The sequence below is a fragment of the Sphingopyxis sp. OPL5 genome (assembly GCF_003797775.2).
GTDB lineage: Bacteria > Pseudomonadota > Alphaproteobacteria > Sphingomonadales > Sphingomonadaceae > Sphingopyxis.
The window spans coordinates 1,577,002-1,634,033 of record NZ_CP060725.1 but is presented as its reverse complement, the minus strand read 5'-3'; the positions used below and the strand labels follow the sequence as shown (position 1 = coordinate 1,634,033).

Sequence of the window (57,032 nt, the reverse complement as noted above, 5' to 3'; positions counted from 1 at the left end):
CGCCCGCCAACTGCCCCGCGGCGACGCACTGGTTGACGAGCCCCATCGCCACCGCCTCGTCGGCGCCATAGGGGCGGCAGGTCAGCATCATTTCCAGCGCCTTGGCGTGACCGACGCGCCGCGGCAGCCGCTGAGACATGCCCCAGCCGGGGACGAGCCCCCATTTGCCATGCGTATCGGCGAAGCGCGCGCTGTCGTCGCAGACGATGAAATCGGCCGACAGCGCCATTTCGAGCCCGCCGGTGAAGCAGGTGCCTTGCACCGCGGCGATCACCGGCTGGCGCAGGCTAGTCAGAAGTTCGAGCGTCTGAACCTCGCGCCGCAGCCAGCCGAGCGCGTCGGCGTGGGGCTTTTCCGACAGGTCGTGCCCGGCGCAGAAATCGGCGCCGGCGGCGCGCAGCACGATCAGGCCGATGTCGGCGTCCTGTTGCAGCGCGAGCAGATGCGCGCGCAGTGTCTTGAACAATTCGCGATTGATCGCGTTCTTTTTTTCGGGCCGATTGAGGGTCAGCGTCGCGACGCCGTCGGAGTCATCGCGCAGCACCAGAGTGTCGGCCGCTGTCTCGTTCGTCATGTCAAAGCCTCCGGTTCGGCCAAGGATTGCCCGATCGCGCGGACGAAGCGGGCGGCGTCGGCGCCGTTGATGACGCGGTGGTCGTAACTCAGCGACAGCGGCATCATCAGGCGCGGTTGAAAGGCGGTGCCGTCCCAAACGGGCTGCATCCGCGACGGCGTGACCGCGAGAATCGCGACCTCGGGCTGGTTGATGATCGGGGTGAAGCCCGTGCCGCCGATCCCGCCGAGCGAGGTGATCGTCATGCACCCCCCCGACATGGCGGTCATCGGCAAGCCCTTGTCGCGTGCCTGCGCGCTGAGCGCCGCAAGCTCGGCGGCGAGCGTCGCGACATCCTTGCTGTCGACATCGCGCAGCACCGGCACCAGCAGGCCGAGCGGGCCATCGACCGCGATCCCGATGTGGAAATATCGCTTGAGGACGAGCGTCTTGCCGTCGTCCGAAAGCGACGCGTTGAAATTGGGAAAGGCCGCCAGCGCGCGCGCCAGCGCCTTGGCGAGGAAGATCAGCGGTGAAATCCGGACGTCGGGTCCCAGGGCCTTGCGATGCGCGTCGAGCGCGGTCACGTCGATATCGTCGTGATGCGTGACATGCGGAATCTGGGTCCAGCTCTGGGTCAGGCGGCGCGCCACCACTTTCTGGAAACCGCTCATCGGCACCGTTTCGACGGCGCCGAACGCGGCATGTTGGTCCTCGGGCGAAGTCGGTGTCATTCTTTTCCTCTCGCTGGCATCACGGCGTGACGGGGGCTCCGAATCCATCCGCGACGCGCGGAAGCGGACTCAGGCCTTGCACATATATATCATAATCATATAGACCTTAAAGCAAGAGAGATACGCTGCGATGGCGAGGATTATGACGGAAGAGGAATATGCGGCGCTCGGGCTTCAGGCGCCCCCGGTTCGAATCGATCCCCCCGGCGCGCCGCGTGACGTCGCCGGCCTGATCGAACGCGCGGCGGCGCAATGCCCCGACGACGAGGCACTGGTCGACAGCCAGCGCGCCTATGATTTTCGCACGCTGGGGCAGGCGGTCACGGCTGCCGCGGCGCTGTTCGACGCCGCCGGAATCCGCGCCGGCGACCGTGTCGCGGCGTCGCTCGGCAACGAGAATGCGCTCGTCATCGCCTTCTTCGCCGCGATGCGGCTCGGCGCCGTCTGGGTCGGGATCAACCGCATCCTGCCGGCGGACGACAAGCGCTATATTCTGGCACATAGCGGGACGACGCTGCTGCTCGCCGACAGCAGTATCGCGGCGCAGGTCGACGCGCTGCGCCCAGACCTGCCCGAACTTGCCCACGCCTGGATCCTCGATGCCGAGGACCGCGACGGTGGCTGGCACGCCGCTCTGGCCGACGCCGCCCAGGCGACCGCACCGCGGCCGGAGATCGACCCCTTCGCGCCCGCCGCGATCATGTATACCAGCGGCACGACCGGGGTGCCCAAGGGCGTCGTCCACAGCCAGCACAATATGATCACCGTCCCCGCCGCGGGGTTCGCGCACGGGCTGATGTCACCCGAGGCGCGGCGCGGATCGGCGCTGCCGCTGACGATCACCAACGTCATGATCCTCGGCCCGGTATCGGCTTTCCTCGCCTGCCGGCCGTTTCTCTTTGCGCCGTCGATCAAGATCGAACCCCTGATCGCGTGGATCGGCGAACAGCGGATCGGGCAGATCGCCTTCGTCCCGACGATGATCTATGACCTGCTGCAGACCGATCTCGACCTTCCCGACGGCTTCCGCATGTCATCTGGCGGCGCGCCGCTGCCGCAGGCGATCCGCGAATCCTTCTTTCGCCGCCATGGCTATGATGTCTCGACCTCCTATGGCCTGACCGAAGCGCCGACCGTCGTCGCCCAGTCGTTCGACGCCGTCGCGCCCGAGGGAGCGAGCGGGCGCGCACTGCCGCATTTCGAGATCACGATCCGCGATGCCGAGGGCGAACTGCTGCCGACCGGCACGGTGGGCGAGGTGTGTTTCGGACCGGTCCGCACCGGCCCCTGGGCGAATGTCTATACCCCGCCGCTCGGCTATTGGCGCGAACCCGAAAAGACCGCGGCGCTGCTGCGCGGCGGCGTCGTCCATTCGGGCGATCATGGCAGCCTCGACGCCGACGGCTGGCTGAGCATCGCCGACCGCAGTTCGGAGCTGATCCTGCGCGGCGGATCGAACGTCTATCCCGCCGAGGTCGAACGTATCCTCCACACCCATGATGGCGTTGCCGACTGCGCGGTGGTCGGCAAACCCGACCTCCGGATGGGGATGCTGACCGTCGCCTGCATCGTGGCGGCGCGGCCCGATACCGACATGGCGGCGCTGGAGGCCGAACTGGTCGCGCTCTGCCGCGACAAGCTGACCCGCTACAAAGTGCCCGACCAATGGCGCTTTCTCGACCAGTTCCCGCGCAATGCGATGGGCAAGGTGGTGAAACCCAAATTGCGCGAGATCGTCGTCGCCGATTGAGGCTGCGCTGCGCCCCGGCGGCGCTCGACAGAAAGGAAATCCGATGCCCCGGCCCACCCAATTTCACAACCGGCTGGACGGCTGGCGCGCGATCGTCACCGGCGCCGGGACGCAAGGGGAGGGTGTCGGCACCGGAAAGGCGATCGCGGCGCTGTTCGCGGCCGAGGGTGCACGCGTCGCGCTGCTCGACCTCGAGGCCGAGCGCGCGCAGGCGACGCTCGATCTGGTCCGCGACCTTGGCGGCGACGGCATCGTGGTCGCGGGCAATGTCGCCGATCCGGCCGAGGCGACGCGGATGACCGCCGAAAGCCTCGCCTGGCTCGGCGGTCTCGACATTCTGGTGAACAATATCGGGGTCGGCGCCGGCTCGGGACCGCTTCACGAGGTCGCGGTTGCCGATATCGACCGCGTCATGTCGGTCAATCTCGGCACGATCTTCAACATGTGCCGCCACGCGATTCCCGCGCTTCTGGAAGGGCGGGGCAAGGCGATCGTCAATATCTCTTCGGTCGCCGGCATCCGTGCGCATGGCAATGCCGCCTATGGACCCAGCAAGGCGGCGGTGATCCAGCTGACCGCCGAACTCGCGGTGATGTACGGCCGCGACGGCATCCGCGCCAATTGCGTGGCGCCGGGGCATATCGTCACCCCGATGGTCGAGGCGCATCTTGTGGGCGAGCGCCGCCGGGTGCGCAGCGCGATCGCGCCGCTCGGCGTCGAGGGCGACGCCTGGGACATCGCGCAGGCGGCGCTGTTCCTGGCCGGACCCGAAAGCCGGTTCGTCACCGGCGTCACCCTGCCGGTCGACGGCGGGGTGACGCAGACGGGGCCGCTGGCGGCGTATGAGCGGGTGACCGGGCTATGAGCGCAGCCTTCGCTTCGGCGCTCGTGCCCTATGCGGGGCCGATCGCCGCCGCGGCGCTGCTCACCGAGGCTCAGCAGCGGACCGGGCTGTCCGACTGGGGCGGCAAGCGCTGGGACGAGGCGCGTTTCCGCCACGATCTCGAAATCTTGTGCGACGCGATCGAAGCCGGGGCGACGCTCACCGCGACCGGGCGCGACCGCACCCACAGCCGGCTGATCACCATGCTCGTCTCACGGCTCCGTTATCTCGACGCGCGCAAGGCGGCGACCGCCGCCGATGCCGAGCGGATCGTCGCGCCGCTGATCGGATCGGGAATGCCGCGCGCCGGCACGACCTTCCTGCACGGGCTGATGGCGCAGGACCCCGGCAATCGCGGTGTCGCGGCGTGGGAAGCGGCGATCCCGTCGCCGCTCGCCGACGCGGCGGACCGGGAAGCGCTTTATACGCAAATCCTGGCGTTTCAGGGGATGACGGCGCCCGATGTGACCGCGATCCATCCGTTCGGCGCGGCCTTGCCCGAGGAATGCATCTTCCTGCAGGAAGGCAATCTCGGCAGCCTTTATGGCGTCTACTGGAATGTCCCCGCCTATCAGGCGGCGATCGCCGACAAGCTGCCGGGGGCCTTCGCCTGGCAGACGGCGATGATGCAATATCTGCAGATCGATCGTCCGCGCCGGCGCTGGGCGCTGAAGGGACCGGGCCACCTCTTCAACTGGCGCGAACTGCTGATCGCCTTTCCCGATGCGCGCCTCTATGTAAACCACCGCGATCCGGGCAAGGTCATCCCGTCGATCGCCAGCCTCTTTTGCAAGCTGCGCTCGCTTTTTTCCGACGCGGCGGTCGATCCGCTGGCGATCGGCGCGCAGCAGCTCGCCGCCTGGCAGTTCGCGGTCGACGACTATGCCGCGTGGCGCGGCTGCGAGGGGGCCGAGGCGCGGGTCAGCGACGTGCTGTTCACCGATCTCGTCACCGACCCGCTCGAAACCGTCGCGCGCGTCTATGACGACCTCGACATTCCGCTCACCACCGCGGCGCGCGGCGCGATGGCCCGGCATCTCGAGACCGATCACCATGGTTCGGCGCCCGGTCGCAAATATGGGCTGGCCGATTACGGCCTCGACGAAGCGGCGATCGAAAGCGCCTTCGCGCCCTATATCGAACGCTTCTCCATCCAGCGGGAGAGACGGCAATGACCAATCCCATCGCCAATCCGGGCCAGTTCGCGGCCGAAGCCGATGTGCGGGCGATGCTGGGCGATCCGCGGATCGCCGCGACGCTGGCGCAGATCGAGGCGCTGTTCGGGCGCGGCTATGGCGACCGCATCCCCGCCGAAGCGCGGCCGTTGCTCGGGGATTTCGCCAAGGAATATCTGAACAATTGGCTGTTCAAGGCGGCGGCATCGGACGCCCAGCATCCGCGGTTCGTGCGCGACTTCATGCCGGCCTATTCGTGGCACGGCCATGATGTGCCCGGCGCGCGCACCGGCGGCGACAATCCCGACAATTGTTATCGGCTCGCGGGGATCGAACATGGCACGCGCTACCGGGTGACCGGCCGCATCCTCGACCGCAAGGCGGCCAATATATCGTTCACGCTGACCGCCAATTACGGCACGTCGCAGACGGTGCAGACGGTCGAAGACCATGACATGCACTTCGATGCCGACGGACGTTTCGAATTGCTGATCGACGATGGCGCGGGCGAGGGGAGGGGCAATCACCTGGCCACCCGCCCCGGCGTCAAATTCCTGTTCGTCCGCGATTCGATGATGGACTGGGCGCACGAGACGCCGCTCGACCTCGCGATCGAGCGATTGGGCGACGCGCGGGCCGATCCGATTTCGATCGATGACATGGTCACGCGCGCGACCGCGAACGCGCTGAACGACCTCTATCTCTATTTCTGGTTCCAGAATGTGTGGAGCGGCCTGACGCCCAACAGCATCACCCCGGCGCAGACGTTTCGCGGTGCCGGCGGCGGGCTGGTGACGCAGGGCATTTCGAACGGCAGCTACGCGCTCGGCCCCGACGACGCCGCGATCCTCGAATATGATCCGGCGGGGGCATCCTATGCCGCGGTGCAATTGACCGAATGGCTTTATCGCTCGCGCGACTATCACCGCATCCAGTCGAGCCTGACCGCGGCGCAGTCGGCGGTCGATAGCGACGGGCGGATCCGCCTCGTCATCGCGCGGCGCGATCCGGGGGTCCACAACTGGCTCGATACCGGCGGCCAGTCGCAGGTCTTCTCGATCCTCCGGTGGCAGCATATGCCCGCCGACGGTCCGCCGCTGTTTTCCAGCCTGCACCGGACGACGATCGACCGGTTGAAGGGCGACCTGCCCGCCGACACATGCTGGGTCGATCAGGGCGAGCGCGCCGCCCAGCTTGCGGCGCGGCTTGCCGCCTATGGCCGCCGGATCGGCTGAGGCTATGACCGGCAAGCCCGCGGCCCTGCTCGCGCTCGCCGCGGGTGCGGATGATGACGGCATGTTCCTCGCCCAGGTTCCCGAACCCCTGTGCGTCGGACCGCCCGCGCATCAGTTCCTGTTCGGTGGCATAGCGCTCGCGGCCGCCATCGAGGCGATGGAGCGGCGAACGGGGCGGCCCGCGCTCTTCGCCTCGGCGCAGTTCCTGACTTGGGCGCGGCCGGGCGACACGCTTTCTTTCGATACCGAAATCGTCGCCGACGGGCGGGTGGTGCGCCAGTGCCGGGTGACGGGACGATGCGGTCAGCCCGCCTTTCTTCACGTTCAGGGCGCATGCGGCGGGCACGATACCGCGATCGCGCATCGCGATGTGGCCATGCCCGTCGTACCGCCGCCGGAGGCGTGTCCGGGCCGGTCGATGGCGTGGCGCTTGTCGACGAACCTCAACACCTTGCTCGAATTCCGGCTGGCGAGCGGCGCCATTCCCCATCCCACCGATTGGAGCGGCCCCGGCGGCGTCGACCTCGCCTGCTGGATTCGCGCGCGCTGCGGCGCGCCGCTCGACCGCAGATTGCTGACGGTCGTTGCCGACTGTGCCTTTCTGGCTCTCGATGACGCGGTCGGCCCCGCTACGAGAGGCAGCAGCCTCGACAATGCCATCCGCTTCGTTGCCGCGCCGGTCGGGGAATGGGTGCTTGCGGCAATGCATGTCGATGGTGGCGAAAACGGCATCGCGCATATCGCGACACGACTCTTTTCCGAGGACGGCGTCCTGCTTGCGGTCGCCGGGCAGACGATGCGGCTGCGCGGCTGACCCGCCAAAGCGAGAAGGCTTGCCAAAGCTCAAAACAGTATACTAAATAAGCTATAATGTGATTCGATGGAAGAGGAACGACGCATGACCGACGCCCCGACGAGCCACCTGCCGCTGCGGATCGAGGAGATTACCGCTGAATGGCTCACGACGATCCTGGCCGAGCGCTTCCCGGGCACAGTGGTGACCGAGGCGCATATCGGCACCGTGATCGCGGGCACCGCGACCAAGGTCCGCCTGCTGCTGTCCTACAACGCCGCCGGCCATGCGCACCGCCTGCCGCCGACGATGTGGCTGAAGGGTGGTTTCATCCGCCACGCCTACACCTTCGACGATTCCTTCGTGAACGAGGCGAAGTTCTTCGCGAGCTGGGCGCCCGAGATGAATATCCACATTCCCCGCGCCTATTGGTCGGGCTGGCACGACGATGTGCAGGGGCTGGTGCTGATGGAGGACCTGTCGGCGCGCAACGTCAGTTTCGGCGATGCGCGGCGGCTGATCACGATCGACCAGCAGGCGCAGACGCTCGAACTGCTGGCGCGGATGCACGCGCGCTGGTGGCAGTCGCCCGAGCTCAAGACTTTGCGCAACTTCTCGACCGTCTGGCAGGCGGCCGACCGGGTGGTGATGATGATGCTCGAGCCCGACTATTTCGACGCGTGCATGAACCACCGCCGCTGCGCCGCCTATGTCGGGCCCTATCGCGACCGCGACCGGATCAAGGCGGGGCTGCGGATGCAGTGGAAGCGGTCGGTCGAAATTCCGCAATGCTTCTCGCACGGCGACGCCCATCTCGGGAACATGTTCTTCGAAACCGACGGCCGGCCGGGCTTTCTCGACTGGCAGGCGTGGCAGGAGGGGCCGTATATGCACGACGTTGCCTATTCGATCATCGGCAATCTGACGGTCGAGGATCGCCGGTCGGCGGAAAGGGACTTGCTCGCCGGCTATCTCGAAGCGCTGAAAACGCACGGCGTGGCGACGCCGCCGAGCCGCGAGGATGCGTGGGAGGCCTATCGCCGCCATGCGATGCACGGTTTCATGTGGCCGTTCACGCCGCTGGAAATGCAGCCGATCGAAATCGTCACGGCGGAGGGCGATTGTTTCGGCGCCGCGGTTGCCGATCTCGACACCTTCGGCGCGCTCGGCGTCTGACGCCGATGGACGAGGCGGCGGCGCGGTTGCTCGACATCGCGGGATCGCGCAATCTGCGCGATCTTGGCGGCTATCGCACCGCCGACGGCCGCACCGTGCGCCGCGGCATGCTGCTGCGCGGCGGGCATCCGGCGGGGCTGACCGAAAAGGGGATCGCGCAGGTCGCGGCGCTGGGGCTGGGCGCGATCATCGACCTGCGCACGACCGAAGAACGCGCCGGCCATCCCTGGCCGCCCGAACTGGTCGGCGGCCTGCGGTACTGGACGCGCGATTATGATCTCAGCCGGGGCGATCTGGTCGCGATGCTGCGCGATCCCGCGACCGGACCCGAAGACATGAGGGCCCGGATGCTGCAAAGCTATCGCCTGATCGCCGACGAACAGCGCGGCGGCATCGGGGCGATGTTCGACCTGCTGCGCGACCAGCGGACCCCGCTGCTGATCAATTGCACCGCCGGCAAGGATCGCACGGGCGTGGCTTGCGCCATCCTGCTTATCGCGCTCGGCGTGCCGATCGAGAGCGTGCGTGCCGACTATGCGCTGACCGAGACGTTTCAGGACCCCGGCAGCCCCTTGTTCCATGTCGACCCCGATGGTCCCTTCGCTTATCTGCTCGCGGTCGATCCAGAGGTATGGCGGACGATGATGCGTTCGGCCCCCGACTATATCGACGCGACCTTCGCCGCGCTCGCCGAGAAATACGGGTCGCCCGAGGCCTATCTGCGCGCCGAACATGGTCTGGACGAAGCGGCGTTGGCCGCGCTCAGGGATCGGTTGCTCGAACCCTGAGGCGGGCGCCGTCGATCAGCCGCCGCGCCCGATCGCGCGGCACAGGAGGTCGACCTGCCGCCGCGTCATCGCGCGCAGATCGTCGACATCCGCCGCGACGGCGCCCAGCCCGCGCACCGAAAAGACCAGTCCGCGCGCCAGTTCGGCGCTGTCGGCGGGCGGCATTTCCGCCGCGCTCCCGGCGATCAGGCGCGCGATCAGCGCCTCCAGCTCGGCATAGACGCGGCGCACCACCGGAATCGAAAGATCGTCCATGTCACGGGCGTCGGGCGTTGTGCGCTGCAGGTCGAAGACCTGAACCAGCCACAGGTCGCAGGCGGTGAAGAGGCGATCGCCCAGCGTCGCGGCGTCGCCCAGCCGCTCATGGATCTCGGCCAGTCGCAGCCGGTTGAGGTGGACGACGGCCGCCTCGAAAACCTCTTCCTTGCCCGGAAACAGCAGATAGAGCGCGGGGCGCGACATGTCGGCGGCGCGGGCGATGTCGCCCATCGTCGTCCGCGCGAAACCGTGCCGCATGAACAGTTCGGCGGCCGCGACCACCGTCCGATCGATCTTTGCCTCCGACGCCATCCTGCCCCCTTTTTCCGCCCTATGGGGCCTGGGCTAGAGTCAATGTGACGCTAACGCAATGACGCTTTTCGTCAAAATGTCATCACGGCATGGCGGTTGCTCCGATGGCGAATGCGCCGGCTATTCGCCCGTGAAGACAGGTTTCTCGCCGGAGGCAAAGACCTTGACCGCAGCCAGATTGTCCTTGGTTCTGGCCGTGCGCCCGACCGCCTTCGCCTCGCCTTCGAAGCTGCTGTGGATGTCCTGTCGCAGGCCTTCGCCGATCAGCGTCTTGATTTCACCGAGTGCGATGGTGGCGTCATCGGCGAACCCTCGCGCGATTTCGAGCGCGCGGGCGCGGAGCTGAGCGGTCCCGACGGTTTCCGCGACCAGTCCCCATTCGCGGGCGGTGGCGGCATCGACCCGTTCTGCGTTCATCAGCATGCGCTTCGCGCGCGGCACGCCGATCGCGCGCGGCAGCAGCCAGGTGAGGCCCGAATCGGGCGCCGACGCCAGATTCTTGAACGGCGTCTGGACCCAGGCATCGTCGGCCATCACGACATAATCGGCGGCCATCGCCAACCCCAGACCGATCCCGATCGCCAGTCCGTTGACCCCGGCAATGAGCGGGATCGGCAGCGCGTGCAGCCGGCGCAGCATCGGATGATAGAGCGTTTCGGCGCCGCCGAGCGGCGTGATCATGGCCTTGCCCTCGGCGAGCGCCTTGCGGTTGACCATCAGATTGTAACCGGCGCAAAAGGCGCGGCCTTCGCCCGTCAGCAGGACGGCGCGGCAGCGCCGCCGCGGCTTGGCGATTTCGGCCAGCGCGGCCGCCAGCGATTGCGCCATGTCGTCGCCCATCGCGTTCAGGCGATCGGGATCGTTGAGCGTGACGATCGCGAGAGGTCCTTCGAACGACAGCCGGACAAAGGGGTAGTCGATCGTCTCATTTGCTTGCGCCGCGGTCATTCGACGAGTCCCGCCTGCTGGTTCGCCTTGCGCCAGAATTCGCCGCCGACGATCCCGTCGATCTCGAGCTCCGCGACCTCGGACACGCGGACGAACAGCATATAGATGCCGATCACATGGATCAGTTCGACGATCTGGCGCGGCGAATAAAAGGCCGCGACGGCGTCGAAGACGAAATCGTCGACGCGCACCGTCTTTACCACCTGGCGCGTGAAGGCGAGCAGCGCTTTCTCGCGATCGTCGAATATCGGGTCGCCAAAGCGGTCGTCGGCGATCGCCGCGACCTTGGCGTCGGCGATGCCCATCGCCTTCGATACCTCGAGATGCTGAGCCCATTCATAGGCGCCGCGGTCGAGGTGGAGGACCGCGAGCACACAAATCTGGCGCTCGAGCGGCGGCACCTCGATGCCCGTCATCATCCCCTGGACGGCGAGCCCGATTCCGGGCTGGATCGTCACGGCGTGGGCGAGCACGCGGCTGAGGTTCAACTTGCCGCCGGGTTTGTTGTCATAGGTATCGCGCTGCTGCGGCGTCAGGTCGTCGACCGCGACCGGGGGAATGCGGTTCATCCTCTATCTCCTCTTCCGGGAAAAAGGTTGGCTGGGATCGATGGCGGATGCAAGTATCAAATAACTTAGGTATATGATTATTCGTCGGAGGCGTCGGGGCCGCCGGCGCTGTCGCCGCACCGGATTTGCGCGAAGTGTGTTGACTCGCTAATCAGGTTCATTAATATAATCATATATACAACTAAGACGGCAGAAAGCCGCTTTGCGGAGAGGGAAAGGGTCGGTCGGCGCGATTTCATACCGGATAAAGGGACGGGGTAGCCGGACGGGTGGCCCCATTTGCCGGGCGCACGCGTCATCGGGGCCGCGGCGAGCGGCGCGGTGTCAGAAATATCACAAAAAATCAGGATAGTGGGAGGAAGACGATGAGGAATTTCAAGCAGTCGCTGTTGTCGGGGGTCATGTTGGGCGCCACGGTGCTGGCATCCGCGCCGGCGTTCGCACAGGCCGAAACCGATCGTTCCGCGAACGACAGCGTCGGTATCGAGGATATCGTCGTCACCGCGCGAAAGACCTCGGAAAGCCTGCAATCGACCCCGGTTGCGGTCACCGTTCCGACCGGCGACACGCTCGACAAGGCGCAGGTCAACGGCATCGAATCGCTGCCGAACCTGGTGCCCGGCATCGTCGTGCAGCCGTCGACCGGCCAGCCGGCGTCGGCCTTCATCGGCATCCGCGGCCAGTCGTCCTCCGACGCGCTGCTCGCGCTCGACCAGGCGGTCGGCCAATATTTCGACGGCGTCTATATCGCCCGTTCGTCGGGCGCGCTGTTCAACTTCGTCGATGTCGAGCGGGTCGAAGTGCTGCGCGGCGCGCAGGGGACCTTGTTCGGTCGCAACACCACGGGCGGCGCGGTCAGCATCATTTCGAACAAGCCCACCGGCGATTTCGGCGGCAGCGTGCGCGTGCGCTATGGCAATTACGACACCTGGGAAACCACCGGCGTCCTGAACCTGCCGATCCAGGGCGACGAGATCGCGGTGCGGCTGGTCGGCCAGCATGTCCAGAGCGACGGCTATGGCCGCAACCTCAGCTTCGACACGCCGCTCGGCGGCGACAATGTAGACTTTCTGCGCGGCACCCTGCTGATCGCGCCCGAAGGCACCGGGCTGACGGTGACCGTGGTCGGCGACTATACCAACCGCAACGGCCAGGGCCAGATCACCGGCCTCAAGAGCTACAACCGCAACCCGACGACGGGTGCGAACCAGAACGGCACGGCGCAGGCGGTTCTCGCCGCCTGCTCGGGCGCCACCCCGAACCCGCTTTGCCCGGTCAAAGGACCGGTCGCCGGCGATTCCTATGGAAATTATGCGGTCAGCGTTCAGGGCAAGGAAAATTTCTACGACGTCGCGCTCAGCATGATCCCGTTCAGCAAGGCCACATCCTGGGGCGTCGGGGTGACCACCGAATATGAGATCAGCAGTTCGACCGCGCTGAAATCGATCACCGCGTGGCGCGGGGTCGACACCGAATCGCTCTCCGACAATGACGGGACGCCCTATGTGCTGACCGGCGGGCTGCGCCCCGGCGACGGCAACATCATCGACCAGTCGCAATTCTCGCAGGAACTGCAGCTGTCGACGCAGGCGTTCGACGATCGCCTGCAACTGATCCTCGGTGCCTTCTATTTCACCGAGCGGGGCACCGACCTGTCGAAAAGCTTCTCGGCCTTCCCGCTGGGGACGCGCCGTCTGGGCTATAACGACGGCGACATCGCCAACAAAAGCTACGCCGGTTTCGGCCAGTTCAACTTCAACATCACCCCCGAACTGCGCTTCACCGGCGGGTTGCGCTACACCGAGGACAAGCGGTCGATCCTGAGCCGCAATCGCCAGGAGAATACCGATCCCGTCACCGGTATTCCCAACGGCACCTTCGTGTGCAGCCTTATCGTCGATCCCGGCGCGCCGTGCGAGAAGTTCACCAAGGCGACCTTCGACTATTGGTCCTACACCGCCGGTTTCGACTGGCGTCCGAACGACAATGTGTTCCTCTACCTCAAGACCAGCAAGGCCAGCCGGGCCGGCGGGTTCAACCCGCGCGCGACCGGGACGACGCCGCTCGTGTTCAATCCCGAAACGGTCGTCGACTATGAATTCGGCTTCAAGCTCGATCTGCTCGACCGCCGCTTGCGGTTGAACACCGCGATCTTCCAGACCAATTATGACGACATCCAGCGGACGGTTCCGGCGATCGTCAACGGCGTGCTCTCGAACTCGATCGTCAATGCGGCGACGGCGCGGATTCGCGGGCTGGAGGCGGAATTGACCGTGCAGCCGGTCGACGACCTGCAACTCGGTATATCCGCGACCTTCCTCGATCCGAAGTTCAAGGATTTCACGATCCCGCTGTCGCTGACGGTGTTTCAGGACGTCACCGACACGCCCTATTCCTTCGCGCCGAAGAGCTCCTATTCGGTCTATGCGGACTACACCGTGCCGATGAGCGCGGGCGAGTTGAACCTGCGCGCCGACTACAGCTGGCGCAGCAAGCAATATACGACCGGCCCGCTGATCGGCCCCGGCTATCAGGAGCAGTTCAAGGATACGGCCAAAATCCCGGCCTATGGCCTGCTCAATGGCCAGATCGCGTACCGGTTCGAGAATCCGAAGCTCGAAGTGACGATTTATGGCCAGAACCTCACGCAGAAGAAATATTTCGCGCGCCTGCTCGCGATCGAGAACAGCCTCGGCGTCACCGGCTATTCGCCCGGCATGCCGCGCACCTATGGCGTGCGGCTGACCTACAAGTTCGGCGGAGAATGATCGCGGACGAAGGGTAATGGCGTCGATGGCGCATCCCCTCATAAGCCGGGAGGCAGCGGTTCGTCCGCTGCCTCCCGCGCCGTTGCCGGGATGAGCGGCGAAAGGATCGACCTTGACGGCCGGGTGGCGATCGTCACCGGTGCCGGCGGGGGGCTTGGCCGGGCCTATGCCCGTGCGCTGGCCGAACGCGGCGCGGCGGTCGTCGTCAACGACCTGGGCGGCGACACCCGCGGTGAAAACCCGGCTGCCGAGCTTGGCGAAGATGTCGCGGCCGATATCCGGGCGCGGGGCGGACGCGCCGTCGCCAATGCCGACACCGTCGCGACCCAGGCCGGCGGCGCGGCGATCACCCAGGCGGCGCTCGATCATTTCGGCCGGATCGACATCGTCATCAACAATGCCGGGAATCAGCGCAACGCGCTGTTCGAAGACCTGACCGAAGAGGATATCGAGGCGGTGCTCGCCGTCCATCTGAAAGGCAGTTTCTACGTCACCCAGCCCGCTTATCGGCTGATGAAGCGGCAGGGCTTTGGCCGGATCATCTTCACCTCGTCGCAATCGGGCGTGTTCGGCAATCCCTATCGTGCCAATTATGGCGCCGCAAAGGCTGGCGTGATCGGCCTGATGCGGGTGCTCGTGCAGGAAGCGCCGCCGGCGATCCGCATCAACTGCGTCATGCCCAACGCCAGCGGCAGCCGCATGGGAGCGCCGGGCGAAGAGCGGGTCGACAAGGATTTCATCGCCGCGATCCTCGCGCGCGGCAACGCCTATGCCGATCGAAGCGCGCCAGACCATGTTGCGGCGCTGGTGACATGGCTGGCGAGCGACGCGTGCGACGTGACCGGCCAGACCTATTCGGTGCTGCGCGGCCATTATGCGCGGGTGTTCAGCGGGCGCGGGGAGGGGTGGGCGTCCGCCTGCGGCGATTGCGCCAGCGCCGACGATATCGCCGCCCATGCCGCCGCGATCGCCGACACGGCGACCTGGGACGAGCCGCAAAGCGGCCTCGACGAAGGCGATATCGTCCGCGCCGCCCTCGACCGGCTTTATGGTGAAATGGAGAAGATTTGATGGCATCGCGCGACTCCGGGTCGTTCCGCAGCCTGGGCATATTGTTCGCCGCGACGATGGCGATCGCCATCGTCGGCGTGCATTTTCATGTGGTCGGCGCGATGGTCAAGCCGCTGGGCGACGCCTATGGCTGGAGCCGCGGCGACATCGCCTTTGCGCTGACGATTTCCAGCGTCGTCCACCCTTTCACCAACATCTTTCTAGGCATGCTCGTCGACCGCTACAGCGCGCGCAGCATCGCCTTGCCCGGCATCGCCGGCTGGGCGGTCGGCACGGCGCTGCTCGGGTTCGTGGGCGGGCCGATCTGGACCTGGTACGCGGGCTATGTCCTGTTCAGCCTGCTCGGCTTTGCAGCGAGCTCGATCGTCTTCACCAAGTTGATCGTCGAAAATTTCACCAAAAGGCGCGGGCTGGCGCTGGCAACCTCGCTGGCGGGGGCCGGCATCCTCGTCAGCATCATCCCGACGATCGTTCTTGCGCTCGAACGCCATTTCGGAATTGCCGGCGTCTATCCGGCGATTGCAGCCTGTGCCTTCGTCCTGATGTTCATCCCCTGCTGGCTGTTCCTGCCGCGCAGCGGGTCGGCGGCGACGCCGCCGATGTCCGCCGTGCCGTCCAGGCCAAAGGCCGACTGGCGCGAAGTCGTCGGCTCGACGATCCTCTGGCGCCTGCTCTTCGCCTTCCTCTTCGTCGCCTCCTGTGTCGGCACGTTCATCGTCCATCTTCAGCCGATGCTGGCCGACGCCGGACTCAGCCGCGACGAGGCGGCGACAGTGGCGCTGTTCATCGGTCCGGCGATGATTGCCGGGCGCCTCGGCACCGGCCTGTTGTTCGATATCCTGCCGACGCGGCTGGTCGCCGCCTGCGCGTTCAGCCTGCCGGCCTTTGCCTGCCTGTGGCTTCTCGCCATTCCGCTCGACTATGGCAGCGCGGTCGCGCTCGCGCTGTTGATCGGCGTCGCGATGGGCAGCGAGGTCGATGTCGTTGCCTATATGTCGAGCCGCTATTTCGGCCTGCGCCGCTATGGCCTCGTCTTTGCGATCCTGATCAGCACCTATGGCTTTGCGGTCGGCACATCGTCCTGGGGCGCCGGCAAGGTGTTCGATGCGGCGGGAAGTTATGACGGCGTGCTGATCGCGCTCATCGCGGGCGTGGCGCTTGCCGTGGCGCTGGTGATATCGCTGGGCCGCCCGCCGGAACTCGAACGCGAAACATCGTAGACGCGGCGATCCGGCGGCCGGAGAATCCGAGGGCCGGTGGCGAAGCTGCGATATTTGCGGGGGTTTCGCCCGTCATCGGGGACGATAATCCGCCGTTTCGGTGAAATATTCATATCAATTCACCGAATTATATATACGATATTGACATGGCATCGGCGGGCGCTAGGTTTCCCGGAAGCTCCGAAACAGGAGACTCAATGAGGATGGGCCGCAGAGCCCGCAACGGGAGGGGTCAACCCCATGCAAAACTGGAAATCGATTCTGTTCGCCGGCGCCGCCAGCGTGATGCTTGTCCAGCCGGCCTTCGCCTATCAGGGTGAGGCTCCCGCGGCGGAGGAAGCGACCGACAATATCGGGCTGAACGACATCGTCGTCACCGCACGCCGACAGGAAGAGCGTCTTCAGGATGTCCCGGTCGCCGTGACCGTGCTGACGCCCGAAACGCTGGAGGCCAAGGGGACGTTCAATCCCGTCGATCTTGTCCAGGTTACGCCGGGCCTGAACGTCACCGCATCGGTATCCGACCGCAACAACCTGACCTACACGATCCGCGGCCAGGGCTTCTCGTTCGGCACCGTGTTCCCGGCGGTCATCACCTATTTCAACGAAGTCCCCATCGCCCGCCTGACCCAGGGGCAATTTTTCGATCTCCAGAACGTCCAGGTGCTGCGCGGGCCGCAGGGCGTCAACTTCGGGCGCGTCACCGACGGCGGCAACGTCATGGTCACGCCGCAGACGCCGAAGGAGGATTTTGGCGGATATCTCACCGGAAAGCTCGGCAGCTATGGTCTGCGCACCTTCAACGGCGCGATCAACGTGCCGATCGTCGAGGACAAGGTGCTGGCGCGTGTCGCGTTCGAAACCGCGCGCCGTTCCGGCTTCACGACCAATGTCGCGAACGGCCAGAAGCTCGACGATGTCAAATATGAATCCTTCCGCGGCGGTTTGACCCTGCGTCCGGTCGAGGGATTGGAAAACACCACGATCGTGTCGTACCAGCGCACCCACGACAATGGCACGGCGGTGGTTTTCGCGGGGTTCAATCCGGCGGCGTCGGGTCTCGCCCCCGCGATCGGGCAATTCTCCTTCCTGTTCTCGGGCGCCTATGGGATCGATCCCAACGGCAGCGTCGTGCCGTTCCGCGCCGGCCTCACGCCGCTGAGCGCGCCGGCCTATATCGCCTCGCTGCAATCGCAGCTCGCGGCGCAAAATGCGCGCGGCATCCGGCAGATTTCGCAGGTCGACCCGACCTATAGCGAGCGCAAGAACCTCTACATCGTCAACACCACGACCGCCGATCTGTCCGACAATATCCAGATCAAGAATGTGTTTGGCTATGTCCGCGAACGCGAGGATGAGGCATCGAACTTCGCGGCGAGCAACGGCGCGGCGGTGCTGACCTGTCATTCGGCCTGTCCCGGCGGCTTGCTGTTCACCAACCAGGAACAGTATAGCGAGGAACTGAGGATTTCGGGACAGGCCTTCGACAATCGCCTCAATTTCTCGCTCGGCGCCTATTTCGACGAGCAGCGACCGGCCGGTCCGGCGGAAAATGCGACGATCAACGTCGCGATCCTCAACCGCGTCGGCGTCAACAACATCACGACCAAGTCGCGCGCGGTCTATGGGTCGCTGGAATATGACATCACCGACAATTTCAGCGTCAACGGCGGCCTCCGCTACACGCGCGACACGATCCATTCGGAACAGAACACCTATCTCAGCCCGATGGACGGCGGGCAGGCGGCGCTGTTCAATTTCCTGACCGGCCCCTTTGGCGGCAACCTTCCCCCCGCCATAGCGAACCAGGTGGTCGCCGCGACCTTCGCGCCGATCCCGCACGGCCAGTGCGTCAGCTATGGCGCCGGATCGGTGCTCTATGCCAGCGGCCCCGGCAACTGCATCGTGCGCGACGGCAAGTTCAACGCGACGACCTGGTCGGCGGGCGCGACCTACAAGACCGATGGCGGCCAGATGTTCTATGGCAAGGTCAGCAAGGGCTATCGTCCCGGCGGGGTGAACGGCACCGCGCCTCCGGGGGTCGATCCCGCCTATCAGCCCGAGACGGACATATCGTTCGAAGTCGGCGTGAAGGCGGATTTCCGCTTTGACGATGTGTTCCTGCGGACCAACCTCGCCGCCTATACCGACCGGTACAAGGACATTCAGAAGAATGTCGTTCTTCCGGGTCCGGTACCCGTGTCGTCGGTCCAGAACGTCAATGACGCACGGATCAAGGGCATCGAGGCGGAAATCACCCTGATCCCCGTCCAGGGGCTGACCCTCGGCGGCACCTTTGCCTATACCGATGCGAAATTCGACAAGCTGGCACCGATCGTCGTCGGCAATCCCTGTGATCCGACGCAGACGACCACGGTCGGCTTCTGTTCGGACAACCGCTTCAACTCGGTGCCGAAGACGCAATATTCGCTGACGCTCGACTATACACTGCCGCTCGATGACAAGCTCGGGCAGGTCAGCTTCGGCGGCGTCCTCTATCATCAGTCGAGCGTGTCCTATTCGGACACGAGCGTGTTGAACCCGCAATCGATTGAAAAGCCGTTCACGACGCTCGACCTCAACCTGAGCTGGAAGAATGTTGGTGGCCAGCCGGTCGACCTCGGGCTGTTCGTCACCAATGTGACCAAGGAGGTCTATCGCATCGGCACCAACAATCTGATGCAGAACTCGTCGCTCGGCATCCTCGGCAACATCTATGCCGCGCCGCGGATGTGGGGGGCGTCGCTGAAATATAGGTTCGGGGCCGACGCCGATTGACCGCGCGGCGCCGCAGCCCTGCGGCGCCCGAACCATGGGACAGGATTGCGGCCAGGCGGCTTTTGCCGTCTGGCCGCCGTGGTTTCGACGGCCGATGCGTCCAATCCTTCTGGTCCCGAAAAAAGGCGCTGTGATGATCCGGCCTTCTCCCTCGATGCTTTTCCTGACAGCTTGCGCGCTCCTCTGTGTTCCCGCGATGGCCGGGGCGCAGGCGGCCGCCGACCTGCCGGCGTGGCCGCAATCGCCCGTTGCAGCCAAACAGGCGCCCAATATCCTGGTGATCCTGACCGACGATGTGGGGTTCGCGGCGTCGTCGACCTTTGGCGGGCCGATCCCGACCCCGACCCTCGACCGCCTCACGGCGCGCGGTTTGCGTTTCAATCGCTTTCACACCTCGGCGATCTGTTCGGCGAGCCGCGCCGCCTTGCTGACCGGTCGCAACCCATCGCGGGTCGGCATGAGCGGCGTCACCAACAGCGCCAGTTCGCACCCCGCCTATACCAGCATCCTGCCGCGCAGCGCCGCGACGATCGCCCGCCTGCTCCGCGACAATGGCTATAGCACCGCGATGATCGGCAAGGCGCATATCACGCCGAAATGGGAAACGGGCCCCAACGGGCCGTTCGACCGCTGGCCGACCGGCCTGGGTTTCGAATATTTCTATGGTTTCCTCGATGGCGACACCGACCAGTTCGCGCCGCAACTTTACCGCGGCACCGAAGCGATCGAGCCGCCCGCCGACGATCCCGGCTATATTCTCGACAAGGATCTGGCCGACCAGGGCGTGCACTGGCTGCGCGAACAGAATGCGGTGCAGCCGGGCAAACCCTTCTTCCTTTATTATGCCCCGGGCACCGCCCATTCGCCGCATCAGGCGCCGCGCGACTGGATCGACCGCTTTCGCGGCCAGTTCGACATGGGCTGGGACGCGTTGCGCGCGCAGATTCTGGAGCGGCAAATCGCCATGGGCACCGTCCCGGCGGGGACGCATCTGACCCCGCGCCCCAAGGAGATCGCGGCGTGGGATACGCTGACCCCCGACAAGCAGCGCCTCTATGCCCGGATGATGGAGGCCTATGCCGGGGCGCTTGGCTATGCCGACAACCAGATCGGCCGCGTCCTCGACGAGATCGAACGCAGCGGAGAACTCGACAACACGCTGGTCATCTTTGTCCAGGGTGACAATGGATCGAGCGCCGAGGGCGGCGAGAACGGCCTGTTCAACGAACTGGCCGGGCTGAACGAGCAAGGCGCGGAGGACTTGCCGGTCGCGTTGGCGAATATCGACCGGCTCGGCGGTCCGATGACCTATGGCCATTTCCCGGTCGGTTGGGCGCATGCGATGTCGACGCCCTTTCCCTATTTCAAACGCGTCGCCTCGCATCTCGGATCGACGCGCAACGCGATGGTTCTGTCCTGGCCGCGCGGCGCACCCGACGCGCATGGCGAGGTGCGGACGCAATTCCACCATCTCGTCGATATCGTCCCGACGATTCTCGAGGCCGCCCTAATCAAGGCGCCGGCAAGGGTCGACGGCGTGACCCAGATGGCGTTCGATGGCGTCAGCATGCTTTACGCCGCGCGCGATGCAGGGGCGCCGTCGGCGCGCAAGATTCAGTTTTTCGAACTGTCCAGCGACGCCGCCATTTATGCCGACGGCTGGCTTGCCAACACCAAGCCGGTCGCGATGCCGTGGCAGTTCACGGGCATCAAGACGGTGCCCTTTGACCAGCGGACCTGGGAATTATACGATCTCTCCTCCGATTTCAGCCAGTCGGCGGACCTCGCCGCGCAAAACCCCGCAAAGCTGGCGGCGATGCAAAAGCTGTTTTACCGCGAAGCGAAGCGAAACAATGCGTTGCCCATTGCGCGGTCGCCGCGCGGTCTTCCCGCACCCGACATCAATCAAGGCCGGACAAGCTTTTCCTACCCGGCCGGCGTGAAACGTATTCCGAACGCGATCGCGCCGGACATTCGCAACCGGTCCTTTTCGTTGGTCGCGACGGTCGATGTCGCGACGGGTGGGGGCGATGGCATGCTGGTGACGCAGGGCGGGCGGTTCGGCGGCTATGCCTTGTATATGCGCGATGGCGTGCCGCACTTTGTCTATAACAAGCTGGGGATCGAGCGAACGGTGCTGGACTGGGACCGCCCGCTTGCCGCCGGTCGGCACCAGATTCGGCTCGATTTCGACTATGATGGCGGCGGCATCGGCAAGGGCGGCGTCGCGCGCCTGTCGGTCGATGGTGCCCCGTCGCGGTCGGTCCGCATCGCGTCGACGATGCGCCTCCTGCTGCCCTTGTCGGAAACCTTCGATGTCGGGGTCGATACCGGCACGCCGGTTACCGAGGATTACCGCGTCCCGTTCCGTTTCGACGCGGGGCTTCGGGATGTGACCGTCCTGCTCCGCTGACGGCGGAACGGTTCAGCTTTTGGCGGCGTCCGCGTCGCGCGCTTTCTTGATGGCGCGCAGCATCTCGATGAAGGCGTCGGTCTCGCGCCGGAGATAGGCGTTGGTGTCGGGTTCGAGGGCGTTCTTCTGGAACAATTCGCGTGTCAGCCGCATCTGAAGGCGTGGTGCGGCGGCGAGCGTTTCGCCGACCTTGATGGCTTCGTCCAGAAGCTGTTCGTCGGGAACGACGCGCGTGAGCAGGCCGATCTCCTTCGCCTCCTGCGCGGTCAGTTTTTGCGACGTCAGGCAGATGTCGAGCGCGCGGCCATAACCGACCAGCCGCGGCAACAGCGCCGTACAGCCGAGTTCGGGCATGTAGCCGAGCGAGAGGAAAGGAAAGCTCCAGGTCGAACTTGCGCCGCCGATCCGGATGTCCATCGGCAGCAACTGGGTGACGCCCAGCCCGATCGCCGCACCATGCACCGCGCCGATCATCGGCTTCGAGCGCGCGAGCAGATGGATCCAGCCGCTATCCTGCATCATGCAGATCTGCGCGATGTTGAGCTTCTTGCCGGTGTCGGGATCGACCTCCGGCCCCGCCTTGAAATCGGTCCCGGCGCAGAAGATCGGCCCTTCGTGGGTGAGCACGATCGCACCGATCGCATCGTCGGCGTTGGCGGTCTCTATCGCGCGCTCGGTTTCGCGATAGAGCGGCGGGCTCCACGCGTTGCGCCGCTCCTGCTTGTCATAGGTGATGACCGCGACGGCCCCACGCTTTTCGTACCGGATATGGTCGTATGTCATCCTGCGGTCCATGTCTGGACCGCGGCGCACGCCGGCGCCGCGGTCAAAGCCGAGATTATTGCTTCAGCCGCTCGACTTCATAAGCGTACATCTCGTCGATATTCTCCTTCGCCGGTTTCGGCAGCTCGACCGGCGCATCGCGGGTCGGCAGGAGGACGACGGCATTGCCCGGCGACACGACGGTGCCGTGCTGATTCTCGACCCAGATGTCGAGGTGCACCTCGTTGCGGCCTTCTTCCTGCACCTTCTTGCGGACCTTGCCTTTGATCCAATAGGTGTCGCCGGTGTAGACGAACTTGCGGTGCTGGCACGACAGCTTCCACAGCCAGCCGTCGTCGCCCATCCAGTTGGTGACGGTGTTGGTCAGGAAGGTCTCGCGCAGCCCGCCATAATCATAGGGAATGGGAATGCCGAGTTCATTGGCCCATGCCTTTTCCCAGTGCAGGCGCTGGACCGTGTCGGGGACATTGAGTTCGTTCGGGGTGTAAAGCCCCGGCACCTTGGCGCGGATTTTCCAGCTCTGGCGAAAAGCGCCCGGCGGGGTCAACTGCATGCCCCAGCCGACGTGCCAGACGACGAGGTCGCTGGTGCGCAGCGGGCCGCGCACGATCGTCTGCATGTCCTCGCCCTCGATCACATCTTCCCAGTAGCGCGTCTCGGCGCCGCGCAGTTTTTCGGCGGCGTAGCAGGCGTCGATCTCGGCGAGCTGCGCGTCGGTGTAGGGGGTCGGAAGGTCATATTCCTTCTTCTTCTCCTTCGACGCGTGGCGTTCGGCGCGGATCCAGGTGCCGCGCTGGATCGCGTGCAATTCATCGTCCTGGTTGCGATAGATATAGCCGTTCACTTCGGACACGGTGCGGCCCGCAAAGCCGCTCTTGTCGTTCACCTGGACGCCGATCAGCGCGAAGCGCTGTTTGAGCTGGTCGCCCAGCCGCAGCGGACGCCACCATTCGAATTCCATCTGCGCCTGATACGAGCCGAGGCCGGCGAGCGGATCGCCCTTCATCATCGCCTTCACTTCGGGGGTGATCGGCGGCGCGTCCGAGACGCCCATCGTGTAGAGGAAGTTCGGCGGCGCGATCAGGCCGCCCCAGCGGGTCTTGTCGCCATAATGCTTGTCGCACCACAGCGGATTGTCGTCGCCATACCCCACCGCGAAGTGGCGGGTGCCGTCCCATGTCACTTCATAATTGTGCGGCGGGGTCGGCTTGTTGACCTGAATACCGATCCGCTCGCGCAGCTTGTCGATGCCTTCGTCGGTCAGAATGCCGTAATTGTCCGGCACGTTCTTTTTTTGGGTTTCCGCCATTTGCCTCTCGCTCCGCCACCATTGTTTGTTCCCGAATCCATGCAGATGTCGGCGGGTCGAATCAAGTAAATTCGTTATATGATTAGAATGATCGCTCATCGAGCATTTTGGTCATCAGCGCGGCGAGTTCGGCTTTCTTGATCTTGCCCGATCCGGTCGCCGGCAGCGTCGCTTCGTCGAGCGCGATGATATGCTTCGGGACCTTGAACGAGGAGAGCTTGCCCCTGAGGTCGGCGATGACCGCGGCTTCGTCGAGGACGCGGTCCGGCGCCATCAGCACCGCCGCGACGAGCAAGGTGTCACCGGCGCCGGGGACGCCGACGACGCCCGCCTTTTCGATTCCCATCAGGCCGGCGAGCGCGAGTTCGACCTCCATCGGTGCGACATTGGCGCCATGGACCTTGATCATCTCGCCCAGTCGCGCCTCGAATTTCAGATAGCCATCGGCGTCGAGCAGGCAGAGATCGCCGGTCGCATAATAGCCCTCGGGATCGAAGGTCTCGTGCCGTTCGCGTCCGTTCAATCCGAGCATCAGGCAATAGCCGCGCACCAGCAGTTCGCCGACCTCGCCCGGCGGCAACGGGATACGCGTTTCGGGATCGACGATCTTCAATTCGACCCCGGGAACGGCGCGGCCCTGCCAGAACGGCCGGTCTTCGGGCAGCAGTTCGTCGTAGCGCGCCGACGTATGCCCGCCCAGCGCCTCGGTCATGCCAAAGGTGCGGGCGAAGCGACCGTTGGGATGGGAAACCGGCGCGCCGAACCGTTCGGACAGATGATCGCTGACAAAGCGTCCGCCGTGCGCCAGCCCGGCGCTGTCCATATTGAGCCGCACCACGTCATAACCCGCAGCCTTTAATTCGGCGGAGTCGCGCAGCACGTCGAACCAGCCCGAATCGCCGGCGAGCGCGTTGGCGCGTTCGGTTTCGATCAGCGTCACTATATTCGCCGGCGACCCGTCGCTGGTGGTGATCAGGCAGGCACCATTGTTGAGGCTGTAGAACAGGGTCGCGACAAAGCCGGCGACCCAGAACATCGCGCGCGTCGTGACCACCCGGTCGCCATGGCCGAACGGGGTGAAGTCCATGCCCATCTGCCAGCTGTGGCGGATGAGCGGACCGTGACCGTGGACGACACCCTTGGGGGTCGCGGTGCTGCCCGAGGTGTGGATGATGCACGCCGGGTCGGCGGGGGTCACTAGCGCTTCGACCTGTTCGAGCATCGCGTCGCCGATCGCATCGCTGCCGTCGAGCAGGGCATCGAACGGGCGCGACCAGGGCCGCGATCCGCCGCCGATGACATGGATATGCCGCAGCCGCGGCGCCGCCTCGAGCTGGAGCGCCCCGGCGGCCTGACCGGCGAGGCCGGGCAGCGCCTCTTCGAGCCGGGCGAGATAGTCGTGCCGCAGGAATGCATCGGCAATGATCAGATGGTCGAATTCGGCATGGGCGAGCACCCAGCGCAATTCGGGCGCCTGATACAGCGTGCTCAGCGGGCCGACGATCGCGCCGATCCGTCCGGCGGCGAGGACCGCGACGACGAATTCGGGGCAGGGCGGGGCCATGATGCCGATCCGGGCGCCCTTGCCGACCCCCAGCGCCAGCAGCGATTTCGCGACCGCGGCCGATTGCCGGTCGAGGTCGTGGAAGGTCACCCGGCGGCCATCGCGGACCAGCGCATCGGCCTCGCCATAGCGCGCCGCAAAATTTCGGATCAGGCCGGGGATCGTGGATCGGAAATCGGGTTCGGGGATCATCGCGCTCATGGCAGGCGGAATTCCCGCTGACCGAAATCATCGCTGATGATCTGACCGATCCAGACCTTTGGTTCCACGCCGCTCTCCCCGGCAAGCCTCTTTTCCCATGTCGCGCATCCGCGCGCCATCGCTTGCATCATCGGTATAAACAGATAGATGATATATACAACAAAAGCCTATCAGGAGCAGGATATGAACAACCCCGTCCCTCTTACCCCGAAGCCGGACCATGTCCCGGCCGAGCTGGTGGTGGATTATGATTATATCCGTCCCGACGGCCTGGAAGAGGTGGGGGTGTATAAGGCGGTGAAGCGCCTGCACGATGGCCCCGACATCATCTGGTCGCCGCGCCATGGTGGTCATTGGATGGTGACGCGCGCCGAGGACGTCAAATTCGTCCAGCTGAATTACGAGATTTTCAGCCATGAGGAATTCATGATCCCGCGCACGCTGATGCCGCTCAAACCGCTGCCGCTCGCGGTCGATCCCCCCAATCACGCGCGCTATCGCGCGGTTATCAACCCCGGCTTCATGCCCGGCAAGGTCGCCAAAATGCGCGACGATGCCCGCGAGTTGACGATCGAACTTGTCGAAAAGCTGCTGCCGCAAGGGCACTGCGAACTGCTCGGCGATTTTGCGCGGGTAATGCCGGTGACGATGTTCCTGCGTATCGTCGACCTGCCGCTCGACCGGCGCGAGGAATTTGTCGAATGGGGCATCGCGCTGATGTCCTCCTATGACCCCGCCGAAAGGCTCGCCGCGCAGATCCGCGTCCGCGACTATCTGAAGACCGTGCTCGACGAGCGCGACAATGGCGACGGCGACGATCTGTTGACCCGCGTCGCGGCGTGGCGCCGCAACCCGCGTTTCCAGTCGGAAGAGGAGGTGCTGTCGATGGCGAGCCTGCTCTTCTTCGGCGGACTCGACACGGTGGCGTCGGAAATAGCCTATATCGCCCATTATCTTGCCCAGCATCCCGAGCAGCAGCGGCGCCTGCGCGAAGAGCCCGAGATCATTCCCGCCGCCTGCGAGGAATTCCTGCGCCGTTTCGGCCTGTCGAACACCGGCCGCATCCTGACCCGCGATTTCGAATATAAGGGTGTGTTGTTCAAGAAGGACGAGATGATCATGGTCCCGAACAATTTGTCGGGGATCGACGATCGCGAATATGCTTGTCCGATGGACGTCGATTTCGATCGCAACGCGCCCGCGCACAACACCTTCGGCAATGGCCCGCACAAATGCGTCGGTCAGGGGCTGGCGCGCGCCGAGATCGAGATATTCCTCGAGGAGTTCGTCGGCCGCCTGCCCGAATTCCGGCTCGATCCGGACCGCAAGAATGTCGAACATTGCGGATCGGTGCCCGGCTTCGACGAGCTTTATCTTCGCTGGGACTGAGAGCCGCGCGTCAGCCGGCGGCGATCGCCTCGCCGCGATAGAGCGCCTCGACATCGGCGACGCGCTGGCGCTGCACTTCGCGCTGGTTGACATAGCCCTTGTCGGCGATCTCGTCGCCGGCGGGCGGCGCGATGAGCAGGCGCAGCGCGGCAACGCGGCGCGACTGGCCGCCCGCCGCGGCATTGTGGCGCGCGAGCCGCGCCGCGACATGCGCCGTGATCGCCGGATGACCGGCCAGCGCCGCGGCGTCGAGATCGTCCCCGGCCAGTTTGCGCGCATCGGCGATCCGCATCCAGCCGAGCGCGCGCACCTCGCTGCGTCCTTCGCCCGCGATCACGACATCCTGCAACAGCGGATCGAGCGCATCGAGCAGCGCCATGCGGAGCGCCCCGACATGGACCCAGGTGCCCGACGACAGCTTGAAATTCTCGGTGACCCGGCCGTCGAAGACGAGGCCGAGTTCGGGGCGTTCGGGATCGACGAAGCGGGCGGCGTCGCCGGTGCGATAAAAGCCCTCGTCATCGAAGGCGGCGGCGGTGGCCTCGGGATCGCTCAGATAGCCGGGGGTGACGGTCAGTCCCTTGACGCGGATCTCGAGCCGCCCGCCGGCGGGCGCCAGCTTCACCACATTGCCGGCAAAGGGCAGCCCGATCGGGCCGGTGGTTTCGAGCGGCCAGCCGACGATCGTCGTCCCCTGCGTCTCGGTCGTCCCATATTTGGTGATGATCGGAATCCGGCGCCCGGTGGCCGCGACCGCCAGCGCCTGCAGGCGGCGGAACACATCCTCCGACAATCCCGCCGAGCCATAGCTGAGGAAGCGCAGGTCGCGGAAAAAATGGTCGCGTAGCTCGTCGTCGGCCTCCATCGCGGTGACCAGTTCCGAAAAGAAGATCGGGGTCGAATTATATTCGGTCAGGCATATCTCGCGCAGGTTGCGGATCGATTCGGCGAACTGGCCGGGCAGGGGGCGTCCGTCGTCGATGTAAAAGCAGGCGGCCTCGTTGAAGATGTCGGCGGGCAGGGTGTTGTTGCCGCCGACATGGCTCCACGGCACCCACGACAGAAAGGCCTTGGCCGGGCTTTCTTCCTCTTCATGCGCATACATCGCCTGATGCTGCGCGACGATGCCGGTCAGGATACGCTGGGTCTGGATCACGCCTTTGGGCTTGCCGGTCGAACCCGAGGTGAAGATCGTCTTGGCGTGGGTGTCGGGGGTGATCGCGGCGAGCGACGCATCGACCGCATCGGCCGGCACGGCCGATATCAGATCGCCCAGCGCCAGCGTTTCGCCATCGGGAGCGGCCTCGTCGGTGACGAGGATCAGGTCGCCCCGTTCGTTGAGCGCGCACATTGCGGGCAGGAAGATGCGCCAGTCGTCGGCGTAGACCAGCCGCGGCCGGCATATCGCGAAGCAGTGCCGCAGCCGCGCGAAATCGCCGCCGGCCAGCGAGTAATTGACCGACACCGGCGCATAAGGCGCGCGCGCCATCTGCGCGGCGAGGTTGACGACCAGATGCTCGGGACTGCCCCCCGACAGGACCATGACCGACGCGTCGGGACCTATCCCCCGATCGATCAGCGCCTGCGCCAGCCCGCGCACCTGCCGCAAAGCGTCGCCGAACGACAGCCGCCGCCATTCGCCGCGGCCGCCGTCGGGCAGCAATTCGCGGCGCGCGACCAGCGGGCGATCCGGAAAACGCTCGGCGCGGTCTATGAACAGGTGCGGGATCGACGGCCACAGATCGGGCAGGCGGTAGCCCGGCGTGATCAGCGTCGAGCCGTCGTCACGATCCTCAAAGCGGCAGCGATGCGGTTCGAAAGGCAAAGGCGCATAATCCACCGTCAGGCCATGCTTCAGCCGACAGGCCCGATCAAGCCGCTTCGAGCAGCTTCCTGAGTTCGGGCTGGCTGGGTTTCATCGATGGCGTCCGCGGGAAATCCTGCACTTCGAGCAGCTTCGTCGGCAGCTGATAGGCGGTCAGCCGTTCGCGCAGATACGCTCGCAGTTCGTCGGCGGCGACCGACTGTCCCGCCTTCACGCGATATCCCGCCGCGGGGACCTGTCCCAGCCGCGGATCGGACAGCGCGACGACACAGGCTTCGAGGACGGCGGGATGGGTCTCCATCGCCTTGACGACGTCGTCGGGGATGATCTTGAACCCGCCGCGGATGATCGCATTGTCGGCGCGGCCGAGAATCCAAAGAAATTGTTCCTCGTCCATGCGCGCGAGGTCGGTCGTCCGGACCCAGTTCCGGCCATCGCCAAGATGTTTGGCGCGCAGTTCGAGCAGTCCCTTTTCGCCATAGGCCAGCGGCTCGCCGCTTTCGGGATCGACGATGCGGCCGTCGACGCCGGGGTTCATCTTGCCGACGCTGCCGCGCCGCTGGGCGCCCGATTTCAGGAAATCGGGGAGCGTCCACCCCGCGACCCCGCCCGCAAATTCGGTCGCGCCATAATTTTGCAGGACCGGGATGCCGAAATGCTCGTAGAACTGGTCCGCCAGCGCCGGATCGAGCGGCGCCGTCGAGGTGCGAAAGGCGACGAGGCTCGACAGCGCCTCCTTGGGCACCCCGGCGTCGAGGATCATCCGCAGCGCGGACGGCGGCGCGCCCGCGACCTTGGGCCGGTGCCGCTGCACCGCGTCGACAAATTCATCGACCCGGAAGCGGTCGAGCATGCACGACTTGCGACCCGCGGACAGCGTAACGAACAGGCTGAATATGCCGCCGATGTGCGAGAAGGGGGTGTTGGAAATGCTCACCGCCCGCGACAAGGTCGGCGGCGCATCGATATCGCGCTTTTCGAACACCGCCGCGTCGAGCACCATCTTCGAGAAATTGGCGGCTTTCAGCGGCACCCGCTTCGGCGCGCCGGTCGTGCCGCTGGTCAGCATCTCGATGCCGATCCCCGCGGCATCGCTGTGGAAATCGGTCCCGGTGCTTGCCATGATCAGACGCGCGGGCTGATCCTTGTCGCCGGTAATCTCGATCCCCAATGCGCCGCTTTGCGCGACCGCGTCGCGCACCGGCGCGCGCTGCCAGTCCTCGGTCTGGGCGATGATGACGGGAGTCTTCAGCGCGATGATATCGCTCGCCAGCTTTTCGTCGGGCAGCGCGGGGTTGAGGGTGACGACGCAGCGGTCGGAGGTGATCGTGCCGATGATCACCGCCGCCATGGGCGGGGTGTTGCGCAATATACCGCCGATGCGGGTGCCCGAACCGATTCGATGCTGCTGCAACAGCGCCTCGACCGCATCGATAACTCCGCTGAGGTCCCCCCAGCTGTGCCACTGCCCCTGATATTCGAGCGCCGGGGCGGCAGGGTCGATCGCCATGACGTTGCGAACGATCGAATTGAGCGTGGGCATGCTGCCGTAATCCTTGCGAGCGGTGGAAATTAATGTCTATCTGATTTATATGTATATGCCCTCGCTTTGCAAGCCATTCCTCATGAAATCAGGAAGCCGCCGTCGAGTGCCAGCATCTGTCCGGTGACGAAGCGCGCCGCCGGGGAGGCGAGATAGACGATGGCGCTGGCGACATCCTCGGCACGCCCCATTCCCAGCATCAACCGGCCGGGCTGGGTGGCCGGTCCGCCCAGCCGCTCCATATCGGCGGGCGGGTCGCCGACGGGCACGGCGCCGGGCAACACCGCGTTGACGCGAATGCCGTCATCGGCATGGTCGAGCGCCGCCGCGCGCACGAGGCCGTTGAGCCCCGCCTTCGACGCGCCATAGGCGCCATTGCCCTTCAGCACCGGATGGACCGATCCCATAGTCGACACCGCGACGATCGCGCCGCCGCCCTGTTGCTGCATGGCGGGAATCACCGCGCGCATGGCCAGAAAGGCACCGCGCAGATTGGCATCATGCACCTGATCCCATTGGTCGAGCGACATCGTCGGCAGCGCATAGGTGCCGATGCGCGTGACCGCATAGACCATCACGTCGATCCGGCCATGACGCGCGGCAAAATCCGCAACCGCGTCGGCGATCACCTGCTCGCCCGGCACGATATCGGCGATTTCGGCAGTGGCCCCCAGTTCGTTGAACAGCGCGGCGGTGGCCTCGCCGATCGGGGTGGCGCCGATGACCAGTATCTTGCGGTCGGTCACTCCAAAAATGCGTTCGAGCGTCATATCCCTCTCCCGATCCATTCGGCGGCGCGTTCGGCGATCATGATCGTCGGCGCATTGGTGTTCGCCGACACCGGTTCGGGCATCACCGACGCATCGACCACCCGCAGTCCCGCGATGCCCCGGACCCGCAAATGCGGATCGAGCACCGCCATAGGGTCGCCATCAGCGCCCATGCGGCAGGTGCCGACCGCATGATATCCGATGCCGCCCCATTGGCGCACATAGGCTTCCCACTGGTCGTCATCGGACGGCATGGGATCGGGTCGCAGCGTTCCGGTGATGATCGCGGCCAAGGCCGGCGTGCGGCAAAGGCTTTCGACGATCTTCAGCCCCGCGACCAGCTTGTCGACGTCGCTCTGCGCGCTTTGCAGCCGATGGTCGATCACCGGCTTGGTATCGGGATCGGCACTGCGCAGCCGGATTTCGCCGCGACTCTGCGGGCGCGCGACATGGAATCCGAACGAGAAGGACGGACGCTTCTCCACCACCGCATCGCCCTTGTCGTTGAACGAGACCGCGACGGGCAGCATCGACAGGATGATGTCGGGGTCGGCGAGGTCGGGATCGGTGCGGAATGCCGCCATGACCTGCACCGCCGGGGTCGTCAGCAGCCCGCGATGGAACAGCATGTAATTCAGCATGTGGCGTGCGAGCTTGAACGGGCCGAGCTCGGCGCTCATCGTCGGGATGTTGACGAGCTTCGCCAGGCTGACGCTGTTGTGCTCGCGCAAATTCCGCCCGACGCCGGGCAGGTCGCGCTGCACCGCAATACCGTGCGCGGCCAGCCCCGCCGCCGGACCGAGACCCGACCGCATCAATAGGGTGGGCGACAACAAGGTGCCGGCGCACAGCAGCACTTCGCCGCGCGCCCGGATGACGCGGCGCTCGCCGGCCACGCGCACCTCCACCCCGGTCGCCCGGCCGCCCTCGATGACGATCCGGTCGACATGCGCCTGGGTGACGACGGTCAGGTTCGCGCGGCCGCGCACCGGATCGAGATAGGCGCGCGCCGCCGAACAGCGCTGGCCGTCCTTTTGGGTCGCGAAGATCCGGTAGACGCCGCTCTGGCTGCCGTTGCAATAATCCTCGTTCAGCGGAATCCCGGCCTGGGTGAAGGCGTCGATGACATATTGGCCGACCGGTTGCGGATCCTGGATCGGCGAGACGCTGAGCGGGCCGTGCCGGCCATGCGATTGCATCGGCGGCCCGTGGAATTCCTCGGCCTTCAGGAAATAGGGGAAGACATCGTCATAGCCCCAGCCGGTGCATCCGGCGGCGGCCCAATGGTCATAGTCCGACCGTTCGCCGCGCATATAGACCTGGCCGTTGATCGCCGAACTGCCGCCGAGCGCCTTGCCCGCCGCCCATTGCATCGTGCGGTCGTTGATCGATGGGTCGGGTTCGGTCGGCAGGCACCAGTCGAACTGTTTGTGCCCCATCAGTTTCGCGGTGCCGGCGGGCATCCGGACGAGGAAATCGCGGCCTTCGCCCCCGGCCTCGAGCAGGATCACCCGATGCCCGGGATTTTCGCTCAGCCGCGCGGCCAGGACGCAGCCCGCGCTGCCCCCGCCCACAATGACAAAGTCCGCCTCGTCGTCCACGCCTCATCCCCTCAGCGCAGGTGCATCAGCACCTGCTTGATCTGCATGAATTCCTCGAGCCCCGCACGGCCGCCCTCGCGTCCGAAGCCGCTTTGCTTGACGCCGCCGAAGGGCTGGTTGGGGGCCATCGGCAACATGCCGTTGACCGCGACGCATCCGGCCTCGAGCGCGGCGGCGACCTTGTGCGCGCGCGACAGGTCGCGGGTGTGGAGATAGGCGCCGAGGCCGAAGCGCGAATCATTGGCCATCGCCACCGCGTCGGCGTCATCGTCGAACCGTACGATCGACAGCACCGGGCCGAAGACTTCCTCGCGGGCGAGGTGGCTGTCGTGCGCGACGCCGGCGAACACCGTCGGCTCGACGAAGCTGCCGGCGGCTAGGTCGCCCTGTCCGCGTCGACCGCCGGTGACCAGCCGGCCACCGCTTTCGGCCTTGGCGCGGTCGATCACCCCGATGATCCGCTGCGCGGCGGCCTCGTTGATGACGGGTCCGATGATGGTGGCAGGGTCGAGCGGATCGCCAAGCGCGTAGCTTTCGGCATGCGCGCGCACCCGGTCGACGAACTCGTCGAAGATCGCGCCATGCGCATAGACGCGCGTCGGCAGGACGCAGCCTTGCCCCGCCAGCGGGACCAGGCTGCAACCGGCGGCCATCGCCGCCGCGACATCGAGATCGGCATCGGCGAAGATCAGGTTCGCCGACTTGCCGCCGAGTTCCAGCGCGACGGGTTTCAGATGTTCGGCGGCGGTCCGCATCACCGCCTTGGCGACGATGTCGCCGCCGGTGAAGCTGATCTTGCCTACCGCCGGATGCGCGATCAGTGCCTCGCCCGCTTCGGCATCGCCAGGAACGATGTTCAGCACCCCTGCCGGAATCCCCGCCTCAAGCGCCAGTTCGCCAAAACGCAGCGCGACGAACGGGGTCTGCGTCGGCGGCTTGAGGACGACGGCATTGCCCGCCGCCATCGCCAGGATCGCGGTCATCGCGATCGCCACCAGCGGCGAATTCCACGGGATGATGACGCCGATCACCCCGATCGGCTCGTGCCGCGAATAAGCTAGTCCGGCGATGCCGAAGGGTTCGCTGTAGCTGCCCTCGATCTTGTCGGCCCAGCCGGCATAATAGCGGATCCACGACAGCGCGAGGCCGCTCGAATTGCTCGACAGCGGCGTGCCGCATTCGAGCGCCGCCATCCGCAGGAGCTTGGCCGCGTCGGCTTCGATCAGGTCGGCGAGGCGCAGCAGGCTATCGCGCCGCTTTTCGGGGCCGAGCGCCTGCCACGCCCGTTGGCCGAGAACCGCGGCGCGCGCCGCGGCATCGATCTCGCTGGCGCCGCCGATCAACACGCGTGCCTGAACCTGTCCGGTGGCGGGATTGACATGATCGCGGGCGCCGAGACCGGTCGTCGCCGGGCGCGTATCGCCGATCAGGGGACGGCTGTCGGAGAGCAGGTCGGTCATGCCATCAACCCTTGGTGAAGCCGGCGTCGACGAGCAGTTCGGCGCCGGTGATATAGCTCGCCGCGTCGCTGGCGAGGAACAGGATCGCGCGCGCCATTTCGATGGGATCGGCGATGCGCCCCATCGGGTTGCGCCCCGGGATCGTCGCCGGCCCCGCGATGACCGCGCCGCCCGCCGCCTGCGCCGCGCGCATCTTGTCGGGTCCGGGGGTCGCCATGCCGCCGGGCAGCACCGAATTAACGCGTATCCCGTCCTTGCCGAACTCGACCGCCGCCAGCCGGGTGATCGCGTCGACCCCGGCCTTCGCCGAGTCATAATGCATGTTGGGAAAGATCGTCGGATGCTGCGCGCTCATCGACGAGACATTGACCACCGATCCACCGCCGCGCCGTCGCATCTGCTTGACCGCCTCGCGCAGGCACAGGAAACTGCCGCGCGTACACACGGCGTGCATGATGTCCCATTCGGCGACCGACATGTCCATCGTGTTCGCCTTGCCGCGATAGGCGGCGTTGTTGACCAGCACATCGACGCCGCCGAACCGCTCGGCCGCGGTGGCAAAACCCGCCTGCACCGCGGCCTCGTCGGACACGTCCATGCCGATGCCGAGCGTCGGCCCCTTGGCCGCGAGTTCGGCGGCAACCGCGGCGGCGCCCTCGGCATTCAGGTCGGCGATCACGACGCTGGCGCCGACGTCGAGGAAAAGCCCGGCGGTCGCCTTGCCGAGCCCCGACGCGGCGCCGGTTATCAGCGCGACCTTTCCGGTCAGGGTGAAGGGCGCGAGGGCGGCGGACTCAAGGATAGTGTCGGTCATAGGGGGCTCCTCAAAACATCGGTCCGTCGAGCGCGGGAACGCAATAGGCGGCTTCGCGGCCGATCTGCGCCGCCAGTTGCGCGCGCAGGCTGGTGCGGACGGCGGGGGCGAGCGGCTCGGCGAGCGCCCGTTCGAACAGGCGTTTCCACGCGTCGTTGCGCGCGGTGAGATCGGCCATCGCGATATGACCGGGTTCGGCGTCGGCGGCGAGGGTGCGAACCTCGGCGGCGAGCGCCGGCGGAAATTCTCCCGCTTCGGCCAGCGTGGCCAGCAGGCGGCGCTTCTCGCGGCAATCCTCGACCAGCGCGGCGCCCTCCTGATCGAGGCGCAGGATGACATGGTTGATCAGCATGCGCGCGCACATCATCGCGCTTTTCGCATGCGGACTGCTGATTTCGGGTGCGACCAGCTCTTCGAGATTCTCGACGCAACCGCGAAGAATGTCCTGTGCTGAAGGATTCATCGCCTCAACCCTTCCCGAACTGTGCGGCGGCGGACAGGTTGGCCTGGATCATCACCGGATAGAGGCAACCGAGCGTAAGAAGTTGGACGCGGCGGTCGCGGCCGTCATTGTAGTTGCGCAAGGCCGAGTGCAACGCGCACGCGCCCTTGTAGCCCCAGAAGCGCCGGTACCAGCCGACCGCCTCCTGCGTCACCGGGTGCGGCGCGACGCTGTTGTAATAGGCGAGCGCGGCATCCTCGTCCCAAAATTTGGCGGTCGTCCCCATCGCGACGGCCAGGTCGAGCGCCGGATCGCCCAGGCTCGCGCCCTCCCAGTCGCACATGCCGACGATCCTGCCGTCCTGCCAAATCTCTTCGCCGATGCCGTTGTTCTCCTTGCGCAGGACGATACGCGCCGGGGCGGGGGGCGGGTTGTCGAGCAGCCAGCGACCGATTTCGCGCAGGCCCGGAAGCGGCTCCTGCGCGTGGCGGTCGAGCATCTCGAGATGCCGGACGACATCGTCCTTACCGCAATTCTCGGGGTCGGACGGAATGGGCAGCAGCTGGCCGAAGCCCATCGCGTCCCAGTCGAGTGCGTGGAGCGCGGCCAATTTGTCCATCTGTTCCTTGACGATGCCGATCTTCGCCGCTTCGGCTTCGTCGCCGGTCTCGCGAAGACAGGCTGGCTCGATCTCGCCATCGATCCATTCGCGGATCGTGAATTCGCGTCCCTCAAGCAGCCATTGGGGACGGTCCTCGTGCACCACCAGGCGCGGCACGGGCACCGCGGTGCCATGGAGCAGGCGATACACTTCGCTTTCGTCGCGGAGCGGACTGTCGGACATGCAGCCGCCGGGCGGATCGAGGCGGACGACGAATTTCTCGCGGCCCTTTTCGCCGTCGGCGTCCCAGGCGAGCGTGACCCACCAGGTTTCGCGCGACATGCCGGGATAGGAGCGCTTGACCGTTTCGAGGCGCGCCTTGGACCGATCCGGGAAAAGCTGTTGGAAATAGGCCGTCATCTGCGGCTCGTTGAGGGGTTGATAGAGGGGCATCGATTATCCCTGCGGCCGGTAGCGCGGGTGGGGGCCGGTAAAGCCGACCATCGAATCGGCCATGCCGGCGGCGCCGTTGAGGGTGATCGCCAGCGGATATTCGTGCGGCAGGACGGCCGGAAAGGTCACACGACCGCTGATGTCGCGCACGCTCGACGGATCGCTGACATCATAGGTCTCGCCTTCGACGATGCCGTCGCCGCGCCACGCGCCGAGCCCGCGCTGGTCCCAATAGCCGTTGTAATAGCCATAGCCCTGATAGACGAAACCGTCCGAGAGCGGCGTGCCGCGCAGTTCATACCGGTCGCCGCCGGCGGTGAAATCGAAATTCAGCGCCGTCGGTTTCAGCGTGCCGGGGACGAGGCCGATATCGACCGTCGCGCCGTCGATGGTCATCTCGCGCCATCCGTCGCCGTCGCGCCGCACCAACTTGCCGCCCGAATAGACGGTGCGGCCGCTATCGTCCTCCTGGATCTGGACGCTGCCATGGGTTCCGTCGTCGCAGGCGAAAGCCATGCCCGAAATCACCGACGTCACGCGGCCGCCCGCGACCGGCGCGGGCGGAGTCGGCGGCGGCGGACCGCCGACCGAGGGGCGGACGCCGAAGGATCGGTCGCGAAAGCCGAACCAGTCGACGATCTCGATCCGCGTCCCCTGCGCCTCCGCCCAGCCGTTGACCCTCCCGAACTGATAATAGCGCCGATAGTCCTCGTGCAGCACCCCGTTGATATGGCGGCGGTGATGCGGCTCGTCGAACGCCGGCAGCGTCGCTTCCCAATGCATGTCGAAAGACACGCCGAAATCATTCGGCTCGAGCAGCAGACGAAAGCTCTTGAGCCCCTCCTTGACGATATAGTCGAGCGGCCCCGCGCCGATCCGGCCGACATTCGGGCGCCAGGCGCGCGACGTCCGCAGATTATGCTGCTGCCCGTCGAGCAGGATCGTCCCGAAGCCGTCGAGCACATTCATATTCTTGTAGACGCCGAGGCCCGAGTTCACCTGCGCGCGATTCTCGGGATCATAGGCGACCCACCAATAGCGGTCGAAAAAGCGATGGTCGCTGCTGCCGGCACAGTCGAAATGGTCGGCGATCTGGTGATAGGGGTAATCGTCGAACGCGCTCAGCATGCATCTCTCCCATCGGCAGCCCCTGTCATATGAGGCCGTCCGGCGATCGTGAGTCCGGTTGAATCATGCTCACAATCGTATAAAACCTATATACCTTTAATCGGGAATCGATACAGAACACAAGTAGGGAGCAGGATATGGGACAATATGACGGCCGGGTGGCCGTGATCACCGGCGCCGGGCGCGGAATCGGGCGCGAAACCGCGCTGCTGATGGCGCGCGAGGGGGCAAAGATCGTCGTCAACGATCTGGGCGGCGGGCCGCAGGGCGGCGGCGGCGATGCCAGTTTCGCGCAGCAGGTCGTCGACGAGATCAAGGCCGCAGGTGGAGAGGCGGTCGCCGACACCTCGAGCGTCGCGTCGATGGCGGGCGGCCAGGCGGTCGTCGATTGCGCGATCGACCATTTCGGGCGGCTCGATTATCTGATCAACAACGCCGGCATCATCCGTCCGCGCCGGATCACCGAGATGAGCGAGGAGGATTTCGACATCGTCATCGCGGTCAACCTCAAGGGCTATTTCGCGACGATCCGCGCCGGGGCCGAGCATCTGAAGAAACAGGGCGGCGCGATCGTCAACTTCGCCTCCCCCTCGGGCTTTGGCCATTATGGCATGGCCAATTACAGCGCCGCGAAAGAGGGTGTCGTCGGCATGTCGCGCACCGTCGCGCGCGAATTGGCCGAATATGGGGTGCGCACCAACGTCATCCGCCCGATTTCGGGGCCGAGCAACATGAATATCCCCGAGGTGTACGAGACGCTCGGCTATGCGATGAACACGCTCAAGATTCCGCCGCTGTCGAACCACTGGATCGGCAACAGCGGCCCCGACGGCCGCCCGTGGAATGTCGCCGCGGTCGCGGCCTGGCTCTGTTCCGACCTGTCGGAAAACCTCAACGGACGCGAACTCTTCATCAACGGTGGCCATGTCGCGCTGGTGCAGGAACCCGAATATGTCCGCAGCCAGTTCGCGGTCGACGGCTGGACCTTCGAGGGCCTGTGCAGCGAAGGCACGACGCGCGCGCTGACGTGGGACATCCGCAACCGATTTACCGGGAAATAGGGAGGAAAAGGTGGTCCGCGTCGCTCAGACCCGGATCACCACTTTTCCGAAATGGGTTCGCGATGCGAGATGAGCCAGCGCCGCGCGAGCCTGATCGAAATCGAAGACGCGGTCGATCACCGGCGCGAAATTTTGCGCCGCGCAATCGACGAGGCGGACGAGATCGGCGCGCGATCCGACCGAAATGCCGCGGATGGTGCCCATCGTCCGCATCAGCGGCAGCGGGCTGATCGCGCTCATCGGATTGTCGAGCAGGCCGACCAGTGCAATCTCGCCCTCGGGCGCCAGCGCCGCCATCGAGCGGGGCAGGGTGCCCGCGCCGCCGACCTCGACCACACGATCGACCCCGCGCCCGTCGGTGAGTTCCAGAACCCGCCGGTCCCAGTCGGGGCATTCGCGATAATTGATGACGTCGCTCGCGCCCATGCCGAGCAGGCGCGCGGCTTTGGCCTCGCTCGATGTCGTGGCGATCACCCGGCATCCCCTGGCGCGCGCGATCTGCAGCGCGAACAGCGAAACCCCGCCGCTGCCCATGACGAGGACGCTGTGACCGGGGCCGACCGGCGCGCCGCGATCGAGCGCGGCCCAGGCGGTGACGCCGGCGCACGGTAGCGTCGCGGCCTGTTCGAACGACATCGAAGCGGGGATCGGAACCACGGTGCGCGCCGCCACCGCGACCTGCTCGGCAAGGACGCCGTCGACCGCGCCGCCGAGGTCGGTCGCGATCGCCGCAGGATTGAAGGGACCGCCGATCCAGCCCGGCCGGAACGGGATGACGACCCGCGTTCCGATCGCGACGTCGGTGACCGCCGATCCGCAGGCGGTGACCTCGCCCGCGGCGTCGGACCCGGGGATGATTCCCGGCTTGGGGCCGTAGGGCGAGGGGCCGAACACCATCATCAGGTCGCGCGCGTTGAGCGCGACGGCGCGGATGCGGACAAGCACATCGTGGGACCCGATCTCGGGAACCGGCGCGTCCTCGATCGCCAGATTGTCGAGCGACCCGTGATCGCGGAGGCGATAGACTTTCATCGCTGGGACCCGGCCGCTGCGTCAGGTGCCGGCGAGAATATCGACGTTGATGCCGATCCGCTCCTCGGGGATCGTCAGCGGCCGCTCGTACGAGCAGTCGCTGGCATCGCGCGCGGTCGTGCCGCTCTCGGCCAGCATCGCGCGCGCCGCCGGGCTGATCTGCGTCGCCACCGGCTGGCCGCCCCAGTCGGGGACGCATTTGCGCGCCGCGATGCGCCATTCGCCGCCGCGCTTTTCCATGCGGTCGACATAACGCCCGCCGCCGATCGTCAGATTCTGCCCGTTCGGATCGAGCGCGGCGAACATCCAATAGGTTTCGCAATGCGCCGTGTCGCCGTCGAGCTCGCAGCTGTGGTTGGTGATGATGTGCTGGTGGGTCGCCTGGGCGGTGGTGTGATAATGGTTCACCCACGCCCAGAATTCCTCCGGCCCGGCGACGACGAAGCCATGGTCGTCGACCGCGTCGGGGTGATAGGCCGACAGGAACAGGTCGCGGTCCATGCGGTCGACCCCGCGGCAATAGCGCGTCACGACCTCGCGGATCTTCTGCTTGTCGTAGAGTTCGCGCACCATCGCTTCGACGGAGGGTTCCATATCCGGCTCCTCAGTTCGGCAGGCGGTTCAGCGCATGCTGCGCCGCCACCCAGCCAAAGATGAACGACGGCGAGATGCTCGCGCCCGCGCCGGGATAGGTCTTGCCCATCACCGAGGCGGTCGAGTTTCCGGTCGCATAGAGGCCGGGGATCACGCTGCCGTCGTCGCGCAGCGCGCGCGCATATTCGTCGGTCAATATGCCGCCGAAGGTGCCGACATCGCCGGGAAACACCTCGATCGAATAAAAGGGCGCCCGTTCGATGACGCCCAGCGTCGGGCTCGGCTTGTGGGTGCGGTCGGCATAGACGAGGTCATAGGCCTTGTCGCCGCGGCCGAAATCGGGGTCCTTGCCGACACGGGCGAACCCGTTGAAGCGCTCGACCGTCGCTTCGAGGCCGTCGGGATCGATCCCGCGCAGCGCCGCGAGCTCGCGCAGGCTCGCCGCCTGTTTGAGGAAGCCGCTGTCGTACCAGACCTGCGGAATCGCGCCCATGCGAAAGCCCCAGCTGTATTTCTTGAAATAGGACGCATCCATGATCGCATAAGCGGGCACCGCGCCATGCGCGTAAAAGTCCTGCCCGTTCGCCATATAGGATTGCGCTTCGTCGAGGAAGCGCTTGCCCAGCTTGTCGACCAGGATGCAATGCGGCTTGGGCAGGTCGGGGACATTCATCAACGGCGCGCCGTCGGGCGGGACCGAGGTCGGAATCCACACCGCCTGATCGGTCAGGTCGAGCGCCGCGCCATGCGCGCGGGCGATCTCGATCATTTCGCCGGTGTCGCCGGGATTGGCGTTGGTCCAGGCGGTCGACGAGGGCTGCGGGCCATATTTCTTGCGGAGCTCGGCGTTGTGGGCAAAGCCGCCCGCGTTGATCAGCACGCCGTCACGCGCCTCGATCCGCCAGGGCTTGCCATCCTTTTCGGTCACCACGCCGACGATGCGGCCGTCCTGTTCGACCAGATCGCTGACCCCCGAATCGGTGCGGATATCGACTTTGTGGTCGAGCGCCATTTTCAGCATCCGCCCCTGGATCGCGGCGCCCGAGCCGACCTGGTGGATGCCGAGGATCTTGTTGCGTATCAGGCGCAGGCCGATCTTCACCATCGCGAGCTTGCCGGCCCAGGTCACCTTCATCAGCGTCAGATGCTTGGTTTCGGTGCGCTTGGCGGGAATGCCGAATTCGCCGCGGCGAAGCTTCGGATACCATTCCTTGCCGAGCGTCTTGATGTTGAAGATTTCGACGCCGAGCGAGCGGCCCTCGGCCAGCCCGCCAGGCAGATCGTCATGATAGTCCGACCAGCCGCCGTAGCGGACGAAGGGCATGCCCTTTGCTTCGAGATAGTCGACCATTCGCGGACCCATTTTCAGGAACATGTCCTTGCGCTCGCGCGACGTCGACGGGCCGACGTCGCCGACCGCCGAATCGAGGTAGGTGCGCGCCTTGTCCGCATTGTCGTCGATGCCTTCGCGCGCCTGTAAGGGGTGGTTCGGAATCCAGAAAACCCCGCCCGACAGCGCGGTCGAGCCGCCGACCCGGTCGGTCTTTTCGAGGATCAGCGGTTTCTTTCCGGCATCGACCGCGGCGATCGCGGCGAGCATCGAGCCGCCGCCGCTGCCGACGACGATGAAATCGGCACTCTCGTCCCACCCGCTCACTGGGCGTATCCATTCTCGACGAAGTCGTCGAGGCTGCGGTGGAAGTTGATGACCGCAATTTCCTGGCGCGGATTGGGCTTGGCACCCTTGAAGCCCTTCGACTTCATGCCCTTCTGGACCTGGCCCATATTCTGATAGTCCTGGGTCAGGATCAGGCCCCAGAAATCGACGTCGCTATGATCCTGGCTCCATTCATGCTCGACCTTCGGCACCTGCCCTTCGGGGTAGCGCTGAAGCGAATAGACATCCCAGACGCATTTGTCGGGGTCGTTCCCGAACGGACGCGCGCGATAGCCGAGCAGGCCGGTGGGACCCATCAGCATGATCTGGTTCGGGAACAGATGCCAGTCGACGCCTGCGGCATACATTTGCTCGGGCGTGATGCTCGGCCATTGCAGGCCCTGCGAGGCGGCATTTTCGTATATATACTGGCCGAATTTGGCGAGCACCTCCATCGGCGGGGTGCCCGGCGGCACTTCCTGTTCGACACGCCGCGCGGCAAAAACGGTCTGCACCGACGAACCGGCATTCAGCGTCGCCGCCATATCTTCCATATAGTCGCGGATGCCGGGGCGGATATCCTCGGTCGGCTTGCCATCGGTCAGTCGGGCCGAACGCGAACCCATCGGCATCGATTCCCAATAGCCAAAGTGCGAATGGCGCCCGCGCGCATAGCTTTGCGTCCAGTCGTCCATGTAGCGCAGCATCTGGTTGTGCGTCGTCTGGACATGATAGCCTTCGTTGAAGGCTTCGAGCGCGACCTTCCAGTTGCAGTCGAAAATCGTCGATTTGCGCCAGTGATAATTCATCCCGCCGATATCATAGGGGTCGAGATAGGCTTTCGCGGGCGCCAGATGCTCCTCCAGGCTGATGCTGTCGGGGTCCATGTTGATATAGACCCAGCCGCTCCAGCGTCCGACCTTGACCGGGACCAGGTTGAGGTCGTCGTCGGTCAGCGATTCTTCGGGCCATTCATGGCGATCGACGACCTTGGCGATCGTCCCGTCGAGCTTCCACGACCAGCCATGGAATTTGCAGAACAGGCGCGCGGCGTGGCCGCATCCCTCGGTAATCGTGCGGCCGCGATGCGGGCAGACATTGTAATAGGCTTTGATCTCGTCGGCGGCGACGCGGATCACGATGATCGACTGGTCGACGATGTCATAAGTATAATAATCGCCGACGTTGGGAATTTCCTCCTCGCGGCAGGCCATCTGCCAGACGCGATACCACAGCTTTTCCGCCTCGATTTTCGCGAATTCGGGGGAAATATAGTGATCGGCGGCAACGACATAGCCCGCGCCATCCTGCTGCAGTCCGTCCTTGGTCTGAACGTTCATCGAAATTCCTCTCCTCATGCCCATTCAGTGTACTGAATGGGCTCGCGTTCCGCAATGCCGATCGCGCGCCGACGTGCACCTTATCATCTAACTAGGTAATATGACTGTTTGCAAGAGGCGAGTCGATCCGGCTAAGCTTGCGCGGCGCGCGGTTTCGGGGCAAAAGGCGCCCAACCCCATAAAGGAATTAAACTTGTCTAACGCTTTTGTCGCAATACCCGTCGGCAATCGAAGCAATGCGGCGGCCGTTCGCGTTCCCAAGACCGCCGAACTGGTCGCGAAACAAATCCGCAACGCCATCATTCGCGGCGAACTCGTCGATGGCGATACGCTTCCCGCCGAATCGCATCTGATTGCCGAATTCGAAGTGTCGCGCCCGACGATCCGCGAGGCGGTGCGTATTCTCGAATCGGAGGGGCTGGTGACCGTCGCGCGCGGCGCGCGGGGCGGCGCGCGCGTCAGTTCGCCCAATTATGTGATGATCGAACGCGCCGCCGGGATCACCTTGCAGGCGACGGGCGTCACCATCGGCGACCTTTACGAGATGCGCACCCTGATCGAACCGCCCGCGGCGCGGCTGGTGGCCGAGCGCAACAGCGAAAAAGCGGTGCCGATCCTGCGCGCGATGATCGAAGGCGAAATGAGCCATATCAAGGACCGGTTCGCGATCACGTCGATGATCGCCGAATTTCACCGGGCGATGATCGACCTCGCCGGCAACAAGACGCTGATCATGTTCTCGCACGCGCTCAGCGGTCTGGTGAATGAACATCTGAACCTGGCGCAGCGGCGCAATTCGGTCGACCCGGAAATTTCGCTGAAACAGCTCCGGTTCGGCCTGAAATCGCATACCAAGCTTGTCGATCTGATCGAAGCCAGGGATGGCGCCGGCGCCGAAGAACATTGGAAGGCGCATATGGTCGCGGCGGGCAAAGTGTGGCTGGCGCAGGTCGGCCCCAATTCGGTGGTCGATCTGATCGACTGAAATTCCTCGCATATCACTCTCGACAGAAGCAGTGTAATTATATAACTGATTGCACTGATAAACGACTGTCTCAGGGAGTGTGATCGATGGCCAGCAAGCAGTTTGTGGCGAATCCAGCGGTATTGCTGGAGATTTATCAACGCGCCGCGTTGCTGAAAGCGAACGACGAGCGTGCACGGAAGGTGATTCTCTCGGGTCAGATCGCGATGGTCTATTATTCCTATCGCGGGCAGGAGATCATTCCCTCGGTGATGGGGCAGGTGCTGCGCGACGACGACAAGCTGTGTACCATCTATCGCGGCATCCACGACATGCTCGGCAAGGGCTTTCCCTTACGCGAACTCTGGGCCGAACTGGCTGGGCGAACCACCGGTTCGTGCAAGGGCAAGGGCGGGCCGATGCACCTGACCTATCCGCCGAAGGGGATCATGGTCACCACCGGCATCGTCGGATCGTCGGCGCCGATCGCCAACGGTCTCGCCTGGGCGGCGCAACTCGACAAGAGCGACCGGGTTTCGGTCTGCACCTTCGGCGATGGCGCGTCGAATATCGGCGCCGTCCATGAGGCGCTCAATCTGGCGGCGGTCTGGAAACTGCCGACGATCTTCGTCTGCCAGAACAATCTGTTCGCCGAGCATACCACCTTCGAAAAGATGACCGCCGGCGGCAATATCGCCGGCCGCGCCGAAGGCTATGGCATCCCGGGCGTCCGCGTCGACGGCAACGATCCCGAGGCGATGTATTCGGCCTTTGCCGAAGCCGTTGCGCGCGCCCGCGCCGGCGAAGGTCCGACATTGCTCGAATGCATGACCTTCCGCTTCCATGGCCACACCTTCGGCGACGACGACAGCTATATGCCCAAGGGGCAGAAAGCCGAGGCGATCGAGGCCGATCCCGTTCCCCGCCTCCGTGCGCGCCTGCTCGCCGACGGAATCGCGAGCGAGGATCAACTGGCGGCGATCGAGGCGGATATCGAGAAACAGATCGACGATGCGATCGAATATGCGCTTGCCTCGCCCTGGCCCGAACGGGACTCCTTGCGCTTCGACGTATTCGCGCAGGAGATCGCAGCATGAGCGCGGCGGAAAAGGCGGCGAAGCCGAAAGTCACCATCATCGAGGCGATTTCGAAAGCCTATCAGGACGCCTTTGCCGACGATCCGACGGTGATCACGCTGGGCGAAGACCTCGCCGATCCCGAGGGCGGCGGCATCGCCAAGATCACCAAGGGGCTTTCCACGACCTTCGGCGACGACCGTGTCCGTTCGACGCCGATTTCGGAACAGGCGATCATGGGCGCCGCGATCGGCGCGAGCCTTGGCGGCTACAAGCCGATCGCCGAGATCATGCTGATGAACTTCACGACCGTCGCGATGGACATGATCGTCAACCATGCCGCGAAGCTGCGCTTCATGTCGGGCGGGCAGACGAGCGTGCCGATCGTCATCCGGACGATGACCGGGCTGGGCTTCGGTTCGGGCGGCCAGCATTGCGATTATCTGGAGGCCTGGTTCGCGCACACGCCGGGAATCAAGGTCTGCGCGCCGTCGACGCCGGCGGACGCCTATGGCCTGCTCCGCGCGGCGATCGACGATCCCGATCCGGTGATCTTCATCGAGAACCTGCCGACATACCGGACCCCGATGGCGTTCGAACTGCCCGACAGCAGCCACCGCGTCCCGCTGGGCAAGGCCGCGGTGCAGCGCGAGGGCAGCGACGTGACGATCGTCACCTATGCGCGCATGGCGGTGCTGGCTCGCGCCGCCGCCGATCAGGCGGCCGAACAGGGGATTTCGGTCGAGGTGGTCGATCTGCGCACCATCGCGCCGTGGGATCGTGAGACGGTGCTGGCATCGGCGCGCAAGACCGGTCGGGTGATCGTCGTCCATGAAGCGGTCAAGCAGCATGGCGCCGGCGCCGAAATCGCCTCGGTGATCAACGAGGAACTGTTCGGCGCGCTCAAGAAACCCGTCAAAAGGCTCGGCGGCGCGTTCAGCGCGGTGCCCTATTCGCGGCCGCTCGAAACCGCCTATGCGCCGGATACCGACACGATCCTCGCCGCCATCAAAGACATCGTCAGCTAAGGAGGCCCCCAAGTGGCTGTGCAAGTGACCATACCGAAAATCGGCTTTTCAATGAACGAAGGCATTCTCGCCGAATGGATGGTGGAGGACGGTGCCGACGTGACCGAAGGCCAGCCGCTTTATGCGCTGGAGGCCGACAAATCGACGAACGAGGTCGAGAGTCCCGCGAGCGGCAAGATCCGGATCATCGGCGAAGTCGGCGAAACCTATGAGGTCGGCGATCTGATCGCGGAGATCGGCTAGCGGGGCGCGGCGCTCAGTCGTCGAACCCGACGAAGGTCGCCGCGTCCTCGACGGCTTTGCGCGTCGAGACCACGGCATTGGCGGGGAAGCTCTCGTCGGGCCAGCCGATCGCGATACAGATCATGATCGTCTGGTCGTCGGCGATCCCGGCCTCGGCGCGCACCACCGCCGAATGCATGATGCCCTGGCTGTTGATCACGCAGCCGAGCCCGCGCGACCAGGCGGCATTGACGATCGCCGTCGCGACCGCGCCGCAATCGAAGGGTGCGATGTCGCTCCCCACCAGCACCCGGTCATAGGTGACGACGATACAGGCCGGTGCATCGAATTGCCGGAAGCCGCGCAGCACCCAATCCTTGCGCTTCGGCTTGTCGTCGCGTTCGATCCCCATCGCGCCGAACAATTGCTTGGCCACCCCGACCTGGCGTTCGCGGTGGACGCCGTCGTAATTCTCCATGCTGCGGAATTCGCGGGTGTGCGGAATGCGATCGAGATTGCGCTGGGTGTTCCCGGCGCGAATCCGCGCCAGCGGCTCGCCCGTCACGACATAGAAATTCCACGGCTGGGTGTTGAGCGACGAAGGCGAGCGCATCGCCAGCTCCAATATCTCGACGATGAGCGACCTGGGTACCGGATCGGGCTTGTAGCCGCGAATGCTCCGCCGCCCGTTGACCACCTCGCTATACGCCTGCGCCAGCGCTGCTCTGTCTTCCATTGCTTAATCCACCGTTGCGCCGGCGCCGACCGGCGCCGCGTCGATATTGACGAAAATCATCTTTGCGATCTCTGGCCCGCGATTGCGCCACGCGTGCAGGACGCCGCGGTCGACGATCAGGTCGCCGGGCACCAGATCGACTTCGCCGGTCTGGGTGACCAGGGTGATCCGGCCCGCCAGCATGACGCCATAGTCGAGCGTGTCGGTCGCGTGCATGCCGGGTCCGAGCAGTCCGTCGCCCGGATCGAATTCGACGATCAGGAACTTGGTGCCGCCCCGAGCAAAGGCGAAAGAATAGGCGGCGTCGGCTGCGTCGGTGTCGCTGCTGTTGTCCGCCGGCGACCGGTCGCTCTGCCACAGCGATGTGACGCGGACACCTGCCGCTGCGGTGACGAAGCCCCCGGGGCCATCGAACAGGATGCACGACCGCCCCGTCGGATCGAGCCCGGTCACGATGCGGCGATGACCCGTGCGCTGCGCCTCGCCGGTCACGGCAATCGGTCGCCGCGCCGGATGGCGTCCTTGCCGCCGTCGGCGAAGATCGTTTGCCCGACGATATAGCGATTGTCGGGACCGGAAAGGAAGCTGAGCAGCGGCGCGATGTCTTCGGCTTCGGCATAGCGATCGACCGCGATCGGCGTCGCTTCGGCCAGCATTGCGCGCCCCTCTTCGGTGGCGAGGATCGGCCGGGTGATCCGGGTCAGCACCGTGCCGGGCGCCACCGCGTTGAGCAGGATGCCCGCGCCTGCCCATTCGGGACGGATCGCGTGACGTCGGACCCAGCGGCTCAACGCGACCTTCGTCGAGGCATAGACCAGCCGCGGTTCTTTCGCCGCCAGATGCAGGGCGTGCGTCTCGTCGCCCGCAAGGCAGGCTTCCACCAAGTCTTCATCATGGCCGAGGATGATCGAGGACGAGGAGACGGCAACCGCGCGCGGGGCTTCGGCCGCTGCGAGCAGTTCGCGCACGCCTTCGAGCAAGGCGATCGTGCCGAAATAATTGACCCCGACCATCGCCGCGGTGTCGGCACCGGCCAGTCCCGCGCAGGCGATGACGCCGTGCAATTTCCCCTCGCTCCGCTCGCCCACCGCCTTCAGCGCCGCCGCCCGGCCGCCGGGTGTCGCGAGATCGGCGATGATGTCGGCATCGTCGAGATCGAGCCCAATCGGGTGGTGCCCTTCCTCGCGCAGCCATTGGACGGTGGCCGCGCCGATGCCGCGCGCCGAACCGGTCACCAGAATATTGCGCTGTGCCCTAAACACCGAGCGCGCCGAAGCTGTCGAGATCGACCATCGCCATCGCGAAGCGCGTCGCGGCGGCGGTATTGTTCGCCTCGGTCTGGAAATGCGATCCGTTGAGCATCCAGATCAGCAAGCCCCACACGACGTCGCGGCGATAGGCGGCCCACGCGTCGTCGAACGACGGCGGAGCCACGCCATGATCCTTCAGGCAATTGAGATAATGGTCGAGCAACGCGGCTTCCCAGCGTCGCCGGTCGACGAGGTCGAGCCCGGCGATCAGGAAATAGCTGACGTCGATCGACCAGGCGCCGAGACGCGGCTGTGAATCGAGGAAACCAGCAGTGCCGTCGGCATCGACGTAGAGATTGCCGAGGTGCATATCGCCATGATTGATGACCCGCGCCTGCGTTTCGTGCGCCGCGCGCATCGCCCGGTGCGCGGCGCGGATGCGCGGCGGATCGAGTAGCATGCGCGGCATCGCCGCCCCGCGCGGTGCGGTGGCATAGGATTGAAACTGGTCGGGCGTCAGCAACAGGCCGAAATAATGCGCCATCGATTCTTCGCTGGTGCCCGGCACCCACGAAAAGCGCGTCGCGAGCTCGGGCGCATTCCACCATCGGGCGTGGAGCTTGGCGAGGCCCGACAGAAACGCCTTCGCCAGGTCGAAGCCGACCGGCTCTTGCAACGACAGGAAACGCACGTCGCGCCGGCACAGATCCTCGAGGATGACGAGCGCCTTGCCTTCGTCGTCGATGACCGCGGCCAGGCAATCGGGGACGTTGAGCCCGGTCGTCGGCATCAGGTCGTGATAGGCGTGATATTCGTTGACGTGCATCTTGCGCATGGCGGGGCTGTGCGGCTCGAACCCCGCCTTCATCAGCATCGTCGGGGGCAGGTGGGGGCGGTCGCCATGGACCGCCAGTCGTATCTTGGTGCAGGCGCCGTGGATCAGATCGACAGTATCGACCCGGTCGATCCGTACTCCGGGAAAGCGCGGCGCGAGCGCCTCGCTCAGCCAGGCGGGCGTCACCTCCGCAAGATTGTCAGGAACCCGCATCGCAATACTAGCCGGCATCGGCGAGGATAAGCTCACCGGCGCGCGACGCCATCGCCATCGCGGGCGCATTGGTGTTGCCCGACACCAGCGACGGCATCACCGAGATATCGACGACGCGCAGCCCCGACACACCGCGAACGCGCAGGCTGGTGTCGACAACCGACGCGTCGTCGGTGCCCATCCGGCAGGTGCCCGCCGCGTGATAGCCGCTGCCGCCGATCCGGTGATAGGCGTCGATGATCTCGTCGTCGGTCTCGATGCCGGCGCTCGGGTCGACCTCGGCGACGACGAACGGCGCGAGCGCCGGCTGGGCGAAGAGGTTGCGGATCGCGCGGAACAGCGCGACCGACACGCGCCGGTCGTAATCGGTCGCCAGATAATTGGGATCGATGATCGCCGGCGTCGCGATATCCGGCCCCGCGATCAAAATGCTGCCCTGGCTTTCGGGGCGCATCACATAACCGCCGCACATCGCGCCGTGGAAATCGTGGAGCGACAGGCCCGGGGTGCGGCTGTCGATCGACATCGGCCCCATGCCGAGCTGGGCGTCGGGTCGCCCGCTGCCGGGCTCGGTGCGAATGAAGCCGCCGACCTCGAACGCCGCCGACGTCAACGGTCCCGATTTGAACAGGAAATAGCGCAGCGCGCTGAGATAGAGGCCGAGGCCTTGAAAGGAGGAATTCTCGCTGCCGCCGCGCAGCCGGTATTGCGCGCGGAGCAGGCGGTGCTCGCGCATATTGTGGCCGACCCCCGGCGCGTTGTGGAGCACCTCCATGCCGACGCTTTTCAGATGGGCGGCGGGGCCGATGCCTGACCGCTGGAGCAGTGTCGGCGAGTTGAGCGCGCCGGCGCTCAATATCACTTCGCGCGCGGCGATATCCCGTTCGCCCGAAGCGTCGCGGATGCGCACGCCGGTGATCCGGCTGCCCTCATGCGTCAGCCGCAGCACATCGGTGTCGGTCACGACCGTGACATTGGGCCGCTGCATCGCGGGGCGCAGAAAGACTTTCGCCGCGCTCTGGCGCTTGCCCTTCCAGATGTTGCGCGGCTGATAGCCGAAGCCTGCGCTGTCGAGCGAATTGAGGTCGTCGACGGTCGGCACCCCCATTTCGGCGGCGGCCGCGATCATCGCCTCGAGCACCGGCAATTTTGTCGGGTGGACGGTGATGTTCAGCGGACCGCCGGTCCCGCGCATATCGGATGCGCCCAGTTCATGATTTTCGAGCGCCTTGAAATGCGGCTTGAGGTCTGCCCAGCGCCAGCCTTCGCAATCCCACTCGTCATAGTCGCTCGGCTGGCCGCGGACATAGACCATGCCGTTCAGCGAACTCGATCCGCCGAGCGCCTTGCCGCGCACCCAATATTCGGGCTCGTTATGGCCGCCGGTCTTCTTCGCGACATAGGCATGGGTGAGCTTCGGATCCATCAGCGTCCTGCCGAAACCGCGCGGCATGTCGATCAGCGGGCTGGAATCGACCGGGCCGCTCTCGATCACCAAAATCTTGTGGCGGCCGCTGCGGCTGAGGCGTTCGGCGAGCACGCAGCCCGACGATCCGGCGCCGACGATGATATAGTCGAACGGTCCCATCGCTCAGATCTCGACCATGTCGAATTCGGCCTTCACCGCGCCGCAGTCGGGGCATTTCCAGTCGTCGGGAATATCCTCCCACGCCGTGCCGGGTTCGATGTCGCCCGCCGGGTCGCCGTGTTCCTGCTCGTAAATCCAGCCGCAGTTCATGCACATCCACTTCTTCATGGGCCGTCTCCGTTAGCTGTCGAACCTGACCCACAGATGCTCGGGTACGCGCAGCAAATGTCCCCGGATATCGGGGCCGGGCTTGTCGGGATCGAGCCGGAGGCCCGGCAGCCTGTCGAAGATCGCATTGAGCGCGCGCGTCATTTCGACCCGCGCCAGATGCTGCCCGATGCACAGATGCGGGCCGCTCGCAAAGGCGATGTGGCGCGTGCTGCGGTTGCGGAAGATGTCGAAGCTGTCGGGATTTTCGAACTTGCGCGGATCGCGGTTGGCCGAGGCAAGCACCAGGTTGATGAAGGTCCCCGCCTTGATCGTTATGCCGTCGATCTCGCTATCCTGCGCCGCATAGCGGAAGGTCGAGGTCACGGGCCCTTCCCAGCGCAGCGCCTCGTCGATCGCCTGCGGGATCAGGCTGCGGTCGGCGGCGACCGCGGCCAGTTGCTCGGGATGCGTTAGCAGGCCGGTCAACAACACGCTCGTGCCGCGATAGGTGGTGTCGCCGCCGGCGTTCATCAGCTGGCGAAGGAAGGAGATCAGCACATCGTCGGGCAGCCGCTCGCCGCCGACCTCGACCGTGGCGAGGTGGCTGATCAGGTCGGTGCCGGGATTCTCGCGCTTGCGCGCCAGCAGCGCGCCAAAGAAGGTGCCGAGTTTCGTGCTCGCCTCGGGACCTTGCGGCAGGCCGATCGACGACAGGATCTGCGCGATCGCCAGCTTGTGGAACACCGGCGCCTGATCGGGTTCCAGCTCGACCTGCGCATAGATGACCTGGAACGGATAATGGTGGGTGAATTCCTCGATCAAATCGGCTTCGCCGCGCCCGACGAACTCGCCCATCAGCCGGTTGACCACCGGATCGACCACCGTCTCGCCCCATTGGGTGACGATCTGCGGCAGGAACGCCTTCTGGAATATCTTGCGGTAATGGGTGTGTTCGGGCGCATCCATCACCGTCACCGTGTTGCCGAACGAGCGGCCGAGGTTGCGCCGGAACGCTTCCTTGTTGGTGAAGATTTCGGGCTGGGTCAGCACCTTCATCACCGCGTCGTACCCCAGCACCATCACCTGCGGCAGATGCCCCATCTGCGCGTCGGGAACGTCGGTGAACTGCATGCGATAGCTGCCCTCGACGACCGCGCCCTGCGCCATCAGCTCGTGGATGCGCGGGTAGGGATCGGGGCAGTTGCCCGTCGACAATTTCTCGACCAGGAACGGGTCGAAACTCTTGTCCTCGAGATCTTCGAGACGGGGCATCGCGGTCATGATTTCCACTCCAGGCCGAGCGCCGCGACCACGGCCTTGGAAATCGGCAGGATCGGGTCGTCCTGCGGGTCGCGCGCGTTGAACATGCGGTTGTGGCAGATCGCCACGGCGAGGTGCTGGTCGGGGTCGGCCCAGCCGATCGAGCCGCCGGCGCCGGGATGCCAGATCGCGCGCGGGCCGCTGACGCGGTGGCCGCCCAGCCAGTATCCGCCGGTGCTGATCGGGATCGGAATGCCGAACATCACCGGGTCGGGTTCGTCGCCATTGTCACGGATCGTGGAGAAGCCCGCGACGCGGTCGGCGGACAGCAGGCGCACCCCGTCCAGTGCGCCGCCGCCCGCCAGCATCGCCCAGAAGCGCGCTTCGTCGCGGGCGTTGAAGATGCCGCCGACCCCGGCGATGCACGCCCGCTGCACCTCGGGCCGCGCGAACACCGGCGGCACCAGGTCGACCGAGGCGGGCATCGAGCGGGCATAAAGCGTCGCGGCGGGGGGCGGGGGATCATTCTCGTTGCGGTTCGACATGACGGCTACGCGATCGGCGACCGTGTCGGGGATGCCGATCCACAGGTCCTTCAGGCCGAGCGGCGCGTTGATCTCGTCAAGCACGAACTGGCGGAAGTCGCGGCCTTGGGGGTCGCTGCGTCGGACGATCTCGCCGATGATCCAGCCGAAGGTCATCGATTGATAGAGTGTCTTCTCGCCCGGCGGCGCGAGCGGCTCCATCGCGGCGATCGCGCCAGTCATATACTCCCAGTCGCACATCGCCTCGGGGGTCACGCCTTCGGGCATCAGCGGGACGCCGGCGCGGTGGGTGAGAGCGTGGCGCACCGTCGCTGCGGACTTGCCGTTCTGCGCGAATTCAGGCCAGTAATCGGCGATCGGCGCGTCATAATCGATATGGCCGTGCTCGGCCTGGATATGCAGCGCGGTCGCGGCGACCGCCTTCGTTACCGAATAGACATTGTACAAGGTGTCGGCGTCGGCCTTGCGCCCCGACGCGGGGTCGGCGAGGCCATCCCACAGGTCCAGCACCTTGGCGCCCTTGTGATAGGCGACGACATGCACCGCCTCTTCATGCCCCGCATCGATCGCAGCGCGGATCGCGGCGCGGACGCCGCTGTCGTCGATGGCCATCACACCGCCCATTTCAGATAGAGTTTGTCGACGCCGTTGACGCTGCCGGCGGCAAAGACCGGCGGACGGTCGGGGTCGATCTCGAAATCGGGGATCGCGGGCAGCCATTCCTCGAGGAAGATGATCAGTTCGCGCCGTGCCAGCACATTGCCGGGGCAGACGTGCGGCCCCGCGCCGAATGCGGCGTGCTTGATCTCCGACGGCTTGCGGTGGAAATCGACGACCTCGGGGTTGGCATTGATCCGGTCGTCCAGGCCATAGAGGCATTTGGGCATCTGGATCATATCGCCCTTTTTGAATTTCAGGCCCTTATAGTCATAGTCTTCGGTTAGCTGCCGCGCGGTGTTCGGCAGGCCGTAGCGGCGCAGGAATTCCTCGCAGGCGACCTGCGCCAGCTTCGGATTTTCGACCAGTTCGCGCCGATGGCCGGGGTTCTTCGCCAGGAAATGCGCGACGAAACCGATCTGCGACGCGACCGTATCGAGCCCGCCGACGAGCACCAGCAGCGACATCGCCATGATCTCGTGCGGGGTCAGCGCCCGTTCGCTGACCTCGCCGTTTACGATCATCCCGAGCAGGTCTTCGCGCGGGTTCGCCTTGCGGTCCTCGATATGCCCCATCAGATAGCCGGCGAGTTCGCCCTGGGTCCGGGCCTTGAGCTCGATGTCGTTGCTGCGGACCGCGATTTCGGCGCGCGGCAACAGGAAGTCGCGATCGCTCAGCGGCAGGCCCATCATCGTCAGGAAGACGTTGATCGGCAGCACCTTGGCAAAATCGTCGATGAATTCGCATTCGCCGCGCGGCTTGAGTGTCGCCACCAGTTCCTGCGCGGTCTCGCGCGCGACTTCGGAATATTGGCGGACCTTCTGCGGGGTGAAGCCGGTCATCAACAGCTTGCGATAGGGGGTGTGGTCGGGCGGATCGAGCGACAGCGGGATCGATTTCATCCGGCCTGGGTTGAGCGGGATGTCGAACTCATTGTGGCTGAAATGTTCGTGATCGACCTGCATCACCTGGATGTCGGCGGCGCGCGTCGCGATCCAATAACCGCCATAATGCGGGGTCCAGACGATGTCGGGACCCTTGTGGAGTTCGGCCCAGGCGAGCTGGATATCCTCGGCCTTGCCGGCGAGCGTGTAGAAGTCGAAATCGACCACCAGTTCGGGCGGCACATTGTCGGGGACCGCGACTGTCTGCGGCATCGCTCGCTCTCCTCATCCCATTGATACGGTCCTGGAGACCGTCGTTTGTTCTAAGTCTTATGGCGCCCAAAGAGGCGGGTCATCCACAGTTCTGACGTTTGGACATAATTTGTCAATTCGTTTTTGGCCGCTCCCGGGGTGGCCATCGGTTGCCGAAGGGGCAAGGGCGGCCTGTCTGGCTTTCCCCGAATCCGGCGCCGACAAACCTGCGCCTAGGCTGCTGCATAATCAAGTGACTTAGTTATCTGATTATCACGTTTTCGATTGACTCTTGGCGGCCGCAGCATTTGAAGGAGGGTAAGCGCTAATCATATAGAGGATTGAGGATGGAACTGGGCTTCGGGGCGGAGTATGACGCCTTTCGTCAGGAGGTGCGGGACTTCATCGGCCAGCATTGGCCGCCCGCCGACGGCAATCTGAAATCGCGCGAGAACGAGCGGGCGTTCGTGATCGCGGCGACCGAGCGTGGATATCTGCACCGTGCGATCCCCAAGCGTTTCGGCGGCAGCGAACAGGCAGCCGACATCGGCAAGGCCGAGATCATTCGCGAGGAACTGACCAAGGCGCGCGCGCCGGCGGGCCGCATTCCGGGCAATGGGCTGGTCGTCCCGACGCTGCTCGAATGGGGCACCGAGGACCAGAAGGACCGCTTCATCGCGCCGACGCTGCGCGGCGACATCGTCTGGGCGCAGGGCTTTTCCGAACCCAATGCCGGGTCGGACCTCGCATCGCTGCGCACCAAGGCCGAACTCGTTGGCGACAAATGGATCATCAATGGTCAGAAAATCTGGACCACCCACGCGCACAAGGCGACGCACATGTTCTGCCTCGTGCGCACCGAACCCGATGCGCCGAAACATGCCGGTATTTCCTATCTGCTCATCGATATTCGGCAGCCCGGCGTGACCGTGCGGCCGCTGGTCCAGATGACACGCCAGAAGGAATTCAACGAAGTGTTCTTCGACAATGCCGAGACCCCCGCCGACATGTTGGTCGGCGAGCGCGGTCGCGGCTGGAACGTGACCCGCTCGACGCTGAAACACGAACGGTCGGGCATTTCGTCGATGACGTGGAGCCTGTCGATGTTCCGCGACCTGGTGAAGATGGCGAAGGAGGTTGAGCGCGACGGGGCGCCCGCGATCAAGGATCCCCGCATTCGCGAGGAACTCGCCGCGATCGAGGGCCAGTTGATGTCGCTCACTTATTCGACCTATCGCGCGACATCGCACGACATGCACGACCGCGACATCGGACCGTTTCAGACGATGCCGAAGCTCTATATGACCGAGCTCGCCGGGCGGATTTCCAGGCTCGCGCGCGATATCATCGAGGATGATTTCACCGACATGGGCGGCGCGCGGCTGAAATGGATCGAGCGTTTCATGATCTCATTGTCGATGTCGATCGCCGGCGGCACCTCGAACATCCAGCGCAACATCATCGCCGAACGGGGGCTCGGCCTGCCGCGCGACCGGTCGCAGGGGGCGGGCGCATGAACTTCCTGCTCTCCGACGACCAGCTCGCGCTGCTCACCTCGATCGAGGATCTGCTGCGCGACCGCTGCGATTCGCTTCGCGTCCACAAGATTTTCGACGTCGAGGGCGAGGCGCAATATGATTCCGAGCTATGGGCCGCGCTCGCCGATATGGGCCTGCCCGCGATCTTCGTACCCGAGGAGCAGGGCGGCCTCGGGCTGGGCATGGTCGACCTCGCGATCGTCGCCGAACTGCTCGGCGCCTATGCCGCGCCGGTGCCCTGGCTCGGCCATGCGCTGGCGATTGTCGCGATCGCATTGGGCGGCAGCGATGCGCAAAAGGCCAAGTGGCTGCCGCGGCTCGCGGCAGGCGAGATTTTGGCCACCGTCGCTTTCGGCGAAGGCAAGGGCGCCTGGCTCCCGGGGGAATGGCAATTGTCGGCGGCTGGCGGACTGATCGGCACCAAATTGCTGGTGCCCAATGCCGCGGAAGCCGATCTCATCGTCGTCGGCGTGGCCGAAGGGCTGGCGCTGGTCGAGAAGGGCGCGGCCTATAGCACGCAGCGGATCGACAGCGGCGATCGCACGCGTCCGGTCGATACAGTGGTTTTCGACGGCGCCGAGATCGAGCTGCTCACGGACGGGCTGGCGGTGCGGGACCGTCTGATCGACGCCGCCGCGGTCCTGATCGCCGCCGATGCCTTTGGCGGCGCCGAGCGGTGCGTGACGATGTCGGTCGACTATGCCCGGGTGCGCGAACAATATGGCCAGCCGGTCGCGGGCTTTCAGGGGCTGCGCTACCAACTCGTCGAAATGGCGCTGGCGACCGAACCGGCGCGTGGGTTGTACTGGTATGCGGCGCATGCGTGGGATGCGCTGCCCGAGA

At 65.3% G+C, this 57,032-nt stretch carries 51 protein-coding genes (2 of these 51 only partly in view); 20 read left to right on the top strand and 31 right to left on the bottom strand.

From position 1 onward, the window contains the following. A protein-coding gene (locus tag EEB18_RS07865; protein WP_187139100.1) for an enoyl-CoA hydratase/isomerase family protein crosses the window boundary here: on the bottom strand, window positions 1-574 show its 5' portion. The gene continues 197 nt to the left of window position 1, outside the view; 574 of the gene's 771 nt are visible here — the first part of the coding sequence; it begins with the start codon at window positions 572-574; its stop codon lies beyond the left edge, outside the window. Next, window positions 571-1,287, bottom strand: coding sequence for a 2-oxo acid dehydrogenase subunit E2 (locus EEB18_RS07860; protein ID WP_222943153.1), 717 nt, complete (start codon window positions 1,285-1,287; stop codon window positions 571-573). Before EEB18_RS07860 ends, EEB18_RS07865 begins: the two co-directional genes overlap by 4 nt. A gap of 142 nt (window positions 1,288-1,429) precedes the next feature. Here EEB18_RS07860 and EEB18_RS07855 point away from each other — a divergent pair, with 142 nt between their 5' ends. From EEB18_RS07855 to EEB18_RS07825, 7 genes are all read left to right on the top strand, one after another. Then, a complete protein-coding gene (locus EEB18_RS07855) occupies window positions 1,430-3,037 on the top strand; it encodes a class I adenylate-forming enzyme family protein (RefSeq protein WP_187139098.1) in 1,608 nt (535 codons plus the stop codon). A 43-nt stretch (window positions 3,038-3,080) separates the two neighbouring features. Beyond that, window positions 3,081-3,902: an SDR family NAD(P)-dependent oxidoreductase gene (locus EEB18_RS07850; protein ID WP_187139097.1), complete on the top strand. Its 822-nt coding sequence runs from the start codon at window positions 3,081-3,083 to the stop codon at window positions 3,900-3,902. Then, window positions 3,899-5,095: a sulfotransferase family protein gene (locus tag EEB18_RS07845; RefSeq protein WP_187139096.1), complete on the top strand. Its 1,197-nt coding sequence runs from the start codon at window positions 3,899-3,901 to the stop codon at window positions 5,093-5,095. Before EEB18_RS07850 ends, EEB18_RS07845 begins: the two co-directional genes overlap by 4 nt. Beyond that, window positions 5,092-6,330 (top strand): hypothetical protein, encoded by a 1,239-nt coding sequence (locus EEB18_RS07840; protein WP_187139095.1) that lies wholly within the window; start codon window positions 5,092-5,094, stop codon window positions 6,328-6,330. The genes EEB18_RS07845 and EEB18_RS07840 overlap by 4 nt, the downstream gene beginning before the upstream one ends. Window positions 6,331-6,334: 4 nt before the next feature. Continuing rightward, a complete protein-coding gene (locus tag EEB18_RS07835) occupies window positions 6,335-7,144 on the top strand; it encodes an acyl-CoA thioesterase (RefSeq protein WP_187139094.1) in 810 nt (269 codons plus the stop codon). Window positions 7,145-7,228: 84 nt separating this feature from the next. Further along, window positions 7,229-8,299: a phosphotransferase gene (locus EEB18_RS07830; protein ID WP_187139093.1), complete on the top strand. Its 1,071-nt coding sequence runs from the start codon at window positions 7,229-7,231 to the stop codon at window positions 8,297-8,299. Between the two features lie 5 nt (window positions 8,300-8,304). Further along, on the top strand, window positions 8,305-9,087 hold the full coding sequence (locus EEB18_RS07825) for a tyrosine-protein phosphatase (RefSeq protein WP_187139092.1): 783 nt from the start codon (window positions 8,305-8,307) through the stop codon (window positions 9,085-9,087). 15 nt (window positions 9,088-9,102) lie between these two features. On the opposite strand, the gene EEB18_RS07820 is transcribed toward EEB18_RS07825, so the two are convergent. From EEB18_RS07820 to EEB18_RS07810, 3 genes are all read right to left on the bottom strand, one after another. Next, window positions 9,103-9,657, bottom strand: a complete 555-nt coding sequence (locus EEB18_RS07820; protein ID WP_187139091.1) for a TetR/AcrR family transcriptional regulator — start codon at window positions 9,655-9,657, stop codon at window positions 9,103-9,105. 120 nt (window positions 9,658-9,777) lie between these two features. After that, the gene (locus EEB18_RS07815; RefSeq protein ID WP_187139090.1) at window positions 9,778-10,605 is read right to left on the bottom strand and encodes an enoyl-CoA hydratase/isomerase family protein; all 828 of its coding nucleotides are present in this window, start codon (window positions 10,603-10,605) and stop codon (window positions 9,778-9,780) included. Then, the gene (locus EEB18_RS07810; protein ID WP_187139089.1) at window positions 10,602-11,174 is read right to left on the bottom strand and encodes a carboxymuconolactone decarboxylase family protein; all 573 of its coding nucleotides are present in this window, start codon (window positions 11,172-11,174) and stop codon (window positions 10,602-10,604) included. Before EEB18_RS07810 ends, EEB18_RS07815 begins: the two co-directional genes overlap by 4 nt. Before the next feature lie 365 nt (window positions 11,175-11,539). Between EEB18_RS07810 and EEB18_RS07805 the strand changes: the two genes are divergently transcribed. From EEB18_RS07805 to EEB18_RS07785, 5 genes are all read left to right on the top strand, one after another. Continuing rightward, the gene (locus EEB18_RS07805) at window positions 11,540-13,942 is read left to right on the top strand and encodes a TonB-dependent receptor (protein ID WP_187139088.1); all 2,403 of its coding nucleotides are present in this window, start codon (window positions 11,540-11,542) and stop codon (window positions 13,940-13,942) included. Window positions 13,943-14,032: 90 nt separating this feature from the next. Continuing rightward, window positions 14,033-15,013, top strand: a complete 981-nt coding sequence (locus EEB18_RS07800; RefSeq protein ID WP_187139087.1) for an SDR family NAD(P)-dependent oxidoreductase — start codon at window positions 14,033-14,035, stop codon at window positions 15,011-15,013. Beyond that, window positions 15,013-16,233, top strand: coding sequence for an MFS transporter (locus EEB18_RS07795; RefSeq protein WP_187139086.1), 1,221 nt, complete (start codon window positions 15,013-15,015; stop codon window positions 16,231-16,233). The genes EEB18_RS07800 and EEB18_RS07795 overlap by 1 nt, the downstream gene beginning before the upstream one ends. A gap of 240 nt (window positions 16,234-16,473) precedes the next feature. After that, window positions 16,474-19,011: a TonB-dependent receptor gene (locus EEB18_RS07790; RefSeq protein WP_187139085.1), complete on the top strand. Its 2,538-nt coding sequence runs from the start codon at window positions 16,474-16,476 to the stop codon at window positions 19,009-19,011. A 133-nt stretch (window positions 19,012-19,144) separates the two neighbouring features. Further along, window positions 19,145-21,424 (top strand): arylsulfatase, encoded by a 2,280-nt coding sequence (locus tag EEB18_RS07785; protein ID WP_187139084.1) that lies wholly within the window; start codon window positions 19,145-19,147, stop codon window positions 21,422-21,424. A 12-nt stretch (window positions 21,425-21,436) separates the two neighbouring features. Here the strand turns inward: EEB18_RS07785 and EEB18_RS07780 are convergent, their stop codons facing one another. The 4 genes from EEB18_RS07780 to EEB18_RS22670 all read right to left on the bottom strand — a co-directional run bounded on the left by EEB18_RS07780 (window position 21,437) and on the right by EEB18_RS22670 (window position 25,412). Beyond that, entirely contained in the window at window positions 21,437-22,207 is a 771-nt protein-coding gene (locus tag EEB18_RS07780) for an enoyl-CoA hydratase/isomerase family protein (protein ID WP_187139083.1), read from the bottom strand. Window positions 22,208-22,262: 55 nt separating this feature from the next. Next, window positions 22,263-23,516, bottom strand: a complete 1,254-nt coding sequence (locus tag EEB18_RS07775) for a MaoC family dehydratase N-terminal domain-containing protein (protein WP_187139082.1) — start codon at window positions 23,514-23,516, stop codon at window positions 22,263-22,265. A gap of 82 nt (window positions 23,517-23,598) precedes the next feature. Next, window positions 23,599-25,281 carry a class I adenylate-forming enzyme family protein gene (locus EEB18_RS07770; protein WP_187139081.1) on the bottom strand — a complete coding sequence of 561 codons (1,683 nt, stop codon included), beginning with the start codon at window positions 25,279-25,281 and terminating at the stop codon, window positions 23,599-23,601. Further along, the gene (locus tag EEB18_RS22670; RefSeq protein ID WP_262408161.1) at window positions 25,278-25,412 is read right to left on the bottom strand and encodes a hypothetical protein; all 135 of its coding nucleotides are present in this window, start codon (window positions 25,410-25,412) and stop codon (window positions 25,278-25,280) included. The genes EEB18_RS07770 and EEB18_RS22670 overlap by 4 nt, the downstream gene beginning before the upstream one ends. 16 nt (window positions 25,413-25,428) lie before the next feature. Between EEB18_RS22670 and EEB18_RS07765 the strand changes: the two genes are divergently transcribed. After that, a complete protein-coding gene (locus EEB18_RS07765; protein ID WP_262408160.1) occupies window positions 25,429-26,670 on the top strand; it encodes a cytochrome P450 in 1,242 nt (413 codons plus the stop codon). A 10-nt stretch (window positions 26,671-26,680) separates the two neighbouring features. Here the strand turns inward: EEB18_RS07765 and EEB18_RS07760 are convergent, their stop codons facing one another. The 9 genes from EEB18_RS07760 to EEB18_RS07720 form a co-directional block, all read right to left on the bottom strand. Then, entirely contained in the window at window positions 26,681-28,510 is a 1,830-nt protein-coding gene (locus EEB18_RS07760; protein WP_222943152.1) for an AMP-binding protein, read from the bottom strand. 31 nt (window positions 28,511-28,541) lie between these two features. Beyond that, entirely contained in the window at window positions 28,542-30,038 is a 1,497-nt protein-coding gene (locus tag EEB18_RS07755) for a class I adenylate-forming enzyme family protein (RefSeq protein WP_187139079.1), read from the bottom strand. 80 nt (window positions 30,039-30,118) lie between these two features. Then, on the bottom strand, window positions 30,119-30,808 hold the full coding sequence (locus EEB18_RS07750; protein WP_222943151.1) for an SDR family NAD(P)-dependent oxidoreductase: 690 nt from the start codon (window positions 30,806-30,808) through the stop codon (window positions 30,119-30,121). Next, on the bottom strand, window positions 30,805-32,409 hold the full coding sequence (locus tag EEB18_RS07745) for a GMC family oxidoreductase (RefSeq protein ID WP_187139077.1): 1,605 nt from the start codon (window positions 32,407-32,409) through the stop codon (window positions 30,805-30,807). Before EEB18_RS07745 ends, EEB18_RS07750 begins: the two co-directional genes overlap by 4 nt. A gap of 11 nt (window positions 32,410-32,420) precedes the next feature. Continuing rightward, window positions 32,421-33,869, bottom strand: a complete 1,449-nt coding sequence (locus EEB18_RS07740; protein ID WP_187139076.1) for an aldehyde dehydrogenase family protein — start codon at window positions 33,867-33,869, stop codon at window positions 32,421-32,423. A gap of 4 nt (window positions 33,870-33,873) precedes the next feature. Next, the gene (locus EEB18_RS07735) at window positions 33,874-34,683 is read right to left on the bottom strand and encodes an SDR family NAD(P)-dependent oxidoreductase (RefSeq protein ID WP_187139075.1); all 810 of its coding nucleotides are present in this window, start codon (window positions 34,681-34,683) and stop codon (window positions 33,874-33,876) included. Window positions 34,684-34,693: 10 nt separating this feature from the next. After that, window positions 34,694-35,146, bottom strand: coding sequence for a hypothetical protein (locus EEB18_RS07730; RefSeq protein ID WP_056344141.1), 453 nt, complete (start codon window positions 35,144-35,146; stop codon window positions 34,694-34,696). A 4-nt stretch (window positions 35,147-35,150) separates the two neighbouring features. After that, window positions 35,151-36,179 carry a phosphotransferase family protein gene (locus EEB18_RS07725; protein ID WP_187669096.1) on the bottom strand — a complete coding sequence of 343 codons (1,029 nt, stop codon included), beginning with the start codon at window positions 36,177-36,179 and terminating at the stop codon, window positions 35,151-35,153. 3 nt (window positions 36,180-36,182) lie between these two features. After that, window positions 36,183-37,307, bottom strand: coding sequence for a hypothetical protein (locus EEB18_RS07720; RefSeq protein ID WP_187139073.1), 1,125 nt, complete (start codon window positions 37,305-37,307; stop codon window positions 36,183-36,185). A gap of 137 nt (window positions 37,308-37,444) precedes the next feature. On the opposite strand from EEB18_RS07720, the gene EEB18_RS07715 reads away from it, so the two are divergent. Beyond that, the gene (locus EEB18_RS07715) at window positions 37,445-38,368 is read left to right on the top strand and encodes an SDR family NAD(P)-dependent oxidoreductase (protein ID WP_187139072.1); all 924 of its coding nucleotides are present in this window, start codon (window positions 37,445-37,447) and stop codon (window positions 38,366-38,368) included. Between the two features lie 24 nt (window positions 38,369-38,392). On the opposite strand, the gene EEB18_RS07710 is transcribed toward EEB18_RS07715, so the two are convergent. The 4 genes from EEB18_RS07710 to EEB18_RS07695 are packed head-to-tail and all read right to left on the bottom strand — an operon-like array spanning window position 38,393 to window position 42,991. Next, complete coding sequence (locus EEB18_RS07710; RefSeq protein WP_187139071.1) at window positions 38,393-39,400, bottom strand: zinc-dependent alcohol dehydrogenase family protein; 1,008 nt, start codon at window positions 39,398-39,400, stop codon at window positions 38,393-38,395. Window positions 39,401-39,421: 21 nt separating this feature from the next. Then, the gene (locus EEB18_RS07705) at window positions 39,422-39,994 is read right to left on the bottom strand and encodes a nuclear transport factor 2 family protein (protein ID WP_187139070.1); all 573 of its coding nucleotides are present in this window, start codon (window positions 39,992-39,994) and stop codon (window positions 39,422-39,424) included. Window positions 39,995-40,004: 10 nt separating this feature from the next. Continuing rightward, on the bottom strand, window positions 40,005-41,651 hold the full coding sequence (locus EEB18_RS07700; RefSeq protein ID WP_187139069.1) for an FAD-binding protein: 1,647 nt from the start codon (window positions 41,649-41,651) through the stop codon (window positions 40,005-40,007). After that, a complete protein-coding gene (locus EEB18_RS07695; RefSeq protein WP_187139068.1) occupies window positions 41,648-42,991 on the bottom strand; it encodes an aromatic ring-hydroxylating oxygenase subunit alpha in 1,344 nt (447 codons plus the stop codon). Before EEB18_RS07695 ends, EEB18_RS07700 begins: the two co-directional genes overlap by 4 nt. A gap of 100 nt (window positions 42,992-43,091) precedes the next feature. Between EEB18_RS07695 and EEB18_RS07690 the strand changes: the two genes are divergently transcribed. From EEB18_RS07690 to EEB18_RS07675, 4 genes are all read left to right on the top strand, one after another. Beyond that, window positions 43,092-43,976, top strand: a complete 885-nt coding sequence (locus tag EEB18_RS07690; protein WP_187669095.1) for a FadR/GntR family transcriptional regulator — start codon at window positions 43,092-43,094, stop codon at window positions 43,974-43,976. Between the two features lie 86 nt (window positions 43,977-44,062). Then, window positions 44,063-45,052 (top strand): thiamine pyrophosphate-dependent dehydrogenase E1 component subunit alpha, encoded by a 990-nt coding sequence (locus EEB18_RS07685; protein ID WP_056344113.1) that lies wholly within the window; start codon window positions 44,063-44,065, stop codon window positions 45,050-45,052. Further along, window positions 45,049-46,059, top strand: coding sequence for an alpha-ketoacid dehydrogenase subunit beta (locus tag EEB18_RS07680; protein WP_187139066.1), 1,011 nt, complete (start codon window positions 45,049-45,051; stop codon window positions 46,057-46,059). The genes EEB18_RS07685 and EEB18_RS07680 overlap by 4 nt, the downstream gene beginning before the upstream one ends. 12 nt (window positions 46,060-46,071) lie before the next feature. After that, a complete protein-coding gene (locus EEB18_RS07675; RefSeq protein ID WP_187139065.1) occupies window positions 46,072-46,302 on the top strand; it encodes a biotin/lipoyl-containing protein in 231 nt (76 codons plus the stop codon). Window positions 46,303-46,315: 13 nt separating this feature from the next. Here EEB18_RS07675 and EEB18_RS07670 read toward each other — a convergent pair whose 3' ends face one another. From EEB18_RS07670 to EEB18_RS07630, 9 genes are read right to left on the bottom strand one after another with little or no spacing between them, the layout of a single operon-like run. After that, complete coding sequence (locus tag EEB18_RS07670) at window positions 46,316-47,017, bottom strand: nitroreductase (protein ID WP_187139064.1); 702 nt, start codon at window positions 47,015-47,017, stop codon at window positions 46,316-46,318. 3 nt (window positions 47,018-47,020) lie between these two features. After that, window positions 47,021-47,470, bottom strand: a complete 450-nt coding sequence (locus EEB18_RS07665) for a cupin domain-containing protein (RefSeq protein ID WP_187669094.1) — start codon at window positions 47,468-47,470, stop codon at window positions 47,021-47,023. A gap of 35 nt (window positions 47,471-47,505) precedes the next feature. Then, entirely contained in the window at window positions 47,506-48,252 is a 747-nt protein-coding gene (locus EEB18_RS07660; protein ID WP_222943150.1) for an SDR family oxidoreductase, read from the bottom strand. Window positions 48,253-48,271: 19 nt separating this feature from the next. Then, a complete protein-coding gene (locus EEB18_RS07655) occupies window positions 48,272-49,333 on the bottom strand; it encodes a phosphotransferase (RefSeq protein WP_187669093.1) in 1,062 nt (353 codons plus the stop codon). Further along, window positions 49,323-50,903, bottom strand: a complete 1,581-nt coding sequence (locus EEB18_RS07650) for a GMC family oxidoreductase (protein WP_187139061.1) — start codon at window positions 50,901-50,903, stop codon at window positions 49,323-49,325. Before EEB18_RS07650 ends, EEB18_RS07655 begins: the two co-directional genes overlap by 11 nt. 3 nt (window positions 50,904-50,906) lie before the next feature. Continuing rightward, window positions 50,907-51,071, bottom strand: a complete 165-nt coding sequence (locus EEB18_RS07645; RefSeq protein ID WP_187139060.1) for a rubredoxin — start codon at window positions 51,069-51,071, stop codon at window positions 50,907-50,909. Between the two features lie 12 nt (window positions 51,072-51,083). Then, window positions 51,084-52,334 carry a cytochrome P450 gene (locus EEB18_RS07640; protein WP_056344087.1) on the bottom strand — a complete coding sequence of 417 codons (1,251 nt, stop codon included), beginning with the start codon at window positions 52,332-52,334 and terminating at the stop codon, window positions 51,084-51,086. Then, a complete protein-coding gene (locus tag EEB18_RS07635; protein ID WP_187139059.1) occupies window positions 52,331-53,470 on the bottom strand; it encodes a serine hydrolase domain-containing protein in 1,140 nt (379 codons plus the stop codon). The genes EEB18_RS07640 and EEB18_RS07635 overlap by 4 nt, the downstream gene beginning before the upstream one ends. Then, on the bottom strand, window positions 53,470-54,672 hold the full coding sequence (locus EEB18_RS07630; RefSeq protein ID WP_187139058.1) for a cytochrome P450: 1,203 nt from the start codon (window positions 54,670-54,672) through the stop codon (window positions 53,470-53,472). Before EEB18_RS07630 ends, EEB18_RS07635 begins: the two co-directional genes overlap by 1 nt. A 326-nt stretch (window positions 54,673-54,998) precedes the next feature. On the opposite strand from EEB18_RS07630, the gene EEB18_RS07625 reads away from it, so the two are divergent. Further along, a complete protein-coding gene (locus tag EEB18_RS07625; RefSeq protein ID WP_187139057.1) occupies window positions 54,999-56,168 on the top strand; it encodes an acyl-CoA dehydrogenase family protein in 1,170 nt (389 codons plus the stop codon). Continuing rightward, window positions 56,165-57,032, top strand: the 5' portion of a protein-coding gene (locus EEB18_RS07620; RefSeq protein WP_187139056.1) for an acyl-CoA dehydrogenase family protein. It continues 209 nt past the right edge of the window; 868 of the gene's 1,077 nt are visible here — the first part of the coding sequence; the start codon lies at window positions 56,165-56,167; the stop codon falls past the right edge of the window. The genes EEB18_RS07625 and EEB18_RS07620 overlap by 4 nt, the downstream gene beginning before the upstream one ends.

Excerpts from the sequence above, each read along its gene's own strand:
- EEB18_RS07825 (WP_187139092.1), top strand. The coding sequence starts at position 8,305 with ATGGACGAGGCGGCGGCGCGGTTGCTCGACATCGCGGGATCGCGCAAT.
- EEB18_RS07735 (WP_187139075.1), bottom strand. The coding sequence starts at position 34,683 with ATGACCGACACTATCCTTGAGTCCGCCGCCCTCGCGCCCTTCACCCTG.
- EEB18_RS07655 (WP_187669093.1), bottom strand. The coding sequence starts at position 49,333 with ATGCCGGCTAGTATTGCGATGCGGGTTCCTGACAATCTTGCGGAGGTG.
- EEB18_RS07720 (WP_187139073.1), bottom strand. The coding sequence starts at position 37,307 with ATGCTGAGCGCGTTCGACGATTACCCCTATCACCAGATCGCCGACCAT.
- EEB18_RS07625 (WP_187139057.1), top strand. The coding sequence starts at position 54,999 with ATGGAACTGGGCTTCGGGGCGGAGTATGACGCCTTTCGTCAGGAGGTG.
- EEB18_RS07820 (WP_187139091.1), bottom strand. The coding sequence starts at position 9,657 with ATGGCGTCGGAGGCAAAGATCGATCGGACGGTGGTCGCGGCCGCCGAA.
- EEB18_RS07795 (WP_187139086.1), top strand. The coding sequence starts at position 15,013 with ATGGCATCGCGCGACTCCGGGTCGTTCCGCAGCCTGGGCATATTGTTC.
- EEB18_RS07710 (WP_187139071.1), bottom strand. The coding sequence starts at position 39,400 with ATGAAAGTCTATCGCCTCCGCGATCACGGGTCGCTCGACAATCTGGCG.
- EEB18_RS07845 (WP_187139096.1), top strand. The coding sequence starts at position 3,899 with ATGAGCGCAGCCTTCGCTTCGGCGCTCGTGCCCTATGCGGGGCCGATC.
- EEB18_RS07715 (WP_187139072.1), top strand. The coding sequence starts at position 37,445 with ATGGGACAATATGACGGCCGGGTGGCCGTGATCACCGGCGCCGGGCGC.
- EEB18_RS07805 (WP_187139088.1), top strand. The coding sequence starts at position 11,540 with ATGAGGAATTTCAAGCAGTCGCTGTTGTCGGGGGTCATGTTGGGCGCC.
- EEB18_RS07740 (WP_187139076.1), bottom strand. The coding sequence starts at position 33,869 with ATGACCGACCTGCTCTCCGACAGCCGTCCCCTGATCGGCGATACGCGC.
- EEB18_RS07770 (WP_187139081.1), bottom strand. The coding sequence starts at position 25,281 with ATGAGCGCGATGATCCCCGAACCCGATTTCCGATCCACGATCCCCGGC.
- EEB18_RS07785 (WP_187139084.1), top strand. The coding sequence starts at position 19,145 with ATGATCCGGCCTTCTCCCTCGATGCTTTTCCTGACAGCTTGCGCGCTC.
- EEB18_RS07725 (WP_187669096.1), bottom strand. The coding sequence starts at position 36,179 with ATGCCCCTCTATCAACCCCTCAACGAGCCGCAGATGACGGCCTATTTC.
- EEB18_RS22670 (WP_262408161.1), bottom strand. The coding sequence starts at position 25,412 with ATGATGCAAGCGATGGCGCGCGGATGCGCGACATGGGAAAAGAGGCTT.
- EEB18_RS07695 (WP_187139068.1), bottom strand. The coding sequence starts at position 42,991 with ATGAACGTTCAGACCAAGGACGGACTGCAGCAGGATGGCGCGGGCTAT.
- EEB18_RS07860 (WP_222943153.1), bottom strand. The coding sequence starts at position 1,287 with ATGACACCGACTTCGCCCGAGGACCAACATGCCGCGTTCGGCGCCGTC.
- EEB18_RS07765 (WP_262408160.1), top strand. The coding sequence starts at position 25,429 with ATGATATATACAACAAAAGCCTATCAGGAGCAGGATATGAACAACCCC.
- EEB18_RS07780 (WP_187139083.1), bottom strand. The coding sequence starts at position 22,207 with ATGACATACGACCATATCCGGTACGAAAAGCGTGGGGCCGTCGCGGTC.
- EEB18_RS07750 (WP_222943151.1), bottom strand. The coding sequence starts at position 30,808 with ATGACGCTCGAACGCATTTTTGGAGTGACCGACCGCAAGATACTGGTC.
- EEB18_RS07850 (WP_187139097.1), top strand. The coding sequence starts at position 3,081 with ATGCCCCGGCCCACCCAATTTCACAACCGGCTGGACGGCTGGCGCGCG.
- EEB18_RS07645 (WP_187139060.1), bottom strand. The coding sequence starts at position 51,071 with ATGAAGAAGTGGATGTGCATGAACTGCGGCTGGATTTACGAGCAGGAA.
- EEB18_RS07790 (WP_187139085.1), top strand. The coding sequence starts at position 16,474 with ATGCAAAACTGGAAATCGATTCTGTTCGCCGGCGCCGCCAGCGTGATG.
- EEB18_RS07690 (WP_187669095.1), top strand. The coding sequence starts at position 43,092 with ATGACTGTTTGCAAGAGGCGAGTCGATCCGGCTAAGCTTGCGCGGCGC.
- EEB18_RS07630 (WP_187139058.1), bottom strand. The coding sequence starts at position 54,672 with ATGCCGCAGACAGTCGCGGTCCCCGACAATGTGCCGCCCGAACTGGTG.
- EEB18_RS07810 (WP_187139089.1), bottom strand. The coding sequence starts at position 11,174 with ATGAACCGCATTCCCCCGGTCGCGGTCGACGACCTGACGCCGCAGCAG.
- EEB18_RS07680 (WP_187139066.1), top strand. The coding sequence starts at position 45,049 with ATGAGCGCGGCGGAAAAGGCGGCGAAGCCGAAAGTCACCATCATCGAG.
- EEB18_RS07800 (WP_187139087.1), top strand. The coding sequence starts at position 14,033 with ATGAGCGGCGAAAGGATCGACCTTGACGGCCGGGTGGCGATCGTCACC.
- EEB18_RS07830 (WP_187139093.1), top strand. The coding sequence starts at position 7,229 with ATGACCGACGCCCCGACGAGCCACCTGCCGCTGCGGATCGAGGAGATT.
- EEB18_RS07705 (WP_187139070.1), bottom strand. The coding sequence starts at position 39,994 with ATGGAACCCTCCGTCGAAGCGATGGTGCGCGAACTCTACGACAAGCAG.
- EEB18_RS07635 (WP_187139059.1), bottom strand. The coding sequence starts at position 53,470 with ATGGCCATCGACGACAGCGGCGTCCGCGCCGCGATCCGCGCTGCGATC.
- EEB18_RS07755 (WP_187139079.1), bottom strand. The coding sequence starts at position 30,038 with ATGCCCACGCTCAATTCGATCGTTCGCAACGTCATGGCGATCGACCCT.
- EEB18_RS07835 (WP_187139094.1), top strand. The coding sequence starts at position 6,335 with ATGACCGGCAAGCCCGCGGCCCTGCTCGCGCTCGCCGCGGGTGCGGAT.
- EEB18_RS07775 (WP_187139082.1), bottom strand. The coding sequence starts at position 23,516 with ATGGCGGAAACCCAAAAAAAGAACGTGCCGGACAATTACGGCATTCTG.
- EEB18_RS07650 (WP_187139061.1), bottom strand. The coding sequence starts at position 50,903 with ATGGGACCGTTCGACTATATCATCGTCGGCGCCGGATCGTCGGGCTGC.
- EEB18_RS07855 (WP_187139098.1), top strand. The coding sequence starts at position 1,430 with ATGACGGAAGAGGAATATGCGGCGCTCGGGCTTCAGGCGCCCCCGGTT.
- EEB18_RS07840 (WP_187139095.1), top strand. The coding sequence starts at position 5,092 with ATGACCAATCCCATCGCCAATCCGGGCCAGTTCGCGGCCGAAGCCGAT.
- EEB18_RS07730 (WP_056344141.1), bottom strand. The coding sequence starts at position 35,146 with ATGAATCCTTCAGCACAGGACATTCTTCGCGGTTGCGTCGAGAATCTC.
- EEB18_RS07640 (WP_056344087.1), bottom strand. The coding sequence starts at position 52,334 with ATGACCGCGATGCCCCGTCTCGAAGATCTCGAGGACAAGAGTTTCGAC.
- EEB18_RS07685 (WP_056344113.1), top strand. The coding sequence starts at position 44,063 with ATGGCCAGCAAGCAGTTTGTGGCGAATCCAGCGGTATTGCTGGAGATT.
- EEB18_RS07815 (WP_187139090.1), bottom strand. The coding sequence starts at position 10,605 with ATGACCGCGGCGCAAGCAAATGAGACGATCGACTACCCCTTTGTCCGG.
- EEB18_RS07670 (WP_187139064.1), bottom strand. The coding sequence starts at position 47,017 with ATGGAAGACAGAGCAGCGCTGGCGCAGGCGTATAGCGAGGTGGTCAAC.